Raw genomic sequence first — 57528 nt, 5'->3', positions numbered from 1 at the left:
GCAAAGGCTCGATCAAGGGTCTGGCCGCGCCGGAAACCGCCAACAACGCGGCCTGTACCGGATCCTTCGTGCCGCTCCTGACGCTTGGCATCCCCGGGTCAGGCACTACGGCGATTCTGCTGGGCGCCCTCATTGCGTTGAACGTTACACCCGGTCCACGCCTGATGATCGACGAACCTCAGATTTTCTGGGCGGTCATTATGTCGATGTTCATCGGAAACCTGGTTTTGCTGGTTCTGAACCTGCCGTTAATTCCCTATATTGCAAAGGTTCTGTCGATCCCACGCAACTATCTGATCCCCTTTATTCTGTTCTTCACCTTGATGGGGGCTTACATCGGCCAGAACAATGCAACGGAGCTGCTGCTGCTCGTCGCCTTTGGCATCTGCGCTACCGCGTTGCGGTTTGCGGACTACCCACTTGCGCCGTTGCTGATAGGGTTCATTCTGGGGGGGATGCTGGAAGACAACTTTGCCCGCTCGATGCAACTGTACGATGGAATTGGCTTCATTTGGGAGCGTCCCCTGACACTGGGCCTGTTGGTGATCGCCGGGTTGTTGGTCATCCTTCCCAGCTACCGCGCGCGCCGTGCTCGTCTTAGGGCTCAAGGGGTCGCCGACGGGGACTGAAGGCACACCCCAAGTTTGCACATGTTGGGGACGTCTTGAGCAAGCTTTTTGCGCATTCCAGCGCGATGGAGAACAAGGGGGTCGCACGGGCGTATCATATCGCATCGTGCGGATTGGGTTTGGCAGCAGTTCGCAGCACTCTGGCTGCTAGGATGCCGACCCTGTCTTTAGCTTTGGCCCTAAGTCGCGCAAACCCCTTGGCACAAAGCTCGTCTTGTGCACCTCCATGAGCTGAGCATGGCGTAGAGTAAAAGCATCCCATTTTTCTCATTTTGCCTAGAGACTCCCTTGAGACAAAGAAAGCCATCCGAACGCCCCGATGTTCAGATCCCTACGTAAGCTGCGAATTGTCGTCTGCTCATCTTGATGCCGCAGGAGATCGACGGTGTCGAAACGGAAGCACACGCACAACGACAATCAGGACTTTTGATACCTGCGGTAAACAGACATCTTTTAAAATTCAAAAAGCGGAATACATTGTACCTGCGACTACTCCCGAAACCCTAGAACTGACGATTCGGAGACGGAAATATGAAAACGCTGGCACTCGTGGCAGGATTTATCCTGTTCATCTCTGGATGGCCGATGGTGTCGACCGCAGAGGAATCCCGCCTGGTCGAAGTTCAGGAATGGAAGGCCGTCTTTGCGCGCATTGAGACCCGAGACCGTATTGCAGCAAGAAGTCAGCTTGGCGGCATCTTGAGAAATATCGAGGTCTCGGAAGGTGACACTGTTTCCGAAAATGAAATCATTGGTCTTGTCCATGATGAAAAGCTTCAGCTTCAGATGGTGGCAATCGAAGCAACGATGGTGTCCCTAGAGTCCCAATTGAAGAATGCCGAGACAGAACTGACCCGTGGCGAAACGCTGCTGGCCCGCGGGAGCACGACGACTCAGCGCGTCGATGGATTGCGAACAGAAGTTGAAGTGCTGCGTGGGCGGATAAGCACTGTTTCCGCAGAGCGGGACGTGGTGGTGCAGCGGATGCAAGAAGGCACGGTTTTGGCGCCGGTAAGTGGACGCGTGTTACAGGTTCCTGTTACCAGAGGTTCGGTGGTTTTACCCGGTGAGCCGGTCGCTGTCATCGGTGGTGGCGGCTTCTATCTGCGCCTGGCAGTCCCCGAGCGGCACGCTGCAAATCTGGTCCAGGGCGATCAGATACGTATCGAAGGGACTGACCCCGCCTACATGGGTACACTCGCCAAGGTTTATCCCCTGATCGAAAACGGCCGAGTGATCGCTGACGTTGAAGTCGATGATTTGGCGACTGATTTTGTTGACGCCCGCGTGCTCGTCCGCCTGCCGATTGGCACCCGCAGTGCACTCGTCGTACCGCAGGATGCTGTGCGATCTCGCATGGGTTTGGATTTTGTGACGGTCAAAGGACAAGACGGCTTGGGTTTTGAACGGGCGGTTGTGCTGGGTATGTCCCACGATATCGAAGGTAAGTCGGTAATCGAGATTCTCTCAGGTCTGCAACCCGGTGAAACTCTGGTGATGAACCATGACTGAGGGATCGCCAAAACACCCTTTGGGCATCGCCGGTGGCTTGACCAAGGCGTTCATCCAGTCTGCGCTCACGCCTCTGATGATCGTTGCGGCGCTTGCGGTTGGCCTGGTTGCGCTGGTCAGCCTGCCCCGCGAAGAAGAGCCACAAATCTCGGTTCCATTGGTCGACATCCACATTCAGGCACCGGGATTGCGTGCGGAGGATGCGGTCAAGCTTGTGACCGAACCCGTCGAAAGCATAATCAAAGGTCTGAACGGGGTCGAGCACGTCTATTCCCAGACGCAAGATGATTACGCGATGATCACCGCCCGTTTTCTCGTGGGCACTGCCTCGGACACTGCGATCTTGCGTGTTCACGAAAAGATCCGCGCAAACATGGATCGCATTCCCTTCGGAATTGATGAACCCCTGATCGTCGGGAGGGGGATTGACGATGTGGCGATCGTGTCCCTGACATTGACGCCCAAAGGTGACGGCCAGAACATCACCGCCAATGACCTGACCCGTGTTGCGCGTGAGTTGCAGGTGGAACTCACAAAAATTGGCGATGTAGGCTTCACATACATAGTCGGAGAAACATCCGAAACCATTCGCATTTCCCCTGATCCCGAACGGCTTGCGCTATACGGCGTGACGCTGCAGCAACTTGCCGGCAAAGTCGAAGGTGCGAACCGGGTGTTTTCGACCGGCATGGTGCGGGATGCTGGCCAGCAGATCATGCTTGTCGCAGGCAACACGCTGGAAACACCGTCTGAAATCGGCAACCTGCTGCTGACAAGCCGCGACAACCGGCCAGTGTATGTGCGTGACGTTGCCACGGTGGAGTTTGTTGGAAATGGCTCGGAAAAGATTGTCTCGAACGTAACCCTTGACGAGAACGGTGAATTTCGTCGGGTTCCTGCGGTCACCCTGGCACTCGCCAAACGCGCAGGTGCGAACGCGGTTACTGTGGCGGAGGACGTTTTGCACAGGTTGCATAGTCTGGAAGGTCATCTCATTCCCGATAGTATCGAGATCGAGATCACCCGTGACTATGGCGAAACCGCCGATGAAAAGGCCAATGAGCTGTTGTTTCACCTAGGTCTTGCCACGGTGTCCATCGTTGGGCTTGTGCTGATCGCAATTGGCTGGCGCGAGAGCATCGTGGTCGCTGTCGTCATCCCGGTTACTATTTTGCTGACCCTCTTTGCGGCCTGGATTTTGGGCTACACACTGAACCGCGTTTCATTATTCGCGCTGATCTTTTCCATCGGCATTCTGGTGGACGACGCCATCGTCGTGATTGAGAACATCGCGCGCCACTGGGCCATGCCCGGAAAAGGGGATCGCGTCACCAAAGCTGTTCACGCTGTGGCCGAAGTGGGCAACCCGACCATCGTGGCAACGCTGACCGTTGTGGCGGCTTTGCTGCCCATGTTGTTCGTCTCTGGCCTTATGGGACCATACATGAGCCCGATCCCCGTGAATGCCTCGGCGGCAATGATCTTTTCGTTCTTCGTGGCCGTCATCATCACCCCCTGGCTCATGGTCAAGGTCAGCGGGAAAGCACCAGCGCATCATGCCCACCAGGGCACCCATTCCGGCGGAGCACTTGGGCGGATTTATGCAACTGTGGCCAGGCCGGTTCTGGCTTCGAAAACCACAAGCGGTCTGTTCCTGCTCATCGCAGCTGCGCTTTCGTTTGGCTCGCTCACGATGCTCTACACCAAGGATGTGACGGTCAAACTGCTGCCGTTTGACAATAAATCGGAGCTGTCCGTTGTTCTGGATATGCCAGAAGGGACCGCGGTTGAGGACACCGACGCGGTCGCGCAACTGGTGGCGCGGACTGTATTGGAATTGCCCGAGGTTCTGTCGGTTCAAACGCATGCCGGCGACGCCGCGCCGTTCAACTTCAACGGCCTTGTCCGACACTACTACCTGCGCGAGTTGCCACATCTGGGCGACGTTCAGATCAATCTGGACGCAAAGCATCACCGCGACCGCACGAGCCACGAAATCGCCTTGGACATCCGAGAGCGGCTTGCGAAACTGGACTTGCCCACAGGCACCAGCCTGAAGACGGTTGAACCACCCCCAGGGCCGCCGGTAATTGCGACCCTTCTGGCTGAAGTTTATGGCCCGGATCCCGAAACCCGGCGTGAGACGGCCCGCAAGATACGCGCCGCGTTTGAAAGTGTTCCCTTTATTGTCGATGTCGATGACAGCTTTGGTGAGCAGCCGCGAAAGTTCCGTGTAGATGTATCGCCGGACCAGCTCGAGTTTTTCGGGGTGCAGGAGACGGATGTGTTTTCGACACTTGCCATCCTGAACCACGGCACCCTGGTTGGGTATTCCCATCGCGGCGAAGGACGATATCCGATCCCGATCCGCATAGAACGTGGTAAATCCGAAAAGGTGGTTGATGAGCTGTTTCTTTCGACACCTGTCCCCGCCAACGTCCTGCCGGGAGCCCGCGGTGTGGTCGAGCTTGGGGACGTGGTTGATATCGTGGAAGAGCGGGCCTCATTCCCGGTGTTCCGCCACAATGGTCGCGCGGCTGAAATGGTCATGGCTGAGCTTGCCGGAACCTATGAAAGCCCGCTTTACGGGATGCTGGCGGTGTCGGAGGCTCTGGATCACATGGAGTGGCCAGAGGGACAGAAACCGCAAATCAAGCTGATGGGTCAGCCCGCAGATGAATCTCACCCGACTTTGCTCTGGGATGGCGAGTGGGAGGTGACAGCCATCACGTTCCGCGACATGGGGGCGGCTTTTGCGGTTGCTCTCTTGGGGATTTACATTCTTGTTGTGGCCCAATTCGGGTCTTTCAGACTGCCTCTGGTCATCCTGACCCCGATCCCCTTGACGTTCCTAGGTATCATGCTTGGGCACTGGTGGTTGAATGCCCCGTTCTCGGCGCCTTCGATGATCGGGTTTATCGCGCTGGCGGGGATCATTGTCAGAAACTCGATCCTGCTGGTGGATTTCATTCGCAATGCTGATCGTGAGGGAAAATCGGAACTGGATATCCTGATCGAAGCGGGCGCAATCCGGTTTAAACCGATCCTTCTGACAGCAGTGGCCGCCATGATCGGCGCAGGTGTGATCCTGTTCGACCCGATTTTCCAGGGGTTGGCAATCTCGCTCTTGTTCGGTCTGCTAAGCTCAACACTGCTGACGGTTCTGGTGATCCCGGCCATCTACAGGGTGTTCAAAACTTAACCAACTGCACAGCGTCCCAGTTTGTTGCTATCGGGATTCTGGCCCGCTGGAGACGAATGCGAACCGGACACGTTCCATTTCCATGGGACCACCTTTGTCTGCCCTGGATCGGCAGGCTTCCTAAGACAATATGGTTCGATAATGACCCAATGCGCATCGGTCAAAACTCTTAGGGCCAGAATTGCTCTCTTTTGTTTGCAACCTTGGCTCAGAAGTCAGAGGATTTGGAAATCCCGCACGCCAACAGACTCTAGAGCATCAGACATTTGTTCTGCGACATAATTGGCTGCGCTGAAGTAGGCGTTGCATTCTTCTGTCAGGGACAGGTGGCATATGTCGCCGATGGCTCGGGTCAAGGCGTCGAAGGTTTTGTCGGCCATGCGTCTGAGGCGAGCTTTGAGCTTGGAAAATGTTCATTTCGATCGGGTTCAGGTCTGGCCTAAGGGCGGCAGGAACCACTGTAGTTGGGCGGCGATTTCCTAACATGCAGCCCTTGGTGCAGCCGCACAGAATTCACACCTCGTCCACGGAGCAGACGGATCGCCCAACTACAGCTGAAACAAACTACCCCAACCGGTCCTTGACCATTGGCCCTACTTTGCCGAAATCCATCTGCCCGGTGTATTGCGATTTCAAGGCACCCATGATCTTGCCCATGTCGCGGATCGAGCTGGCGCCGATCTCTGCAATCGCAGCGTCAATGGCAGCAGCGATCTCACCCTCGTCCAACTGTTTGGGCAGGAACTCTTCGATCACCGTGATCTCGCCCAGTTCACGCTCGGCCAGGTCCAGACGTCCGCCTTCTTCGTAGGTGCGGGCACTTTCCTGGCGTTGCTTGACCATCTTCGAGAGGATCTGCAGGACTTCGTCCTCACCGACCCCATCCTCATTGCCTTCGCCACGGGCCGCGATATCACGATCCTTGATCGCCGCACTGATAAGCCGCAGGGTCGACAGCCGGTCCGCTGCGCGGTCGCGCATGGCCTGTTTCAGGGCCGTGTTGATCTCTTCTCGAAGGGACATTCGCTTTGCCATTTGCCGTTAAAGTCGAAACCCGGACCATATATAAAGCAGCCTCACGAGGCAACCGGCCAGTCATTTTTCTAAGCCATTGATTTTTAAGGATATCCAATTTCCCCTCTCCCTTGACGCCACACCTCAGCCGACGTAGTTTCCCGACAATTTGTCAGCCGGAGAGTCGCCCCATGGTCCAGGATGCCCAATCCACCCCTACCGCATGTCTTGCTCTCGCCGATGGAACGCTGTTCTACGGGCGCGGTTTTGGCGCCACAGGAGACACGGTGGCCGAGCTTTGCTTCAACACCGCGATGACCGGCTATCAGGAAATAATGACCGACCCCTCTTATGCGGGCCAGATCGTGACCTTCACCTTCCCCCATGTCGGCAATACCGGCGTCAATCCCGAAGATGACGAGACCGCTGATCCGGTCGCTGCCGGCATGGTGGTGAAATGGGACCCGACCGAACCGTCGAACTGGCGCTCGGTGGATACGCTGAACAACTGGCTTGCGGCGCGCGGCCGCATCGCCATCGGAGGCGTCGACACCCGCCGCCTGACCCGCGCCATTCGTCAGCAGGGCGCGCCGCACGCTGCCCTCGCCCATGACCCCGATGGCAACTTTGACACCGAAGCACTGATCGCCAAGGCCCGCGCCTTTTCCGGCCTCGAAGGTCTGGACCTCGCCAAAGAGGTCACCTGCGCGCAATCCTACCGTTGGGACGAAATGCGCTGGGCCTGGCCCGAGGGCTACAGCCGTCAGGACGACCCAAAGCACAAAGTGGTCGCGGTCGACTTTGGCGCCAAGCGCAACATCCTGCGCTGCCTCGCCTCGGCGGGCTGCGACGTGACCGTGCTGCCGGCCACCGCCACCGCCGAAGAGGTGCTGGCCCACAGCCCCGACGGTGTTTTCCTGTCAAACGGTCCCGGCGATCCCGCCGCAACCGGCACCTATGCCGTGCCGATGATCCGGGACGTGCTGAAAGCCGACATTCCGGTCTTTGGCATTTGCCTTGGCCACCAGATGCTGGCGCTGGCATTGGGCGCCAAAACCATCAAGATGAACCACGGCCACCACGGCGCCAACCACCCGGTCAAGGATCACGACACCGGCAAGGTCGAAATCACCTCGATGAACCACGGCTTTGCAGTTGACAGCCAGACCCTGCCTGACGGTGTGGTCGAAAGCCATGTCTCGCTGTTTGACGGATCGAACTGTGGCATTCGCATCGCAGACAAGCCGGTCTTTTCGGTCCAGCACCACCCCGAAGCCAGCCCCGGCCCGCAGGACAGCTTTTACCTGTTCGAAAAGTTTGCCGACTACATGGCCGCGCGCGCCTGAAGCAGAATTAACGCCCGTTAACAGCACGTTAACCTTGTTTCCTGCATAGTCCCCAAGGACCTTGTGGGGACTGGGTATGAACGAAGTCGTATTGGATTTTGACCGGCCTCGCCCTGCACATCGACGCGGGCGACAGGTGTCGCTGGGCCGACACCTGATTGAAACCGGCGTCATCGCCCCTTGGCAGCTGTTTTATGCGTTCGACCGCCAGGAAACCTGCGGCGCGACGCTCACAGAGATCCTGCTCAGCAAAGGTTGGGTCACCCAGGACGGTATGCTCGCCGCCCTCTCGGCCCATTACACCGCCCAGATTGTCGATCCTCTGCGCGCCCCCCCGGATCCCGAACTGTCGGACCTGCTGCGCCCCGAAGATTGCCTCAGGCATGACATCCTGCCGTGGCAATCCGTGGCTGGCCTGCTTTTCGTGGCCACCGGCCGACCCGAGCGGTTCGAGTCATTGCGCCGTCTGTTCCCCGACCAACTGGGCAACGCCATCATGGTTCTCTGTGAAGAGGGCAGCATCTCAGCGTATCTGTCGCGAACGCATCGCTCACCTTTGACCCGGCGGGCCGAAGCGCGTGTACCGGAACACTTCTCCTGTCGCACGTGGGGCCTCGAAAGCCTCTGGCTTGGCCTTTGTGTCAGTCTGGCGGCATTTGTCTGCACACTTGCCCTGATCTGGCAGCCGCTCTGGCTCATCGCCGGATTGACCCTCTGGGCAGTATTTTCGCTGATCGCAGTCTCAGTGATGAAGCTCTTCGCCATTGGCTTTTTCCTGCGCCACCCGCCGGAAGAGAACCTGCCTACGCCAGAACCTGACCTCTTGCCACGCATCTCGGTCATGGTGCCGCTGTTTCGGGAGAAAGAGATTGCTCATGCCCTCATCGCGCGCCTGTCGCGTCTGACCTACCCCAAGGCTCTTCTGGATGTGCTCCTGGTGCTTGAGGAAGAGGATCAACTGACCCATGAAACCATCGCCCGAACCACCCTGCCCAACTGGATGCGGGTTGTCGAAGTACCGGCAGGCAGCGGCCTGACCACCAAGCCGCGCGCCTTGAACTATGCACTCGACCAGTGTCGGGGCGAGATTGTCGGCATCTGGGACGCCGAAGATGCCCCTGCCCCTAATCAGTTGGACGTGGTTGCTGCAAAATTTGCCAGCTCCCCACCGGACGTGGTCTGTGTTCAAGGTATTCTCGACTACTACAACCCCTGGACCAATTGGCTGTCGCGCTGTTTCACGCTCGAATACGCCTCATGGTTTCGCTGTATCTTGCCGGGATTGGTGCGCATGGGATTTCCTATTCCGCTCGGCGGCACCACTCTGTTTATGCGCCGCGATGCCATCGAAGAACTGGGGGGGTGGGATGCGCACAATGTCACCGAAGATGCCGATCTCGGAGTCCGGATCGCCAGGTTTGGCTATCGCACCGAGATGATCCCGTCTGTCACGCAGGAAGAGGCCAACTGCCGCCCGGTCGCCTGGATCAAGCAGCGCTCGCGTTGGCTCAAAGGCTACATGATGACCTACCTCGTGCACATGCGCACTCCGCGGCAACTCTACCGGGACATCGGCCCGCTGGGATTTCTGGGGTTCCAACTGGTGTTTCTCTGCACGCTGTCACAATTCGTTCTGGCGCCGCTGATCTGGGCCTTTCTCGGGGGGACACTTGGCTTTGGCTACCCCGGCGAACCGCTGATCTCTGAGGCCACACTGAGTTTTGTGGCAAAGGCCTTTATCGCGGTCAGCCTCCTGAACATCGGGATTTCCGCGCTCTCGATCCGTGGTCAGGGCCGCGCGGCTCTCATCCCTTATGTCTTTACCTTGCCAATCTATTTCACGCTGGGCTGTCTGGCGTCCTACAAAGCCCTGTTCGAGCTGGTATTCCGCCCGTTCTACTGGGACAAAACCGCTCACGGCAAAACCCACGAAGGCACCAGCGCGCAGACCTCAGACGTCTGTTTCCTGCTTGAGCCGGGTGACAAAAGCCTGTGAGATGTGGCTGCGCAGCGCAGCATAGGCACCGTCCTCATCCCGCGCCGCGATGGCGTCGACAATCGCCTGATGCTCGACCAACGTATCCTCACCACGTCCCTCGGCCGCAATCGACGTGGTCGCCATCAGCGCCATCGACCGGTGCACGAGGTCAAGCTGCTGCACTAGATAGCGGTTGTGCGAGGCCAGGTGAATCTGCTTGTGAAAACGCCGGTTCGCCCGCGCCAGAGCCGAAGGATTGTCGACCAGCTTTTCGTCGTCCTTGACCATATCCCCAAGCACCCGCACCTCTTCCAAGGTCGCGTGCCGTGCGGCCAACCGCGCCGCCAGCCCCTCCAGCTCGGTGCGCACCACATAAAGTTCGGCCATCTGGTTGTGATCCAGCGACGACACGATCAGGCTGCGCCCGTCTCGTGCCAGCAGCGACTGTGTTTCCAACCGCTGCAACGCCTCCCGGATCGGAGTGCGCGACACGCCAAACCGCTCGGCAAGGTCGCTTTCGACCAGCCTGTCGCCCGGCTTGAACACGCCCACATCAATGGCCTCAAGGATCAATGAATAGGCATCCCGGTGGGGTGATTTGCTCTGCGACATGCGATCTTCTCCCTTTGCGCTCCTTTGGCGCTGGCGCACAGACTATGCGCGCGCATGGCCCCGAGGCAACCCCGCCATTGCACACATGGCGTATCGGACCTATTTATTGGCCCATGCCGCGCCAAGCTTTTTCTCATGTCACCACCTGGGTGTTCGATCTCGACAACACCCTCTATCCCCCGCAGGTCCGCCTCTTCGATCAGATCGAGGTGAAGATGACGCAATACGTCATGGATGCGCTCGGGGTGGATCGCCCAAAGGCGGATCAACTGCGCAAGAAGTACTGGGCTGAGTACGGCACCACCCTCGCGGGCCTCATGCGTGTGCATGATGTCGATCCCGGCCCCTACCTGACGGACGTGCACGATATTTCATTCGACGCGCTGGACCCTGACCCGCAACTCGCGGCCCGGATCAGGGCCCTGCCCGGTCGCGTGATCGTTTTCACCAACGGCACCCGCCCCTATGCCGAACAGGTGATCGAGGCACGTGGGCTTTCGGGACTTTTTGATGCGGTCTATGGCGTGGAGCACGCCAACTTCCTGCCCAAACCGGAACGCGCGGCGTTCGAAGCGGTGTTTCAACGCGACGGCATCACCACCGAAACCGCTGCCATGTTCGAAGACGATCCCCGGAACCTCCAGGCGCCGCACGAGATGGGTATGAAAACCGTGCACGTGGCCCCGACCCCGCACGAGGCCGACCATATCCATCACCACACCGATGACCTGACCGGGTTCCTGAAAAAACTGACCTGACCCCGCAATTGCCTGCGGCAAGATAGCGCCTCCTGTCGGCGCTCAAAATTCATACATCCATGATGCGACTTTAAGTTCAACCATAGGAAACCGCATCATGACCATGAGCACCCTGACTCCGGGCGCAGACCTGAAATCCACCACCAAACCCAAAGCCCCCCGCTCCACGGAAAAGACGGTTCTGCTGGCCGTGCTCCTGTTTCTGGCGCTTTGGGTCGCAGCTGTTGTCACCTTTGGCCTGCCCGGCCTCTACCTGCCGGCGCTGGCACTGGTGCCGGTCATGTGGGGCCTGCTTGTGGTGATCTCACGGGGATGACATTTGGCCCTCTTGGCACCCCCCTCCTGTCGCATTAGGTATTGCGACAGGAGGCTCCCATGACCCGAGCAAACGACTTTGACATCCTGATCTCTGGCGGCGGCATCGCGGGCCTGACAGCCGCAGCCGCCTTTGGCAGCGCAGGCTTCACCGTGCAATGCGTCGATCCCATGCCGCCCGTCACCGAACGCGACGCCGAAGGGTCCGACCTGCGCACCACCGCCTTTTTGCAGCCCGCACGCGGGCTCTTGGACGAAGCGGGCCTCTGGGCGCGCCTCGATCAACACGCCGCACCTTTGCAGATCATGCGCATCGTCGATGCAGGCGGAGACATCCCAGAACCCCGCATCGTCAAGGACTTCAACGCCTCCGACATTTCCGACCAACCCTTTGGCTGGAACCTGCCCAACTGGCTCTTGCGCCGTGAAATGGTCGCGCGTCTTGGCGAAATGGACAACGTCGATCTGCGCCTTGGCACCGCCACCACATCGCTTTTCACCCGCACCAATGAGGCCCGCGTCACCCTCTCCGACGGCTCCATGACCCGCGCCCGCCTGGTCATCGCCGCGGATGGCCGTAACTCGCCCATGCGCGCGGCTGCGGGCATTGATGTGCACACCACGCGCTACGGCCAAAAGGCGCTCGCCTTTGCCGTCACCCACCCGATCCCGCACGAAAACGTCTCGACCGAGATCCACCGCTCGGGCGGCCCGTTCACGCTGGTCCCCCTGCCTGATTATCAGGGCAAGCCCTCATCAGCGCTGGTCTGGATGGAACGCGGCCCCCGCGCCAAAGACCTGTTCGAGATGGACGTGCCCGCCTTCGAGGCCGAAATGACAAACCGCAGTTGTTCGCTCTTTGGCCCCCTGACATTGGCCTCGCGCCGCACCATCTGGCCCATCATCTCGCAATCCGCCGAGCGCCTCTACGGCGAACGCCTCGCGCTGGTGGCCGAGGCCGCCCACGTCGTGCCGCCGATCGGTGCCCAAGGGCTCAACATGTCCCTCGGCGACATGCGCATCCTGCTGGACCTCGCCAAGGCCAGCCCCGCCACCCTGGGCGATCAGACAATGCTGGAAACCTATCACAAGAAACGCTTCACCGAGGTCAAGCTGCGCGTCAAAGGCATCGACATGCTGAACCGCGCCTCGATGGTGGAAACCCGCGCCCTGCGGGACGCCCGCGCCATGGGCCTCAATGCGCTTTACTCGCTGGCCCCGGTCCGCAAAACATTGATGCAAATGGGCCTCGGCGTGCGCTGAATGCAGGCGCTCACCCGCATCTTTCGGGGCCACTGGCAGATCATGGCGCTCTGCGCCGTCGTTTTCGCCCTCTGGCCCACCGACGTCATTTACCCCCTGCGCTTGCTGATCGTCTTCCTGCACGAACTCAGCCACGCGATTGCGGTGATCCTCACAGGGGGTGAGGTCGTCTCGCTCTCGGTCAACGCCATGGAAGGCGGTGAAGTCCTTGCCCGCGGCGGCAACCGCTTCCTAACGCTCAGCGCAGGCTATGTCGGCTCACTCCTGATCGGGGTCATCCTTTTGCTGACCGCCGTCAATACACGGGCGGACCGCATCGCCATGATGTGCCTTGGCGCGCTGATCCTTGGTGTGACGCTTCTCTATTCAAGCGAACCCTTCGCGGTGATCTTTGGCATTGCCACAGCTGCCCTGATGCTCGCTGCCGCCGCATGGCTGAACCACGACATCAACGACCTGATCCTGCGTGTGATCGGCCTCACCAGCATGATCTACGTGCCCTACGACATTTTCAGCGACACCATCGCCCGCGCGCATCTTTACTCCGACGCGCGCATGCTCGCCGAAGAGTTCGGCGGAACAACAATGATCTGGGGAGGGCTATGGCTGGCGATCAGCCTCGCGGTCATTGTCGCCAGCTTGCGCTATGGCCTCGGCGGCCATAGCAATATCCGCTTTCGGCGCGGTTAAGGCACCGGTCGGCAGCACCGACGTAGTACCGACGCGATACCGACATAAAACAGACGCGGTTTTTGGCGCTCAGAGCACCTTGTCGAGCACCGTTTTCAGACGTCCCAGGGTGCCCTCGACATCATACAGCTTGTCCAGTCCAAACAGACCCAGACGGAAGGTCATGAACCCCTCGGGCTCATCACAGGCCAACGGCACGCCGGCGGCGATCTGCATGCCCTCGGCGACAAACTTGCTGCCGTTCTGGATGGCAGGATCAGAGGTGTAGCTGACCACCACACCCGGCGCGCCAAACCCTTGTTCTGCAACGCTTTTGATGCCCTTCTCAGCCAGCATGGCGCGCACGCCGTCGCCCAAGGCCCACTGCGCATCCCGCAACTTATCAAAGCCGTATTCGCGGGTTTCCAGCATGGTATCCCGGAACGCCCGCAGCGCATCCGTCGGCATGGTGGCGTGATACGCATGACCGCCGTTCTCATAGGCCATCATGATCGAATGCCATTTCTTGAGGTCGAGCGCAAAGCTGTCCGACTCGGTTTCCCCGAGCTTTTCCAATGCCTTAGCCGACATCATCACCAACCCCGCGGACGGCGACGCCGACCAGCCCTTTTGCGGGGCCGAACACAAGACATCGACGCCAAGCGCCTGCATGTCGACCCAGACACACCCGCTGGCGATACAGTCCAGCACCATCAATGCGCCCACATCATGCGCGGCCTCTGCCATCGCCTTGATATAGTCGTCCGGCAGGATCACCCCGGCCGAGGTCTCAACATGCGGCGCAAAGACCACATCCGGTTTAACCTCTTGAATCTTGGCAACAACCTCCTCGATCGGAGCAGGCGCAAAGGGCGCTGTCACATCGTTTCCGGTCTGGCGTGCCTTCATCACGGTCGACTCGGCCGCAAAGGCCCCGGCTTCGAAAATCTGGCTCCAGCGGTACGAGAACCAGCCGTTGCGCACGACCAGAGTCTTGGCATCGCGGGCAAACTGGCGCGCGACAGCTTCCATGCCATAGGTCCCGCCTCCGGGCACAAGCGCCACCGCGTCGGCGTTGTAGACATCTTTCAGCATCTCGGAAATGTCGCGCATAACCTGCTGAAAGGATTGCGACATATGGTTCAGGGACCGGTCCGTAAAGACGACCGAAAACTCGTCAAGACCGTTAGGATCAACTGCGCTGGCCATTTGGCTCTCCATAGAAATTAGCTGAACATGGCTAGCGCGGAACCCCTGCAAAGGCAAAGTCTACTTTTGCATGCAATGGGTTCCGTCGTGTTGTCGGGCAAATCTGACGCAAATGCCCCGTAGGTCGGACAAATTTGTCCGACCTACCCGGTCTACAAGGGCCCCGGCCGTTTTTCTTCTGACAGCAAGACATTCGCCTCTACGTCCCCCACCCCCGGCAGGGTCATGATCCGTCGTCGCAGAACGCGCTCAAAATCCGGGATGTCCCGCGCCGTCACACGCAAGCGGTAGTCGTACATGCCCAGCACGTGCTCTACCGTCTGAACCTCGGGGATGGCGGTCACCGCTCGTTCAAAATCCTCCAATGACACCCGCCCCTTGGTCGCCAGTTTCACACCCAGGAACACCGTCACCCCAAACCCCAGTTTCTCGGCGTCCAGATCCAGCCGCCGTCCCTTGATAACGCCTGTGTCATGCAACCGCCTGATCCGCCGCCACGTAGCGGGCTGACTCAGTCCCAGCCTGCGCCCCAAGGCCCCTGCGGACTGAGTCGCATCCCGCGCCAGCGCCTTGACCAGCGCCCGGTCGATGTCGTCCAGTTCACTCATATCGGCAGGCTTTCCTCGGATTTGATCCGCGCCACATGCATCAGCGCTTCGATGTCTGCGATATGCGGCAGGGTCAGGATCTGACTGCGGTAAATCTCTTGGTAATGCGGCATGTCGCGGGCAATCACCGAAAGCCGCACATCGACCCGACCCAGAAAGGTCTGGATCTCGATCACCTCGGCCACCTCACGCGCCGCGCTGATGAAATCGTCAAAGGCATTGGACTGTGTCTTGTCCAGCGTGATCCGCAATGACACCTCAACCGCATAGCCCAGCGCCTGCCAGTCGATCACCGCGCGTTGTCCGCGCAGGATGCCTGCGTCCTGCAACTTGTCCAAGCGCCGGGACAGCCGCGAGGTGGTCAGACTCAAGCGATCCGCCAACTCGGGCAAAGGCAGGGTCGGTTCGGCCTGAAGGTTGCGCAGTATGCGCCGATCTAGATCATCAAGCATGATTTTTTCGGAATTATTGATCTGCGAGAATGATTACCTCACATGATGCACAGTTTCCATCCCTTTCTCGACTCGCCTTCCCTGACGCCATGCGTATATTCACCGCCAGACATTCAACAAGAGGAGCGCCCGATGCGCGTTTACTACGATCGCGATTGCGACATTAACCTGATCAAAGACATGAAAGTGGCCATCCTGGGCTACGGTTCCCAGGGTCACGCCCACGCGCTGAACCTGCGCGACTCGGGCGCCAAGAACGTTGTTGTTGCCCTGCGCGAAGGCTCTGCCTCGGCCAAGAAGGCACAAGGCGAAGGTCTCGAAGTCATGGGTATCGCCGAAGCCGCTGCCTGGTGCGACGTCATTATGTTCACCATGCCCGACGAACTGCAGGCCGAAACCTACAAGAAATACGTCCACGACAACATCAAGCCCGGTGCAGCCATCGCGTTTGCCCACGGCCTGAACGTGCACTTCGGCCTGATCGAGCCGAAAGAAGGCATCGACGTCATCATGATGGCCCCCAAAGGCCCCGGCCACACCGTGCGCGGCGAATACACCAAAGGCGGCGGCGTGCCCTGCCTGGTGGCCGTTGACACCGACGCAACCGGCAAAGCGCTGGAAATCGGCCTGTCCTACTGCTCGGCCATCGGTGGCGGACGCTCGGGCATCATCGAGACCAACTTCCGCGAAGAGTGCGAAACCGACCTCTTTGGCGAACAGGCCGTTCTCTGCGGTGGCCTGGTTGAACTGATCCGCTGCGGCTTTGAGACCCTGGTCGAAGCGGGCTACGCGCCCGAGATGGCCTATTTCGAATGCCTGCACGAAGTGAAGCTGATCGTGGACCTGATCTATGAAGGCGGCATCGCCAACATGGACTACTCGATCTCGAACACGGCAGAGTATGGCCAGTACGTCACCGGCCCGCGTATCCTCAAGTACGACGAAACCAAAGCCCGCATGAAAGAGGTTCTGACCGACATTCAGGAAGGCAAGTTCGTCCGCGACTTCATGCTGGAAAACGCCGTTGGTCAACCGACCATCAAAGCCTCGCGTCGTCACAACGACGAGCACATGATCGAAGAAACCGGCGCCAAGCTGCGCGGCATGATGCCATGGATCTCGGCCGGCAAAATGGTCGACAAAGAAAAGAACTGATCCCCTTCAGGGCGCAATCAGTTTGCACAGGGGCGCCCGGTTGGGTGCCCCTTTTCTTTTTACCGTCAAGGACTAAGGTCGCTTGGTCAAATAATGGAACTCGACGTGATGAGCGACTCACCCGGACTACGCAATTGGCTCAAACTAATCAGCCTCGGGATCATCTGGGGCGCGTCCTTCATGTCGGTGACCATTGCCCTGCGCGATTTTGGCCCGCTGACCGTGGTTGCCTCGCGCGTGGTGCTGGGCGCCGCCGCGCTTTACCTTGTGGTGCGCGCCTTGGGTATTGGCCTGCCCGATTGGCGCACGCCCGACGGCAAACGCATCTGGGGGTTTGCCCTGCTCATGGGCATCTTCTCAAACGCCCTGCCCTTCACGCTCCTGAGTTGGGGGCAAAAATACGTCGCATCGGGATTTGCCGGGGTCTGTATGGCCGTGGTGCCCCTGTTCGTGTTGCCCCTGGCGCATGTGTTGGTGCCGGGTGAACGTATGTCTTTGCGCAAAGTCGTCAGCTTTACCATCGGCTTTGTCGGGGTGCTCATCCTGATCGGGTTGGACGCGTTTCAATCCCTCGGGTCGGATTTCGAGGCCTGGGCGCGCATGGCCTGTCTGGGGGCGGCGCTGTGTTATGCCATTGGCTCGATCTGCACCCGGCTGTGCCCACCGACCAACATGTTGTCCCTGTCGGCGGCGGCGCTGATATGTGGCGCGGCGCTGATCCTGCCCATCGCACTCTGGCAAGAGGGCGTCCCCCAGGCGGCATCAACGACATCGCTGGTTGCCCTGATCTACCTGGCCATTCTGCCCACGGCCTTTGCGCAGGTCATGATCGTACAGGTGGTGCGCGACGCCGGCCCAAGCTTTATGTCCCTGGTGAATTATCAGGTGCCGATCTGGTCGGTGCTCTTCGGCGCAGTGCTGCTGCGCGAAGACCTGCCGCCGCAATTGCTGATCTCGCTGGTGTTGATCCTTGGCGGCCTGTTGCTTGGGCGCAAGCGACGCCGCACCCCTTATGGCGCCTGACGCACAGACCCGGTTCAGGGACGCACAATATGTTATGTTGTAACTCACACCCACCCATCACATCTGATGCCTATGACTGATACGAGCATTCATACCAGACAGGGCCTGCCTACTGAGATGCAGGTCCTGCTCCGGGATTATCCGCGCGAAGCCTGGCCGGATCACCCGGATTTCGCCGAGTCCATCCAGCATTGGATGGGGGCTCATCAAATGTTTCGCCGCCTGGGCGAGATTGTTCACACAGCGACAGAACAGGTGATCGACCGCACCATGGACCCCGAGGCCTATGCCAAACGGCTTGGGCAGTTCGGCAACCTTCTGGTGCAGAACCTGCACGGCCATCATGGCTGGGAGGACCGCTCCTTTTTCCCGGAACTTGCCGGGGCCGACGCGCGGTTCATGCAGGGACTGGACATGCTGGAGACAGATCATGAAGAGCTGGACGCGCTTCTTGACCGGCTCACGGGTGCGGCCAATCGCTACCTGAAACTGTCGCACCTGTCGCCAAAGGACGCGCAGCTGGAACTGCCCGGTCTGCTAAAGGAAACCGGCGCAATCGGCGGATTTCTTCAGCGGCACCTGACCGACGAAGAAGACCTTGTCGTGCCGATCCTGCTGCATCACAAGCTAAGGGGTTAACCCCGCAACTGCAGGCCGTCACAGGGCGGCCTGCACCGCGTTCACCACACTGTCCACGGTTTTCTCCAGCAACACCGCATCCTCACATTCGGCCATGACCCGCACCAATGGCTCGGTGCCGGACTTGCGGATGAGCAGGCGGCCCTTGCCTGACAAAACGTTTTCGGCGTCGGCAATGGCGGCCTTCACGTCCTGTGTCTCAAGTGGCGCTTGCCCGATGCCGTAACGGACGTTCTTCAACATCTGCGGCACGGTCTCGAACCGGTGCGCCAGCTCTGAAGCAGGCAGGTTGGTTTCCGCCATAGCCGCAAGGAACTGCAGCCCGGCCATCAGACCATCTCCGGTCGTGGCGTGGTCGGTCATCACGATATGCCCAGACTGTTCGCCACCAAGGTTGTAGCCCCCCTTGCGCATAGCCTCGACAACGTAGCGATCGCCGACCGCTGTCCGCTCCAGACGCAGACCTTTGCCCTCAAGGAACCGCTCCAGACCCAGGTTGGACATCACCGTCGCGACCAGCGCGCCGCCCTCCAGCCTGTCCTGCGCCGCCCAGCGCTCTGCCAACAGAGCCATGATCTGATCGCCGTCCGCAACCTTGCCGTTTTCATCGATGATCATCACCCGGTCGGCATCACCATCCAGCGAAATCCCAACATCGGCGCCATGCGCCACAACCGCCTCGGCTGCGGTCTTGGTATAGGTTGATCCACACGCCAGGTTGATGTTGCGACCATTTGGCGAGACACCTACGGGGATCACTTCGGCCCCCAGCTCCCACAACGCCTCGGGGGCAGCGCGGTAGCCTGCGCCATTGGCACAGTCGATCACGACCTTCATACCCTGCAGCGGCACCGCATTCGGCACCGAGCTTTTGACCCGCTCGATATACCGGAACAGACCATCGTCAATCCGCTTGGCACGTCCGATGTTCTCAGCGTGGCTCGGCTCGACGCCTTCTTCGATCAGACGTTCGATATCCAACTCGTCTTCATCCGAGAGTTTGAACCCGTCTGGGCCAAAGAACTTGATCCCGTTGTCTTCGGCGGGATTGTGGCTGGCTGAAATCATCACGCCAAGATCCGCGCGCATCGAGGTGGTCAGCAGCCCCACCGCCGGCGTCGGCACCGGGCCTAGCAGCAGAACATTCATACCGGTCGAGGTCAGACCCGCGGTCAGCGCATTCTCAAACATATACCCCGACAGCCGAGTATCCTTGCCAATCACAACCCGGTGGTTGTTCTGGCCATCATTGCGGAAATGTCGCCCGACAGCAGCGCCGATACGCAGGGCCATCTCAGCGGTCATGGGGTATTGATTTGCCTTACCGCGCACCCCGTCGGTGCCAAAAAACTTACGTCCCAAAATACTCTCCCAGTGTAATGGCGCGCCATAATTGCACCGCCTGCCGAGTTTCTTCCACGTCGTGCACCCGCACGACCTGAATGCCCTGTGCAATGCCTTCCAGCGCGACAGCAACCGAACCGCCAACGCGCTTCATCGGGTCTTCTGCTTTGCCAATCACCTTGATAAAGGCCTTGCGGCTCGCGCCAAGCAGGATCGGGCAACCCAACGTATGAAATAGACTTAGCCGCGCCAGAAGCGCGAGGTTATGTGCTATCGTTTTGCCGAAACCGATGCCGGGATCAACCAAAATCTGTTCTCTCGCCAGCCCAAGACCCTCAAGCCACTCTATGCGCTCTTCCAGATAGTCATACACATCCAGCAGCACGTCATCGTAGGTTGGGTTCTGTTGCATGGTCGCAGGATCGCCCTGTGCATGCATGACGCAAACCGGCACCTGGCGCGTCGCACAAAGTGGCCCAAGCGCGGGATCAAACGTAAACCCGGCTACGTCATTGACCAATGCGGCCCCGGCATTCAACGCGGCCTCGGCCACCAATGCTTTGCGGGTGTCGATGCTGATAGGAACCCCCAGCGACTTTGAGATCTGCGCAATCACCGGCGCGGTGCGCGCGATCTCCTCTGCCTCCGGGACCTCAGCGGCTCCGGGGCGCGTCGATTCCCCGCCGATATCAATCAAAGTGGCACCTGCCTCGGCCATCGTTTGGGCATGTCCAACAGCCTGATCCAAAGAGCTGTGCTGCCCTCCGTCCGAAAAACTGTCCGGGGTCACATTCAGAATGCCCATCACCTGCGGTTCGTTCATGGACAGAGGGCCGATATCCGCGCGGAGCGCTGTCATGCGCCCTAGAATGCCGCCCGGAACCTGCGCCACATCCACAACTGTGGGCGGCGCATCACGGGACAAAACCTCGACCTGGGTGAACCAGGTCCAGCCCCCCGCCAGTTGCAACGCGCCATCGGGGCGCGCCGCGTCGGTCTGCGGGATTGCACGATAGTAGGTCTTCATGAGTTCTGAATGGGCCTTTCCGCCCAGCTTGGCAAGCCTCTACAGGTGTGCACTGTCCGCCGGAACGTATCGTGCCGGGATTGCAGGGTTTTCCGGCAATCTCTCGCCGATCGAAAGCACGGACTGCGCCTCAATCATTTCGGCAAACCACAGCGCCAGGGCCAGCCCATCCGAGCCATCGGACTTGGGCCCATCAACAGAATCCAGAACAATCTTGGAAGGCGCCCACACGCAGGGCTGCCCATTCTTCATCGCCCAGTCCAGTTCAGTGCGGGATGCCACGACCTCACAAGTGTCCATTTGCGCGGCAACGGCCCAGGCATTTTGCTCAATCGCCAACAGATCAATCCGAAACTGCGCCGCCAGGCCTGTGGCCTTTGGCGCCGGGATTGATTGCGGCCCGACACAAAAAACAACCGGCTCAGGTTGCAGGCTCAACTGCTCGACCCAGCCCGGCAACAATTTCGACCGGGTTGCTTCCTGCGACAGATACACCACCAGCGGCAAAAGCGGCGCTTCGTCTTTTGGCGTGTTTCCTGTGGCGCCGCTGCGCACGATCTCCACCCCAAGAACGCCGGGGCCTCGATCCAGCTTTTCGATGCGCACAAAGACGCGCACGGCCTGGGGTTCCATAAGAATGCGATCCCCAATGCGCTCGGCCAAGGTCTCCAGCAGGTTCAGCCGCTCTGCTGCCAATTCCGTTTGAACCGCCTCGGTGACCTTGTCGTATGACAGGATTTTATCGACATCGTCTGCGACGTTAAGATCCAGCTGCGCCACTTCGACAACCACGTTGAACCGCAGGCGCTGTGTGGTGTCCCGTTCGACCTGAAAGGCGCCGATCTCCACGTCCACGGTCAGGTCGCGGACCGAGATCCGGTCCAGCGGATTCGCCCCTGCAGTTGCCTCGGAACGCTCGATCGGATGGGCAAACGCCAGATGGGTTTCGTCGGTCATCAAAGCCAGTCCTCATGGTTTCAGCAGGGAGTTACCCCACGCGCTCGCAGTTAACAGGCCACCTTGCGGCAGGCCAGCCCCGAAACGCGGCAGATGCTGGATGCGAACAGGCTCAGTTCGACGAAAGCCGGACCGGAGGCTGGCGATAAAAGTGGTGCACGCCGATCGTCGCCGTGCGTTTGAACTGACGCGACCAGGCAGGAGAAACCGCCTTGGTGTGGTAATGGGTTGCGCCATTGGTCAGCTCTCGCGGCGCACCGTCGATCATGAACTGCGCCACTTTGCCAACCCGGTCAAAGGCGGCGGGTTCGTGGATCTTCTCGGCCACGCCGTCGCAGGTATAGGTGAACTGGCATTGGTATTTCTTGCCGGTGCCTTGCTTGATCACACCGCACAGGCTGGACGGGTAATAGTTGTGGTCAACGCGGTTCATGATGACCTCGGCCACCGCAAACTGCCCTTTGACACTCTCGCCCCGCGCTTCGAAATACAAAGCTTCGGTCAGGCACTGCCATTCGGCATCGCCCTTGGCCACTTTGGGCTGGGCGTCAATCCATTTGCGCGAGAACTGGATCTCGGTGACTTTCCGGCGCTTTTCAGCACCCAGAAGCGCCTTGAGCTTGGTGCCCGAGAACAGAGTCTGCCCAAAACGCGCCTTTTGGGTGGCGCTGGTGTGCTGGCCGGTCGGGGCCTCGGCGACGGCACCGGATCCAACCAGTACAAGCGCCAGAATGACAGTAACAAATCGTGGCATGGGCCACCTCGCAGACAACTTCTGTCGGACCCTCCCCAGTCCGAGTTTCGGGGGTCTTACAGCAATCCGCCCAAAAGGTCCAGTTTCGCCCGGAATCGCGAAACCAGCTTTGCAAAAATGTCAAGATGTAGCGGCAGAATTCTAAGGATTCACCCTATTTTGTCCTGAATCGCCAGTTGCGCCGCCGCCAATCGTGCAACTGGAACGCGAAACGGCGAGCAGGACACATAGTCCAGCCCGATCCTGCGGCAGAACGCGATTGATTCGGGGCTGCCACCATGTTCACCGCACACCGACAGGGTCAGATCGGGCTGCGCACGCCGTCCGCGCTCGGCACCCAGTTTCAGCAACTCCCCAACCCCTTCTGCATCCAGGGTGTGAAACGGGTCTTCCGGATACACGCCCTGTTGCACATAGGCCGACATGAACCGGCCCGCATCATCGCGCGACAGACCATAGGTCATTTGGGTCAGGTCGTTGGTGCCAAAACTGAAGAAATGGCAATGCGGGGCAATTTCCTCGGCGCGCAATGCCGCGCGTGGGGTTTCAACCATAACCCCAAGCCGATAGGTGAAATCCACACCGGTTTCAGTGCGTACCGCCGCCGCAACCGCATCGACACGGGTTTTGACCAGCTCGACCTCGCGCTTGGCGCTGACCAGCGGGATCATGATCTCGGGCACCACCGGATCGCCATCGCGGCTGGCTTCAATCGTGGCTTCGAAAATCGCGCGCGCCTGCATGTCGTAAATCTCGGGGATCGTGATCCCCAACCGCACGCCACGCATGCCCAGCATGGGGTTGTACTCGCCCAGCGCCTCGACCCGGCGTGTCACATCAGACAAAGGCAGGCTCAGCGCCTCGGCCAGATCACGCAGGCCCGCGCGGTCTGTCGGCAGGAACTCGTGCAAGGGCGGGTCAAACAAGCGGATGCAGACCGGCTGCCCCTCCATGATGCGGAACAACTCGATAAAGTCGGCGCGCTGCATCGGCAAAAGCTGCTCAAGCGCCGAGCGACGATCATCCGAGGCATCCGCAAAGATCATTTCCCGCATCACCGTCAGGCGATCCGCGTCAAAGAACATGTGCTCGGTCCGACAAAGGCCAATACCCTTGGCGCGAAAGTTGCGCGCCGTCTTGGCGTCCGCCGGCGTGTCGGCATTGGCGCGCACGTCAATGTCGCGCGCATCATCCGCCCAATCCATCAGCGCCTGAAAGGCATCATCCAACGCCGCCTCCAGCATCGGTGGCTGACCCGCCAGAATCTGACCCTCAGATCCATCAATCGTGATCACGTCGCCCTCGCGAAACACCCGTCCATCCGGCGCGATCAGACCTTTCTTGCGCATCTGAAACCGCAAGGATGAGGCCCCGACCACACAAGGCAGGCCAAGCCCACGCCCAATCACAGCCGCGTGGCTGGTGATGCCCCCGCGTTCGGTCAGGACTGCGTTGGCGGCATGCATGCCGCGAATATCCTCGGGGTTGGTCTCGCGGCGCACCAGGACACAGTTTTCGCCCCGTGCTGCGCTTGCCTGCGCCTCGGCAGCGGAAAACACGATCTTACCGGTTGCCGCGCCGGGGCTGGCCGCAATACCTGTCGCAATCACATCGCGCTCTGCCTCGGGATCAATCTGCCGGTGCAGCAATTCGTTCAAGGCGCGCGGCTCAATCCGCATCAGCGCCTCTTCGCGCGGAATGATGCCATCTTTGGCCAGCTGCACCGCTATGCGCACGGCGGCGCGGGCCGACCGCTGGACCCGCACACCATCCAGAATATGCACCGCGCCGTTCTCGATGGTGAACTCGATCTGCATTTCCTCGCGCAGCCTTTCACGCATCAACGCCGCATGGACTTTCAACGCTTCAAAGGCGACGGGGGCTTCTTCTTCCAGCGACGGGCCGCGCGGATCCTTTTCGATGTAAAGCGAGGCCGCGCCGGTCTCCAACGCATCCCGCCCTTGGGATTGGCTAAGGTAACGCCCCGTGGTCTGCGGCATGCCTGTTGTCGTGTTGACCAGCTGCAGCACACCCGAGCCACATTCGCCGTGCCCGAGGCCCAAAACCATCTCTTGAACCACAAGGCCCAGCCCGGCATCCGCCGGGGCGCCTTTGGCCTGTCGCAGCAACCGCGCCGACGTGCCTTCCCAGGCGCGCGCCATGGACCTCAGAACGCCGCCCAACTGTTTCGCGGGGTCCTGGGGAAACGGCTCTTCCGCCTCGTCCTCATAGGCCGCAAGGGCCTGTTCGCAAATGTCCTCCGCCGCCATGTCCATGTCGTCAAACATGTCGGGATCCAGCCGCGCCACATGGATCGAATAGGACTGGATGAACCGGGCATAAAGCGCATTGGCAGCCTCACCGCCCAACGATTTGCTCAACTCGGCGTGGCGCGCGTCATTCATGCCAATGTTCAAAATGGCCCCAGGTCCGCCCCAATCCGGGTCCTCCGAAGAGGGGCGCACGCAGATCAGGCTGTCGGACTGAAGCTGTGCAATCAGCGCGGCCATGTCAGGCATGTCGCCCGCGGCGATCCGGTGCACTTCGTCAAAGGACAGAGCGACCGTCTTTGGAACCGGCAGGTCCAGGCGCACAAGGCGCTGCAGGCACTTGGCGCGCCCTCCATGAGAGGACGTCGCCACCGGGGCGCTGGCGGTGATAAATGTGATATCGGGGTTGTCTTGCTGCACTGCGGCACCTCTCCTTGGCTCCGCAGCATAAGGTTAAGCCGCGCCGGTTCAAGGAAAACCTTGACCAGCGCGTCAAGCCTGATGCGGCCTCAGCCCTCGACGCGGGTCAGATCAGCAACCCCAAGACAGATTGTGCGAATGCGTGACAACAGATTTAGGCGATTGCGGCGCACGATCTCATTGTCACTGTTCACCTGCACAGCCTCGAAAAAGGCATCAATCGGCGCCCGCAGCGCGGCCATACCGCCCATGGCGGCCGCGAAATCTTCCGATCCGATGGCCGAAGAGATCGCTCCCTCCTGCACATCCAACGCGGCAAACAGCGCCTTTTCGCTGTCGTCCTGTGCGTGTTTCACATCCGCGCCAAAGCTGTATTCCACCCCGTCCTTTTCCTCGGCCTGGGTCAGGATGTTGTTGGCGCGCTTGAAGCCTTGCAACAGGTTCTCGCCATCCTCGGTCCGCAAGAACGCCTCCAGCGCCCGCGCGCGTTTCACCAAGAGGTTCAGGTCATCGTTCCCCGGCATCGCGATACAGGCGTCAATCACGTCATGGCGCACACCTTCGTCGCGCAGATAGACCTTGAGACGGTCGTGGAAAAAGCCCAACAGATCGCGCGAGGTGTCCGGCAGCCTGTTACGTACTTCTTCAATGTACTTTGGCAAATCGCCGTCGATGGCATCCTGAACGGTCCGGACAACCGCCCCCAGAACACCATGATCCGCGATTTCAACGCTGAGGTCCTGCATCAAGGCGCGCGCCAGCAATTCGTCATCGCCCTGATGGGCTTCGTGGCGCAGCAATTGCCGGTCAAAGTGTGCGTCCAACCCCAACCGCAGATCATTCTCCAGCACCAGCCGGATCACGCCCAGCGCCGCCCGACGCAATGCAAACGGGTCTTTTGACCCGGTGGGTTTCTCGTCAATCGCCCAGAACCCGGTCAATGTGTCGAGCTTGTCCGCCAGTGCCACAGCCACCGAGACCGGCGCCGTGGGCACGTCATCGGACGGCCCCAATGGCGAATAATGCTCTTCGGCCGCGGCCGCGACCTCTTCGCCCCGGCCTGCAGCCGCCGCGTAGTAGCGCCCCATCAAACCCTGCAGCTCGGGGAATTCATAGACCATCTCGGAACTCAGGTCCGCCTTGGCAAAGCGCGCGGCCTCGCCAATCACCTCTGCCTCGGCAGCAACCACCCCGGCCAGCTCCTGCGCCAGCGCCGTGAACCGAGCGATCCGATCACCCTGCGTGCCCAGCTTGTTGTGGAAGGTCACGTTGTTCAGGCTCTCCAGCCAGGCGTCCGCCCCGGCCTCGGCCACGCGCAGATCGTTCTCCCAGAAGAACTTGGCATCCGACAGGCGCGCAAACAGAACCTTCTGGTTCCCCGCCAGAATGGTCGCGCCATTGTCCTTGGTCTCGCGATTGGCAACGGTGATGAACTTTTCGATCCGACCCGTCTTGGGGTTCTTCACCGAGAAAAACTTCTGATGTTCCTTCATCGAGGTCTGCAACACCTCAGGCGGCAGGCCGAGGAAATCCTCGGCAATATCGCCCATCAGCACGACTGGCCATTCCACCAGCCCAGCAACCTCGGTCAGCAGCCCCTTGTCCTCGACCACGTCCAGCCCTTGGGCAAAGGCCATGTTGGTGGCGTCATGCCAGATATGCTCGGCGCGCTCCTGCGGGTTCAGCACCACATGGTCGCGCTTCAGCTTGACCTCATAGTCTTCGAAACCCGTGACCGCAAAGCGGCCCGAGCCCATGAACCGGTGACCCTCGGTGACATCCCCCGATTTGATCCCGTCGATGTCCAGCGGCACAACGCTGTGCCCGGCTTCATCCGACAGAATGCACAAGATCGAATGCAGCGGTCGCACCCAACGCAAAGTCCCGGCACCCCAGCGCATCGACTTGGGCCAGGGGAAGTTGCGGATGGTGTCTTCCAGCACCTCGGCAATGATTTCAGCCGCGGGGCGGCCCGGTTTCTCGATGGTGACAAAATAGACCGCGCCCTTGGGGGTCTCGCGCTCTTGCAGATCCTCACGTGCCACACCGGCCCCGCGCAGGAACCCCTCAATCGCCTTGTCCGGCGCGCCCACCTTTGGCCCTTTGCGCTCTTCACGCACTGTCGGGCTTTCGGCCAGCAGCCCTTCCAGGGCCAATGTCAGGCGGCGCGGTGTCGAAAATCCATGTGCCCCGGCATAGGTCAGACCCGCCTCGACCAAACCGTCCGTCACACGTTTTTTCAGGTCGTCAGCCGCACGCGCCTGCATGCGCGCGGGGATTTCCTCGGAGAACAGTTCAATCAGCAGATCGGGCATTTCGGGTCCTTAGTGGCTCACAATCATCTGGATAATGATCGCGTTGGCAATATCGACGAAAAAGGCTGAAACCAAGGGCAAAACGACAAAGGCTATGGGCGAAGGCCCGTAGCGTTTGGTCACAGCGGTCATGTTGGCAATGGCGGTTGGCGTCGCGCCCAGGGCAAACCCCCCGAAACCTGCCGCCAGCACGGCGGCGCGATATCCCCGGCCAAGCAGAGGGAAAAGCACGTAGATCACAAACAGGATCGCAAACAGCGTCTGCGCCGCCAGAACCGCCGCAATCGGCAAACCCAGCCCTCGCAGCGAAGCAAAGTCCAGCGTCATCAGAGAGATCGCCAGGAACGCCCCCAGGGCGAACTCGGAAATCACGGACAACGACGGTGTGCCGGCCACAGGGCTCACGTTCGGAAACAGGATCGGAACCAGATTGCCGATCACGATGCCCACGATCAGGCACGGCACAAACAAAGGCAGCATCAAACCTGCTTCGGCAATGACCTCATGCAACATGTAGCCACCGATGATCGACAGGTTCAGCGCCAGCATCACCTTCATCAGGCTGACATGCGTGATGGGTCTGGTTGTGTCTTCCTTGTCGTAGCCGATACCCACAGCCTGCACCGCATCTGGCCGCGAAGGCGTCAGCCCGTTGCGCTCGACCAGGAACTTGGCGATTGGTCCGCCAATGAGGGCGGCGATGATCAGACCGATGGTCGCCACGGCGATCCCCAGTTCCGGCGCGCCTTCCAGCCCGGTCGCATTGCCCACTTTGGGTGCCCAGGCAATGGCCGTCCCGTGGCCGCCGATCAGCGCGGCAGAACCGAACAAAACGCCGGCCTGCATCGGGAAATCAAAGATCAGGGCACCCACAACGCCAATCACGTTCTGCGCCGCAATCGTCAACACCGTCAAAACCAAGAGGATCGCCAATGGCTTACCACCCGCGATCAAGTCACCCAAGCGGGCGTTGAGACCGATCGAAGAGAAAAACAGAACAAGAAAAAAGTCACGGCTGGTGGTCGAAAACACCAGATCCTTGCCGCTGATCACGGCAATCACCGCGAACAAGGCGGCAGCCAGCAATCCGCCCGTGACCGGTTCCGGTATGTTGAACTCTCGCAAAATCGCGAACCTGCGCGTCAGGCGAGCCCCCAAAAGGAACACTGCCAACCCAAGGGTCGCCGTGATCATTTCGGGTATGACGATCTGGGTGTCCACGTGTCACCCCTCCGGTTTTGGCGGACACCCCTCAGGTGCCGGCTGGCCGTCGTAAACCTTTTCCCCACAGTGGTTGATCTGGTGCCAGACGTAACCACGACCGTCTTCCATCACAGCCACAACGCGGTCGATGCCATAGGTGATGTTTTCCGTGCCCATGAACGCCAGGGCGCGTCCCTGCTCCAGCGCTGCACCCAGCGCCTTGGCATCAAAACACTGAAACCACCCCGGCGCCACCAAGGGCTCGGCCTTGTCATAGGCGACATAGGTCTCGCTCAGCATCGGATGGGACAAATTTGTGGTGAAACAGGCGCGGTAGCGGATGGGTGACGACTCCGAGTCGATGGCCTCGAAATCCTCGTACAGGATCGCTTCTGGCTGCCCTGTGGCCAGCAGTGTCATCCGCACGTCATCCGTGCCCGAGGCTGCCACCTCATCGTAAAACGCATAGACCTGCAGGTAATACATGGCGATGCCTGCCACCAAGGAAATCACAACGATAGCTCCTGCAATCAGCTTGCCGCTCACGCCGCGTATCCCCCGGCTTCGGTCTGCACAAAGGCATCGGCGCATTGCTTGGCCAGCGTCCGCACACGCCCGATATAGGCCTGCCGCTCGGTGACCGAAATCACGCCGCGCGCATCCAGCAGGTTGAACAGGTGGCTGGCCTTGATGCACTGATCATAGGCGGGGTGCGCCATGACAATGCGTTTGCCGGTCTTGGGGTCAACATGGTCCTGCGCCAGAATGGCACCGCATTCCGCTTCGGCCTCTTCGAACTGCTTCAGCAACACATCGGTGTTGGCCACGTCAAAGTTCCAGCGCGAATACTCTTGCTCGGTCTGCCGGAAGACATCGCCATAGGTCAGCGCAATCGGCGCCTCTGGATCGTTGAACGGCATATCCATCACGTGGTCGACGCCCAAGACATACATCGCCAACCGCTCCAGACCATAGGTCAACTCGCCCGAGACCGGGTGACAATCATGGCCGCCAACCTGCTGAAAATACGTAAACTGGCTGACCTCCATGCCATCGCACCAGACCTCCCAACCAAGACCCCAGGCACCCAGCGTCGGTGACTCCCAGTCGTCCTCGACAAAGCGGATGTCGTGCATCTCCATGTCGACGCCAATTGCCTCGAGGCTGCCCAGATACAGCGCCTGAAGATCAGGTGGGCTGGGTTTGATCAGAACCTGATACTGATAGTAATGTTGCAGCCGGTTGGGGTTCTCCCCATACCGCCCGTCCGTCGGGCGACGCGAAGGCTGCACATAGGCCGCGGCCCAGGACTTGGACCCTAGCGAGCGCAAGGTTGTCGCCGGGTGAAAGGTGCCCGCGCCGACCTCCATGTCATAAGGTTGCATCACCGCGCAGCCCTTCCCGGCCCAATAGGCCTGAAGCCGCAGGATGATCTCTTGGAAACTGCGCGGTTTGCTGTCGGTCTGTGCCATCTCGGTCCCTTCCGGAAATTGCCGGTTTTACCTATGCCGACACGCGGGTGGGGTCAATTGCGACACTGCCCAAAATAGACATGCAGTTCGGCAAAATAGACGTGCATGTGGCGTCGGATTTGATAAAGATGTCCTTCAAACACTGATTTCACGCACTACAAGGGCCTTCAACAGCATGATCCGCGTTTTCCTGTCTTTTTGTTTCGCCATTCTTGTTTCGGTTCATGTGGCACAAGCCCAATCCAACCAAGACATCGCCTGGGTCCAGATCGAGGCCCAACCCAGCCTGACCATTGCCCAAAGCCGCGCGCAGATCTACGCGCAGGACATTCAGGATGTGAACGGCTTTTCCCTGGGCGGCGGCTGGTACGCCGTGGCGCTCGGCCCCTACACGCCGGCCGATGCACAACAGGTTTTGTCCGTCTACCGCAGCGAAGGCCTGATCCCGCGCGACAGCTTCCTGGTCGAAACCGCCGCTTTCCGCAGCCAGTTCTGGCCGGTAGGCGCCAATGTGCTGAACCTGCCCTCGCAGACGCGACCGCAATTGGGCACTGACGGGGCGACCGAGACGGTCACCGTTGTCGAAGAACCTCAGCCCGACCCCATTGACGAGACCCCCCGCGAAGCCCGCGCAAGCGAGGCTGAGTTGTCCAAACAAGAACGCATGGAGCTGCAAAGCTGGCTGAAATGGGCAGGTTTCTACAATTCGACCATCGACGGCGCCTTTGGCCGCGGCACGCGTGGGTCCATGTCGGCCTGGCAACAGGACAATGGCTACGAAGCCACCGGGGTTCTGACCACCCGCCAGCGCGCCGAGTTGCGCAGCCAGTACTTTGCCGTCCTCGAAGGCATGGACCTGCAACTGGTCTCTGCCCCCGAAGCCGGTATTGAAATGCAGATCCCGATGGGCGTTGTCCGCAAGGCCGACACCGAGTTTCCCTTTGTGCACTACGACGCGACCGGCGATGTGCCCGCCAAGGTTCTGCTGATCAGCCAGGCCGGCGATCAGAACACCCTGTTTGGTCTTTACGACATCATGCAGACGCTCGAGATTGTGCCCCTGACCGGCGATCGGTCGCGCAAGGACAAGAGCTTTACCCTGCAGGGCGAAAACGCAAAGATCACGTCACATACCGAGGTCACGCTAAAGGATGGCGAGATCAAGGGTTTTACACTGGTCTGGCCCAAGGGCGATGAAGAACGCCGCACCCGGATTCTTGGTGAAATGCAGGCCTCTTTCTCTCGCACCGATGGCGTGCTGGACCCGGCCGCAGGCAGCAACGCCGCACAAAGCATCGATCTTTTGTCCGGCCTCGACATCCGCCGCCCCAAGATGTCGCGCTCGGGCTTTTTCGTGGACACCTCCGGCACGGTCGTGACCTCGTCCGAAGTGGTGCAGGAATGCACCCGCCTGACACTTGAAGGTGACTATCCGGCTACGGTCGTTGCCACGGATGCGGACCGTGGCATTGCACTGCTGCGCCCTGTGGAAACGCTTGCCCCGCTCAGCGTGGCGGCATTGCGCCAAGGCGAAGCAAGACTGCAATCCGAAATCGCCGTTGCGGGCTATTCCTACGAAGGTGTGCTTGGCGCACCAACCATGACCTTTGGCACGCTGTCCGACATCAAGGGCCTGCGCGGTGAGACGGACGTCAAACGCCTCGCCCTGATGGCGCAGCCCGGTGATACCGGCGGCCCGGTTCTCGACAGCCAGGGCGGTGTTCTGGGCATGCTCCTGCCTCGGGTGAATGCCAACGGTCAGCAATTGCCGGAAAACGTGAGCTTTGCAGTTGGGTCAGATGCGATCCGGACGCTTTTGGACGAGAACGGAATCCGTTCCGCCAACAACGCGTCTTCGGGCGCGCAGGCCCCCGAGGACCTGACCCGCATCGGCAGCGCCATGACCGTTCTGGTCAGCTGCTGGAATTGAGCCGCATGAGAAACACGTAGGTCGGACAAATTTGTCCGACCTACCCCTGGCATCGCCGCCACACCAAGCGATTTCAACCGTACGCGCCGTTAACGATCCGCGGCGACGGGTCAAACACCGACGCAATACCGACGTGATACAGATGTGGGTTTTGGCCGTTAACCACAGGCACATCAGGACGGTTCGCCGCCCGAACAGGGTGCGGGCGGCGGGCGTTCGATTAGGGCCCGGTTAACCGCTCAGCGCGGGCGTCATGCGAATGAGCGTCGGACGGTCCGCGTCGAACGCCGCCAGCAACGCCTCTTGCAGCGCCTCCAGCGAACCCGGCTCGCAGGCCAGCGCGCCATAGGCCTCGGCCAGTTTGCCGAAATCCGGATTGTGGGCCACAACCGCATTGGGCGCAATCTGAGAGGCGACCATGCAGTCTTCGATCTCTTTCAGCTTGGCATTGTCCCACAACAGGATCGGCATCGGCAGCCCCAGCTCAACAGCCGTGCCAAGCTCTTGAATGGTGTACTGGAACCCATAGTCGCCAGCGATACAGACCGTCGGCAATCCGGGCCGTGCCACCGCACCGCCAATGGCGGCAGGCAAGGCATAGCCAAGCGTGCCAAAGCCGGTGGGGTGGTGCCAGTGGCCGGCATGTGGCATGTCCCAGACCTCTTTGGCGACATAGGCGAATTGGGTCATATCCGAATAGATCATCGCATCCTCGGGCATCACCGCCCGCAGCGCATCGCAGATATCCGCGATGCCGGGGCGCTCGGCGTCCGTTTCGGCGCGAAACCGTGCCCTGACCGCGGCAATCTTGTCTGTCTCCCATTTCGGCGTGGCGGTTTCCGCGGGCAGGCTCTGCAGCAAAGCGTCCACGAACTGCACCCCATCAGACTGGAACGTGATATCCGCCCGATGCTCATCGGCGAGCACTTCCGGATCGATATCAACCCGCACCAACGTCGCCTCATGCCCCAACGTGTTGCGCCACAGATCGCATTCCGACAGCTCGGTTCCGATGGCAATGACCAGATCGGACTCGGCAATAATCTTGGCGCTTTCCGGACGCCCGATGTAACAGCCAAAGCTCAACGGATCCTCGGGTGACAACAATCCGCACCCCGCATAGGTGGTGAAGGCAGCCGCACCCGAGCGCCGCAAAAGATCGCGAACGTAGACTTCTGTGGACAACCCTGTGTCGCCAGCAGATCCCGAGGCCAGCCCGCCCCCAAAGATAAACAGCGGCTTGCGAGACTTTGCCAGGTCCTCATCCAGCCCCGACAGCCCAAAAGGCACCATCTGACCACCACTGACCGCATGATCTCCGGGACGCAGTGCGGGCGCGGGATCGGCTGCGCTGCCCAACAGTGCGATAGGCACCTGGATATGTTTGGGGCGCGCGCGTTGGGTCTGAAACTCGGTCAATGCGCGATCGACCAGCGTATAGGCCGCCTCCGCGCTGCGGGCCTCGACACTCCAGTCGCACACCGTGGCTGCTGCCGCTTCCTGGTCCAGCATCTGGTGCAACTGACCGCGACGCGCGGCGGCTTCATCCAGACACGAGGACAACACCAGAACCGAAACGCTGTCGCTATAGGCCTGCCCCATCGGGGTCATGATGTTGCACAGTCCCGGTCCCGTGATCACATAGGCAACCCCGGGTTTGCCGGTCGCGCGCGCATAGCCATCCGCCATAAAGCCTGCGCCCTGCTCGTGGCGTGCCAGAACGTGACGAATACCGGCCTCTTCAATGCCGCGATACATCTCGACGTTATGCACGCCGGGAATGCCAAAAATCGTATCTACGCCGCGCGATTTCAACATATGCGAAATCTGCGCGCCCAAAGGACGGGTGGTCATCTCATGCTCTCCAGAATTGCGTGGTCAGGATGGCGTACACCGCCAATAGTTCGAGGCGGCCAATCAGCATACCTGCGCTGAGAAGCCATTTGGCGGTGTCGTTCAACGCCGCAAAGTTGCCCGCAGGCCCAATGGTGTCGCCAAGGCCCGGGCCGATATTGGCCAAAGCCGCCGCAGCCCCGCTGAGCGCCGTGGTGAAATCCAACCCGGTCAACCCCAGGAGCACAGCCAGCACCCCCAAAGTCACGGTAAAAAACACAAAGAAAGACATGACCGAGTTCAACACGTCTTCGTCCACCCGGCGCCCCTGATAACGCGGCGTGAAAACACCTCGCGGTTGCTGCACCTTGGCCAGCTGTGCGCGGATGGACGCAAACAAAAGCTGGTAGCGGAACACCTTGATCGAACACGCGGTTGAGCCCGCGCAGCCGCCAATCAGGCCGGTGAAAAACAGGACGGCAACCGGAAAACTGCCCCACAGCATATAGTCCGCGCTGGCATAGCCGGTGCCGGTCAGGATCGAAACGCCGTTGAACATCGCCTTGCGAATACCGGCTTCGGTATGGACACCAGCAACAAAGAACTGCCAGGCCCAGATCACGCCAACCACGCCCACAGCCGTAAGGATAAAGGCGCGGATCTGGCTGTCCTGGAACAGCGGTCTTGCCGTGCCTGCGGTCAGTTGGACAAACCGCACAAACGGCAACGCCGCCAACAGCATAAAGATGACGGCGACGTATTCGGTTCCGGGTCCAAAAGCCCCAAAGGAATTGTCATAATTGGCAAAACCACCGGTCGCGATGGTCGTCATCGCATGCACCGTCGCGTCAAACCCGTTCATTCCGGTCAACACGTAGGCCAGTGCACACATCATGGTCATTGCCAGATAAATAACCGAAATCCGCGAGGAAATCTCGGTCGCGCGCGGCAGAATTTTCCCGAAGGTATCAAACCCTTCTGAGCGGAAAATCTGCATACCACCCACGCGCAGCTCAGGCAGGAACACCATCGCCACAACAATGATACCAATGCCCCCCAGCCATTGCAGCAACCCGCGCCACAACAACAATCCCTTGGGCATCTCTTCAAGCCCTGAGAACACTGTCGATCCCGTTGTGGTCAGGCCAGACATGGCCTCAAAGAACGCATCCACGAACCGTGCCTCGGTCTCACCCAGCAAAAACGGCAATGCCCCGAACAATGGCAGCGTCAACCACACCCCGGTGGTCAACAAGAACGTCTGCTGAATGGTCAAACCCTTGCCCTTGGCGGTTTGGCAGGACAGGGCGACAAAACCGCCAGTCAAAAACGTCAGGATGGCGCATTCCAGAAACACGGACCAATGCTCGTCCCCGGACACAATATCGACCAGCATGGGCAGCAGCATCACGAGCCCAAGCATGGCCACCAACAGGCCGATCACATATCCAACTGGACGCAGGTCAATCATGGGCGAAGGGTTGGCGGCTGAACCGTCTGGTGTCAAGTTCTGAACCCGGCTACCGCCGCTCTCTGATTGGGCGGAAACCGGGAATTTACCTAACGCTATTCGACGGACAGTCCGATGCGCGGCAGGATTGGTGCACAAGGCAACCACGCATCCAACGCACGGCAGAATACTATCTTTTTTGCCGGTTCCGCGTCAGCCGACGTGGAACAAGGTGTTGAACAGCTTGGGATCCAGGCTGGACGCCGCAAAGAACGACCCGTCGGTCAGAATCGACACCGCATCATGGCTGTGCAGGCTTTCCTGATGGCTTGCGATAATGCGAAAGTCTCCGATACGCGGATCAGCTTTGAGCTGTTCACAGAACAGTCGCGCGGCATCCTCGACAAAGATCGGATTGGCGGCGTTCAGCTCGGCAAAGGCCTGTTCGTCCTCGCGCTTGACCATGATCTGCGTTTCCGTCGGCACCGCCTTGCGGCACAGGTCGATCATGTCTTCGAACCACAGGCGTGGCCCGGGCTGCGCGACAACCGAGATGCGCGCAACGGACCGCTGCGAATGCGGCGTTGCCAGTTGCCCGCGCGTCTGACGCGCATGCTCACTCAACTCCAGTGAACAGGGGCAGGTGGAGGAATAGACATAGTCCAGATGCATGACCTTGTGCAGTTCCCCTGCGATCTGCACCTTTTCCATGGCGATATCGTAATACTGATACCCTTCCAACCCGGATCGCAGCGACGGAATGCGCATCGGGTACGAAAACCGCATCTGGATACGGGCGTCGACCGACTCCAGATCGGTCACGTAATCCGCCAGCGCCTGCTCCATCACATCAAAGCTGAACGTCTTTTCCGCATGTTTGTAGAACGACCGCATGATGCGGGACATGTTGATGCCCTTTTTCTCGGCATCCAGGCTGACGGTCCCGGTGACGCTGGTTTCCAGCGTGATATCGCCGTTGTCACGGGTGTGATAGCGGATCGGCAGGCGAAAGTTCGAAATGCCAACGTGCTGGATCTGCTGCTTTTCGCCCCGGATCAGGCTGGCAGGCCCGTTCTGCAAATCCGGCAATGAGGCGCGATAGGCCTCGGTGACCTTGAAATCTTCGGGGTACTCGCGCGACAGGTCGGGATAGTTGGCAAGGGGCTGATCCGGCAACAATCGAGCAATCGCCGGCTCAAGCTCGGCAATTTCCGTGGGCGTTGCCGTGGCAGCCCAGTTTCGCAAGACGCGCAAAGCGTCCTCCGCATCGCGGCGTGCCATGTCGTCCTTGGAATCAGGCGATTGGATATTCATGCGTTTCAGCCTTCTCACGTCCTGAGACTACTTAATCTAAGCCATACTCGGTTGAAATTCCAATTTCGAAGGGAAACACGACATAAACGACCCGTATTTCCGTACAATCGCCGCTTTGGTCGCTACGGAACAAGAGCCGCAATCCGAATCCGTGTCGGATCGCAGGTAAGGAGGCAATGGCGGCTGTGCGGGACGAAGCAAACCTTGATAAAGTTTTTTCCGCGAGTCTAGTTGCTACGAGAACTCAGCCAAGGCGACAGACTTTATGAACCCAAATATTGCAAAGTACCGCGAATGGGCTGCAATGCATGGCAATTACACTCGTTCAGGTGATGCCAAGAAGACAAATCACTCACACGATGAACTTCAAAAGGTTCTGGCTGATTTGATTGCTGAAAATGCGGATCGTCTTTTGTTTGCTCTTTTCAAAGATGACGACACGTCAGTTCAACTTTGGGCCGCTGCACATACACTGGAGCTTGACGAAAATCGAGCCATCAACAAGCTTCAAGACTTGTCCGATCTGAATGTCCCGCTCGTGAGCATGAGTGCTCGATACACGATCAAAGGATGGAAAGCAGGCGGGTTGCGGGTTCGTAAATAGAAGCTTCGCCACGATGCATTCTACGAGTGTTTGGGCTCAACACCGTCACTCGCCCCATTTGATTGACGACCCGCTGCACTGAGGTTTCGACAAACACACCACACCACACCGCGTCGCCGATGTAGAGGGCGACACGGCCCGCATCATCGCCGTGTTCTCGTTCTTTGATCGCGTCGGCGTCCTGTTTTCAGACGCCGAGCGCGAGGGGTTTTACGGGCAAAGCGCTGGTTCAGACCTGATCCAAAGCGGCCTTAAGGTCGGCAATCAGATCATCCGCATCTTCAAGCCCAACAGAGAACCGCACGAGGCCGGGGGTGATGCCCAGCTCGACTTTTTGATCCTCGGGCAGACGCTGGTGCGTCGTGGTGGCCGGGTGGGTGCAGATCGATTTCGCATCGCCCAGGTTGTTGGAAATCACCGCCACGTTCAGCGCATTGAGGAACCGGAACGCCGCATCCTTGCCGCCGTCGATGTCCAGCGACAGAACCGTGCCACCTTTGCCGCCCAGCTGCGTCTGCACCAGCGCGTTCTGCGCGTGGCCCTTCAACCCCGGATAGATCGTGCGCAGCAGCTTGGGATGCCCGTGCAGCGCCTCGGCCAGCTTTTGCGCCGTCTCGGCCTGAGCCCGCACCCGCAGGTCGATGGTTTCCAGACCCTTCAGCATGACCCAGGCATTGAATGGAGACATGCTGCCGCCGGTGTGCTTCATGTAGGGTTCAAGCGTCTTGCGGATATACTCTTTCGAGCCAAGGATCACACCGCCCAGCGTCCGCCCCTGCCCGTCAATGTGCTTGGTCGCCGAATAGATCACCACATCCGCACCTTGATCGATGGCGCGCGAAAACACCGGCGTGGAAAAGACGTTATCGACCACCACGGTCGCCCCGACGGAATGCGCGATCTCGGAAACCGCTGCGACGTCGATCACCTCGAGGGTCGGGTTGGACATGGACTCGAAAAACACCACCTTGGTGTCCGAACGCACCGCCGCGCGCCAGGCGTCCAGATCGGTGCCGTCCACCAGCGTGATTTCCACGCCGAAACGCGCAAGAATGTCTTCGAGGATGTAAAGACACGAGCCGAACAGCGCGCGGGCCGCAACCACATGGTCGCCCGCCTTTAGCAATGACATCAGCGCGCCATTGACAGCCGCCATGCCCGAGGCCGTGGCAAAGGCATCCTCGGCCCCTTCCAGCAGCGCAATCCGCTCTTCGAACATGGCCACGGTCGGGTTGCCATAGCGCGCATAGATGAATTCATCCGGGCCGGTTTCGATGAACCGCGCCTCGGCCTGTTCGGCGCTGTCGTAGACAAACCCTTGGGTGAGGAAGATCGCTTCGCTCACCTCGTTGTATTGCGAGCGGCGCGTGCCGCCATGGACCAGGTTCGTGCGCGTTTTCCAATCGCTCATATCATTCTCCTGAGGTCGCGTGGACCAACAAAAAACCCCCGATCGGCCAAGCGAACAGGGGTTTCCTTCGTCCTGACCTCTTTAGCGGAATTCTTTAACAAGGCGTTTTGAATTTCACATGCCAAGCATGTGGAAGGCAAAGCGCGCACAACATCACTTTTGTTGCACGTGTTTTCCCACCTCGCCGTTCCGGCGAATTGAAAAAACACCTTTTGTGGCCCGCAATCCGGTAACAAATCGCCACGCGCATTCCTTAGTCCCGAGACTGCATCAGGTCAACACCGTCACGCAGGTGTAACCATAGTTTCATCATAAATGCGCAAACATTCGGGATATCGCACACAAGATGTTGTGGGGTTTTCAGATGCCACTCATACGAATCAATGCCATTGGCCGTGGCCCCGCCCTGCATGCGGCCCAAGGTGGCCTGGACGCGGCGCTGCATGAGGCACTGAACCACCCCGGACCTGTGGTCATCATGGTCCACGGCTACAGGTTTCAGCCGGGTGACCCAATCCACTGCCCTCACGGCCATATCTTTTCCTGCGCCACCGAATTCGCCTGCAACAAGGCGGTCAGCTGGCCCCGCCAACTTGGTTTTGGTCCCCACTCTGCCGCCCCAGGGCTTGCCATCGCCTTTGGCTGGCACGCCCGCGGCACCTTGCAACAGGCCACAAACGCGGCGACCGACGCCGCCACTGCCCTCGCACGGCTGATCTCTTCGATCCGTGCGATCACTCCCAATCGCCCGATCAACCTGATCGCGCATTCTCTTGGCGCGCAGGTCGTGCTCGAGGCCCTGCGCCCGCTAGCGCGCTATGATGTGGCCCGCATCGTTCTGATGAACGGCGCGACCTATCGCAGCCATGCGCAATATTGCCTTGCCGGTCCGGCTGGCAGAACCTGCGAAGTCTTCAACGTCACCAGCCGTGAAAATGCGGTTTATGACCGGTTGTTTTCCCTGGCGTTGCCCTCTGCGATCCACGGCGACCTGCCCATCAGCCAAGGCATCCCGGCGCGCAACGTCCTGTCGGTGCGGATCGACCAGCCAAGGGTGCGCACCGCGCTGAACAACCTCGGCTTTCCAATCGCGCCGGGTCTGCACAGGGTCTGCCACTGGTCCACCTACCTGCGCCCCGGCCTGTTCGCGTTTTACCGGGCTTTGCTCTTTGCGCCGGACACCCTGCCGATGGAGTCCTTGCAGACCCTTTTGGACCCCGGCACCCACACAACACGAGAAGTTCAGCGCACGCGCCGGAGCTGGCTCTTGCCCTACGGCACAGGACAGGCATCATAAGCGCACTCAAAAGGACGCGCATATGATCGATCTCTATTTCTGGCCCACCCCAAACGGTTGGAAAATCTCCATCGCCCTGGAAGAGATGGACCTGCCCTATACCACCCACCTCATCAACATCGGCGCCGGGGATCAGTTTGACCCCGACTTCCTCAGGATCGCGCCCAACAACCGGATGCCCGCCATCGTCGATCCCGACGGCCCCGAGGGCGCGCCGATCTCGATCTTTGAAAGCGGCGCCATTCTGCAATACCTCGCCCGCAAGACCGGCCAGTTCTACGGCACGAACGAACGCGAGCGTGTCGCCGTGGAACAATGGCTGATGTGGCAGATGGGCGGGCTGGGCCCCATGGCCGGTCAGGCGCATCATTTCCTCAAATATGCCCCCGCCATGGATCCGCCCAACGACCTGCCCTATGCCAAAGACCGCTACCGGAACGAGGTCGCACGTATTTACGGCGTGCTCGACCGGCAGCTGGCCGACAACGAATTTGTGGCCGGGGACTTTTACTCCATCGCCGACATGTCGATCTGGGGCTGGGCGTCGCTCTGGGAAGGTCAGCAACAAACGCTGGACGACAAACCCAACCTCGCGCGCTGGCTCGACAGGATGGGTGACCGCCCCGCCGTACAACGGGGCCGCGCGTTATTCGCCGAGAAACGCGGTGATTTCCGCAAGGAAAAGGGGTCGCACGACGTGCTGTTCAAACGCTAGGAATGAGGGGCTTTAGCCTTCTTCCTCTTCCAGGGCATATTTCTGAAACAACCCGCTTTGCAGCATCAGATAGACAAACAGGACAGCCGGGAACCCAAAGGTTTCGATCTTGACCCAGGCCTCTTCCGACATGGTGCGCCAGACAAATTCATTGGCAGCTGCCAACAGCAGGAACAGCACAAACAGGCGGCGCGTCAGGATCATCCAGCCTTCTTCGGTCATCGGGATCAATTCCCCCATGACATAGGCAAGATAGGATTTGCCCTGCAACAGGCCGATACCCAAGAGACCGGAGAACACTCCGTAGACGATGCTGGTCTTCATCTTGAAGAACCGTTCGTCGTTGAACCACGCCGTCAGCCCGCCGAAAAAGATCACCATGAAGGCGGTAAAGACCTGCATGCGGCTAAGGTGCCCGGTCAGATGCCACAGGATCGCCATGGCCACCAACAGGATCGGAATGAACACCACGGCAGACACGATGAAACCGCTGTACTCGGTGCCGCCAAAGACAAACATGTCATCCTTGATCCGCAGGTAAATCACGAAAAACGCGATCGTCGGTCCCAGCTCGAGAACCGTCTTGATCATTCCGTTGATTTTTTTCTTCTCAGCCATGGCCTACCTGCTTGCATTTGGCCCTCTGTGCCGCAATCACCCGCCCAATTCAACCAGCACGGCTCCGGCAGCGATGAGTGTCATCAAAATGATACGCCTTGGCCCCACGGTTTCGCGCAGCACCAGCACCCCGATGAGTGCGGCAAACACCGGAGAGGTTTCACGCATCACAGCCGCCTCCCCGACCTTACCCAGCCGCGTTGCCAGCATCACGGACCCGAAACTGCCCCAGGCCACAAAAGCCCCCGCAAGGCCCCGCACAAACAGCGGCCTTAGGGGCGGGCGATAGGCCATGTTTTTCCAGCGCAGCGCCGCGATGATCGGAAAGTCCAGCGAGCTTAGGAAAAAGAACCACATCAGAAAGGTAAAGGGATCAGGCGTCGCGCGAATGCCATAGGCGTCATAGGTCGTGTAGACGGCCACAAGCGCGCCGGTTCCAACCGCAAGCCACAAGGCCGGGACCAGCGTGTCGCGCCCCGTTTCGATGTGAATGAGGTTATAAGCCGCCAAGCCAAAAATGCCGCTCACCAGGACGGCCACGCCCACCCACTGCAACGGCGCAAAGCTTTCGCCAAAGATGATCCAGGCCCCGAACACCGTGAACAGGGGGCCGGTGCCCCGCACAACCGGGTAGACCACCGTATAGGCGCCCCGCACATAGGCCAGCGCCTGCCCCAGTTTGTAGACAAAGTGGATGACCATCGCCCCCAGCAGGATCAGCCAGACGTGACCCTCAGGCCAGGGGACCAGAAACAGCGCCACCGGGGCAGAGATCACTACCAGCGCAAAGTCGATCGCGCCCCGAGACAGCCACGGATCATGCCGCCCCTTTTGCAGCGCGCCGAACACCGCATGCAGAAACGCCGCGATCAGGGCAAGGATCAGGGCAACCTGTTCGCCACTTGGCGTGCCTTCGAGCGTGGTGATCCAGCTGCTCACCCGTCACACCAAACGGTGCGCAGTGCCCGGTTATTCGACATGCAGCCCCGTCAGGGCGGCGGCAAATTCTTCGGGATCAAACGGCGCCAGATCGTCGATCTTTTCGCCGACACCAATGGCGTGGATCGGCAGGCCGAATTTGTCCGCCAATGCGACCAGAACCCCGCCCTTGGCTGTGCCATCCAGCTTGGTCATCACCAACCCCGAAACATCCGACAACTTCTGGAAGGTCTCAACCTGGTTCAGCGCATTTTGCCCCGTGGTCGCATCCAGCACCAACAGCGTGTTATGCGGCGCGTTCTCATCCTTTTTGCGGATCACCCGCACGATCTTGGCAAGTTCCTCCATCAGGTCCGCGCGATTCTGCAAACGCCCGGCCGTGTCGATCATCAAGAGGTCCGCGCCCTCTTCCTGAGCCTTTGTCATGGCGTCAAAGGCGAGGCTCGCCGGGTCCGAACCTTCGGGCGCTGTCAGCACGGGCACGCCCGCGCGCTCGCCCCAGACCTGCAACTGCTCAACAGCAGCGGCGCGGAACGTATCCCCGGCAGCAATCACCACCTTCTTGCCCGCTGCGCGAAACTGGCTGGCCAGCTTGCCAATCGTCGTCGTCTTGCCCGAGCCGTTCACCCCAACAACCAGCACCACCTGCGGCGTTGTAGGATAAAGCGGCAGAGGCTTGGCCACCGGCTCCATGATCCGGGCGATCTCATTTGCCAGAAGCTGTTTGATCTCTTCGGTCGACAGGCGTTTGCCAAAGCGTCCCTCGGCAATGTTCGCCGTCACGCGCATCGCGGTGTCGACCCCCATGTCCGAGGTAATCAGCAGCTCTTCCAACTGCTCCAGCATGTCGTCGTCCAACACACGCTTGACCACAGGCTTGCCAGCCGCGCGCCCTGTCAACCGTGCCAGCAATCCCGGTTTGGAGGCCGGTTGCGGTGCAGGTGCAGGCGCGGGTTCAGGTTTGGGTGCGGGGACCGGATCGGGTGTCGGCGCTGGCTCTGGGGCGGGTGCGGGCTCCGGCTCGGGTGCAAGCTCTGGCTCTGCCACAGGCTCCGGAGCGGGTTCTGGCGCGACCTCAGCGGCAGTTTCCTCGGCGGCAACTTCTTCGCCCCCTTCCTCGACAATGGCGTCCAGCCCCTCTTCGAGCTTCGAAGAAGATTTGAACAGCCTGTCCTTGAGTTTGGAAAAAAACGCCATGAGGGCCTCCGGAAATCATCTTCCCCCAAGTAATCCGCGTTCAGGGGAAATGGAAGAGCGGTGTTGACCAACCGGCTCCGGCCAGGATCGCAAATTGCCCGCCAACGTAAAGCATCCATAGCGCAACCGACGCCGGAACCTGCCAGCGCGAGCTTTCGGACATGCGGAACAACTGGATCGACAGGATCGTATCCGAGGCCAAAAAGGCAAAGGCCCCCACCATGGCAAGTTGCATGCCCGAAAGGCCAAGAGCCGTCATGCCCATCAGGGAAATCAGGATCACATAGACCCGCACGGGCCAGCGCATTGTGCCCGTGTGCGGGGTCAGCCACACTTCGGTCGAGGCGGCAAAGATCATCACCAGCAACAGACCCAAAGATATGTGAAGCCCCCCAGCCAGCCCCCAGAAGTGAATGACATAGAGAACATGAGCCAGGGCAAAGCTGATCAGCCCTGCCAGAAAGGACCGTTCCCCATCCCGTGACAGCGCAATGTCACCGATGGCAGACAGGATCAGGGCCCCGACGACCAGAGGGTGCGCAAAGGTCAGTAAACCCGCCAGGGCAAAGCTCAGCAATGGTACGGATTTCACGAGCGTCTTGGCCACCGAAGGGCCGCGATAACAGTAGATCAATGCGTAAATTACCGCAGCCGCCAACCCGACCAGCAACAGGGCAAATCGAAAAGACTGGCGCAGCGCAATTTCTTCAAGGACAGTCATCAGCTTACTCGCAATGGCCTGACGGCATTAAGCCACAAGCCGCGCGCCTTGTCGCCCCTGCCCCAACGGAAATTCTCGCGCTGTGTTAAATCTCGTCCGCAAAGTGCTTGATGGTCAGCCGGATCGGGTTTGGTGCAGCCTGACCCAGACCGCAGATCGAGGCATCCACCATGGTCTGGCTCAGCTCTTCCAAGAGATCCTTGTCCCAGGTGTCAGCCTGCATCAGCTTCACAGCTTTTTCACAGCCCACCCGACACGGCGTACATTGCCCGCAGCTTTCGTCTTCAAAGAAGCGCAGCATGTTCAGCGCCGCATCCCGAGCGCTGTCCTGATCGGACAGCACCACAACGGCGGCAGAGCCGATAAAGGTGCCATGCGGCTGCAACATGTCGAAATCCAGCGGAATGTCATTCATGCTGGCAGGCAACAGCCCCGACGACGGGCCGCCGGGCTGATAAGCTTTGAACGACTGCCCGTCCAGCATCCCGCCCGCCGCTTCAATCACATCCATGATGGTCGATCCCGCGGGCAGCAGATGTACGCCGGGGGTTTTCACACGCCCCGAAACCGAGAACGACCGCAGGCCCTTGCGCCCGTTCTTTTCAACCGAATTCAGAACCTCCGGCCCTTCCCGGCAGATACGTGCGATCCAATAGAGCGTCTCAACATTATGCACCAAGGTCGGCTGACCAAAGATACCCACCTGCGCCACAAAGGGGGGGCGGTGGCGCGGCTCGCCGCGTTTGCCTTCGATCGATTCGATCATCGCGCTTTCTTCGCCGCAGATATAAGCCCCGGCCCCACGGCGCAGGTCGATATAGCCCGGCGCGACAACGCCAGCTGCTTCCAGTGCCGCAATCTCACGACGCAGGATTTCCAGCACCGCAGGGTATTCGTCGCGCATGTAGATAAAGGCCTTGTCCGCCTCGACCGCCCAGGCGGCGATCAGCATACCTTCGAGGAAGATATGCGGCGTGCGCTCGAGATAGTAGCGGTCCTTAAACGTGCCCGGCTCGCCCTCATCCCCATTGACAGCAATGTAACGCGGGCCTGCGTTGGCGCGCACAAAGCCCCACTTGGTGCCCGAGGGGAACCCCGCACCACCAAGACCGCGCAAGCCGGCCTCTTTCACCTGCGCCTGAACGGCCTCCCAATCGCCGCCATCGCGCAGCGCTTGCAATTCGGCATAGCCACCCTTGGCCGCGTAAGCTGCGTAGTCTTCATACGCGGGCACATGGGCGTGAGTATCCCCCGCCGCAATCGCGGCGGTCACCTTTTCGGGCGTCGCGTGATCGATGTGGTTATGGCCCAGCTCCAGCACCGGCGCCGTGTCGCAACGTCCCATGCAGGGTGCACGCACAACGCGCACCTCGGCCGGGTCCAGCCCGTCTTCCAGCGCCTTTTGCAGCTGTTCGGCACCTGCCAACTCGCAGGACAGGGAATCACACACCCGGATGGTCAGTGCAGGCGGCGGGGTTTCACCCTCTTTCACAACGTCGAAATGCGCGTAGAAGCTGGCGACCTCATAGATCTCGGCCTGTCCTGTACGCATTTCCTCAGCCAGAGCGCGAATATGGGCGGCCGACAGATGCCCATAGGCATCCTGAATCAAGTGCAGAAACTCGATCAAAAGGTCACGATTGCGGGGACGCTCTCCCAACAGGGCAAGCACGTCGGCGTGGGCTGTATCGTCCAGCTGCCGCCCTTTGGGCGTCTTGCGCCCTTTGCCTTTGCCGGATTTCCAAATGCCTTTTTTGGACTCGTCCAGTGCCATGTCGGTTCCCCGTTTCCTGAAAGTTGGCGACAACCTAGCGTCGGTCACGGCAAAAGAGCGAGCCAAAAACGACACCCGCCCGCCCATATGCGTTGAGATTGCATGGTAAAGAGGGGACAAGGTTTTCAATTGCGCCACATGAGGTACTATCGGCGGGCACCTCTGTGTCGGAAAGTTCGCCCCATGATCTGGTTCACCATTGCGACCGTTACGCCCGTGCTCCTGCTTGCGCTTGCCGCAATGGCGGGGGGGCTTTGGTGCCTGCTCGCCGTGGTCTACATGACCTGTTTCGTCTACATCCTGGATCGCCTTGTGGCCGGGGCCGCGTCGCGCAAGCGCGCGGACGGAGAGTTTCCGGCAGGCGAAGAGCTGGCGCTGTTTCTGGGCGGCGTGCACTTTGTACTGCTGGGGCTGGCGGTTGCCGCAATCGGAGGTGCCACAGGCTTTTCCCTGGCCGAGCAGCTTGCCTGTTTGATTGCTTTTGGACTGTTCTTTGGCCAGGTCAGCAATGCCAACGCCCACGAGTTGATCCACAAACAGGCCCGATGGCCCCGGCGGCTGGGCAAGGCTGTCTATATCTCGCTGTTGTTTGGCCATCATGCCTCGGCCCACACGCGTGTGCATCATGTCTGGGCGGCCAGCGCCATGGACCCCAACAGCCCTGCCGCGCGGCAAAGCTTTTACCGGTTCTGGCCGCGGGCCTGGGCTGGGTCCTTTGTCAAAGGGTTGCGGGCGGAAAACGCGTTGCGCGCGCGCCGTGGCAAAACCCTGTCCTTTTGGTCGCATCCTTACCTGCACTATGTAGGGGGCGGCATTGTCACCGTGTCTCTTGCGGCGTTGATGTTTGGTGCAGGCGGCGTTGTCGCGCTGCTGCTTGTGACCAGCTACGCGCAGGTGCAGCTGCTGCTGTCCGACTATGTGCAGCACTATGGGCTGTCCAGAAAACGCGGGGCGGATGGGCGGCTAGAGCCCGTGGGGCCGGAACACAGCTGGAACGCCAGGCATTTCTATTCCAGCGCCCTGATGCTGAATGCCCCGCGCCATTCGGACCACCACATGCACCCCTTGCGCACCTATCCGGCGCTGGACCTCGATCCGGCGACCATGCCGGTGCTGCCGTACTCGCTGCCTGTGATGGCTGTTCTCGCCCTTTGGCCAAGAATGTGGCGCCGGGTGATGGACCCCCGGGTGGCGGCTTTGCGCGCAGGGGCAGAATAGGGCTGGATCAAGAGCCGTTCTTTGGGCAGCATGGGCTCATGAAACATCTGGTTGTGTTTTTGGGCCTGATGGCCCAGCCCGCCCTGGGCGAAGCGCCCATGAGCGCCGCAGAGTTCGACAGCTATACCCAAGGTAAGACGCTGTATTACGGCAGTTTGGGCGAACGCTATGGGGTCGAGGAATACCTGCCTGATCGCCGCGTACGCTGGTCGTTTCTGGATGGCAAATGCAAGGATGGCTGGTGGTACGAGGACGCCGGACAGATTTGCTTTGTCTACGAAGATAACCCCGACCCGCAGTGCTGGAGCTTTTTCAAACGCGGCTTTGGGTTAAGTGCGCGGTTTGAAAATTCCCCTGATGCAACAGAGCTTTACGAGGTTGAAGGCGACGGGGAAATGCTGTGCCTCGGGCCTGATGTGGGCGTCTAAAGCGTTTTGCCCGTTTCCCTGACACGGTAATAACGCAAAAGGCTTTAGGGGCGCTGCCCCTCTTGGCCGCTGGGCGGCCAATTCACCCCGGAGTATTTCTGGCAAGATGAAGCCTGATGTCAAAACAGGCTGCCTTGGGTTGGAGGCTCTTTGGGGGGTGTGGTTTTGCGCGGGGCGGGTTTGCCCCCCGGGGTGAAGCGACCATCCGCAAACTCGATCTCGATCTCGGTTGCAGCCCTGGCCTGTTTGGTGCCGGTGACCACGGCGCCGTCACCGCGCACCACCGCATAGCCGCGTTTCAGAGTTGCCTGATACCCCAACGTCTCGCGCATGCGGTCAAGGTTGGCGAGGCGCTCTTTCTGAGTGTCGAGACGGCGGTCGCCGGCCTCTGTCATGCGGCGGATCAGGTCGTTCAGCTTGTCCTGTCGGCGCTTGTTCTCTTGCCGCAAGGCCTCGGGGCGCAACCGGTCGGTGCGCCGGCCCAGCGCTTCGCGCCTGCCGTCGATCATGCGTTGCAGGGTGCTGGCGCGCATGGAGCCGCTGACCTCGCTCAGGCGGACCTGACGATGTTGCACCCCTGCCCGCAAGGCGCGTGGCAGGGTTTCCGAGACGGTGTCCAGCCGTTGACGCGGGCTTTGCAGCAAGGCCTCGGCGCGCGGAAGTGCACGCGACAGGTCGCGCAGGCGCTGGTCGCGGCGGGACAGGCCGTCTGCCAGTGCGCGGGTCAGGCGCGCGCCCTGCTCTTCGGTCCAGCCAAGGAGATCGAGGCGGACGGGCACGGCCATTTCGGCGGCGGCGGTGGGGGTCGGGGCACGTTGGTCGGACACAAAGTCGATCAGCGTGGTGTCGGTTTCATGCCCCACGGCGGAAATCAGCGGGATGTCGGACGCCGCGGCAGCGCGGGCGACGATTTCTTCGTTGAAGCCCCAGAGGTCTTCGATACTGCCGCCGCCCCGCGCCACGATCAGCAAATCGGGGCGTGGCATGGCGCCGCCGGGGGTCATGTCGTTGAAACCCTTGATGGCATTGGCAACCTGCGGCGCGCATTGTTCGCCCTGCACGGCCACCGGCCAGATCAGCACCTTGCGCGGGAACCGGTCGCGCAGGCGGTGCAGGATATCGCGGATCACCGCGCCCGAGGGCGAGGTCACAACCCCAATGATTTCAGGCAGATAGGGCAGCGGCCTTTTGCGTTCAGGGTCAAACAGCCCCTCTGAGGCAAGCTGTTTCTTGCGTTTTTCCAGCATCGCCATCAGCGCGCCTTCGCCCGCGACGGCGACGTCATCGACGTTGATCTGATACTTGGATTGCGAGCCAAAGGTGGTGAGCTTGCCGGTGACAATCACCTCCATGCCTTCCTCGGGCATGATCGACAGGCGGCTGACCTGTCCCTTCCAGCTGACCGCCGCAATGACCGAGCGATCATCCTTGATGTCGAAATACAAGTGCCCCGAGCGCGCCAGCATCACCCGGCCCACTTCGCCACGTACACGCACGCGGCCAAAGGCACCTTCGATGGTGCGTTTCAGGGCGCCGGAGATCTCGGAAACGCTGAATTCCGGGGCGTTTTCGCCTTCAATGGGGCTATCGATAAGGTCGGACATTTGGCCTCGCTTGTGGAACGGGTCGCGACAGCTTAGAACGCCCGTGACAGAAGGCCAAGCAGAAGGACAGAGCCGCCATGAATATCCTCATCCTCGGCAGCGGTGGGCGTGAGCACGCATTGGCCTGGGCGGTCATGCAGAACCCCAAGTGTGACAAGCTGATCGTGGCACCGGGCAATGCCGGGATCGAGATGATCGCGGATTGCGCCAGGATCGACATCGAGGACGGCGGCGTGGTCTGCAACTTTGTCGAAGAGAACGCGATTGATTTCGTGATCGTCGGCCCCGAAGCTCCTCTGGCGGCAGGGGTCGCGGACCGGCTGCGCGAAGCGGGCGTGTTGGTTTTCGGCCCCTCGGCAGAGGCAGCCAAACTGGAGGCCAGCAAGAGTTTCACCAAGGAAATCTGTGACTTAGCAGGTGCACCCACCGCCGGGTACGGCCATTTCACCGACGCAGAGGCCGCCAAATCCTACATCCGCGAACAGGGCGCGCCCATCGTGGTCAAGGCCGACGGGCTGGCTGCGGGCAAGGGTGTGATCGTGGCGATGGACGAGCAGACCGCGCTGGAGGCGATCGACGATATGTTCGGCGGGGCCTTTGGGGGCGCGGGCGCGGAAGTGGTCATCGAAGAGTTCATGGAAGGCGAGGAAGCGTCGTTCTTTATCCTCTGTGACGGCAAGACGGCGCTGCCGATTGGCACCGCGCAGGACCACAAACGGGTGGGCGAAGGCGACACCGGGTTGAACACCGGAGGCATGGGCGCCTATTCCCCGGCGCCGGTGCTGACGGATGAGATTGCCCAGAAGGCGATGGATGAGATCATCCAGCCGACGATGGAACAAATGGCGAAAAAAGGCACGCCTTATCAAGGGGTTCTCTATGCAGGGCTGATGATCAAGGACGGTCAGCCCCGGCTGGTCGAGTACAACGTGCGGTTTGGCGATCCAGAGTGCCAGGTGCTGATGATGCGGCTGGGCGCGCAGGCCATGGACCTGATGCATGCAGCAGCCGAAGAGCGGCTGCACGAGGCGCAGGTAAACTGGGCGGATGACCACGCGATCACCGTGGTGATGGCGGCAAACGGCTATCCCGGCTCTTATGAAAAAGGCAGCGTGATCAAAGGCTTGGACACTCTCCCCGAGGACAGCAAGAACATGGTGTTCCACGCGGGCACCACCGCGGCGGACGGCGCGATCACGGCGACTGGAGGGCGTGTTCTGAACGTCACCGCGCGCGGGGCGACGCTGCAGGAAGCGCGGGATCGGGCCTATGCGATGGTGGATCAGATCGACTGGCCCGAAGGTTTCCACCGCCGTGACATCGGCTGGCGCGCCCTTTGAGCGCAGGCCGCGAATTCCTTATTCGGCCCGCGCCAATGCGCGGGCAGCTGACCTATTGCGTGACCCCGGAAGCCATTGAATGCAAAGGGGAAAACGGCTGGGTCCTGGCTTTGCAGCAGCTACAGGCAGCGCAGTTCGTGCAGCACCGGATTGGGGATCAGCTGATGTGGCGGCTGGATCTGGATGACGGGGTTGCACCGCAGCGGATTGCCACGTCCTTTCCCCATTCGTCGCGCAGTGACAGCGAGGATTGCGCCGCTTTTATCGAATTATCCCAACATCTTAGCACGTCCCTATCACGGCTGAATCCGGACTTTCGCATCGGCTATGGCGAGCATGGCAAAGCCCGGTTGGTGCTGTTTGCCATCGGCGTTGTGGCAACCCTTGTGGGGGTTGGCCTGCTGATTGCGGCGCTGTTGACCGGGGTCAGCGGTGAGCGGCTGATGGGCGGAGGTATCGCCATGGGGGTACTGGTGATTTTTGGTCTGGTGCTGGCGCGGGGATACAGCCCCTGGCGCAAGCCGATCCCGGTGGATGTGGCGCGATTTCCGAAAATCCTGGCCTATCTTGGCGGGCGTGATCCGGGCTGAGCCAAACGTTAAAATCCGGTTAAATGACCAAGTTGTACACCTTTTCTGGGGGTGACTCTCCATTTTGTACAACATTTTTCGGGGTCCCTGACCAAGTTGTACAAAATGGGTGTTACGGTAACAGATGCCCAAAATTTAGGCATTTGCCGCAGATCAGCCGCGACTTGCAAGACTGAGCCTGGCGGCTAAGCTGACCTGACCGAATTGGGGAGGACAGAGGATGCGCGTGCGGGACATCATGAGGGGCTTGGGTGTTGCGATGGTCGCGGCGTTCGCGGCGCAGGCGGCCGAGTTCGAGGTGCTGGAGCGGTCGCCCTTTGCCGACGCACGTATCCGCGTTCTGGACCTGAACCCGATCTACACCAACGCGATTGGCGGCACCGGCGCAGGCGGGGAACATGAGACCGTGGCGAGCCTGCAGCAGCTGCAACAGGATTGGGGCTGGGTGTTCGAGGGCGGCCTGTCGAGCGACGGGGCGCACAGTTACGAAACCCTGCACATGCCCGCCGTCATCGGCAGCTTTCAGGCGGGGCGCGTGATCCAGGTTCGGGGTCAGATCGTCAAGGGCGATGCCGAGCGGCTGCGCGCGGTGATCCGGCAGCACAATCTGGTGAACTGCCTGTCACCGGGCTATTGCCCGTTCAGCCATGTGGTGAGCCTGGATTCTCCCGGTGGCAGTTTCACCGAGGCGCTGGAGCTGGCGGGCATCATCCGCGAGATGAACTATGTCACCGTGGTGGGCGACGGTGCGCGCTGCGAGAGCGCCTGTTCGCTGGCGTTCTTTGGCGGGTTCACGGATTACGAGGGGCGGTTTTTCCCGCGCCGTTTTGCCCATGTGAATGCGCGGCTGGGGGTGCACCAGCCGTCGATCACCCTGCCCGAGCGCGACTATAGCGCCAGCGAGGTGGGGCAAATTCTGGCGATCCTGTCGCAATCCACCAACGCCACCACGCAGTTTTTCCTGCGCTCGGGCGTGTCGATTGGCCTGATGGATGCGATGTACAGCACCGCGCCGGACACCATGCATTACCTGTCACCGGTCGAGATGGCGGGCGAGCATATTCTGGTGTTTGACCGGGCGCGGCGGCCCGGAGGGGGCCTGAAGGGGCGGCTTTTGGCAAGCCGGGCCTCGGCGTTGGCCTATTGCGGGCAGATGTTTCGCGCGGCCTATAAGGTGGACAGCGCGGACATCGTGCACAATCTTCAGGTTGACGGGCAGCGGTTCATCACCTTTGTGGCGGGGCGGAACTATGCCTGCATGGGGCAGCGCACAGGCGCCGGGACCTGGTCGGTGGATGTCTGCGACGACAGCCGCTGTGTGTTCGGAGATTATGGGCAGTATTACATCCTCGAGAAAGATCCGGGGCTGAAGTATTTCCGCCAGATGGAAGAGATCGCCGTGGGCATCGACAATGCGGAACTGGGTATTGCGATCAAGGATTTTGCCCATCGCGGGGCATTGCTGGCCTATGTTCGGGAATATGCGGCGGACAATGAGTACATGTTCAAGGACGTGGCGCTGAGTGCCGAACAGGTCGGCATTCCACCGGCCTATTGCGGGATGCTGGATGATGCCAACCCGGAACTGGTGCAGATCGTGCAGGGCAAACTGAACGATATGGGCATCAACGTCGGCAGGCCGGATGGCTCACCGGGGCCGAACACGCGCAAGGGGATTGCGGCGGGTCAGGAACGGCTGACGGGGAACCGCAACTCGGGCGGGCGGATCACGGTGGCCTTGCTGAGCGCGATGGGGGTTGGTCAGGAAGAGCAAGCGCGGTTTTTGTTTTGCGACCCGGCCTATGATCACTGACAGTTTAGTGCCCGCGTCAGGCTCTTTGGGCCCTTGAACGGGCCCGCATCGCGGCTGGTCAGGCCTGAGCCGTCGAGGGTGGTGACCATGACACGGGACCAGTCGCCGCTGGCGGTGACGATCTCGGGGCGGCCAGCACAGGTGCGGATGCCGCCGGAGATAAAATCTTCGCCAATGCGGTGGTTGGTCAGGCCGGATCTGTCCGCGACATGGGTCAGCGCGCCGTTGTCATAGCGCCAGACACGCAGGGTTCTGGCGAGGTGGGGGCGGTCGATATAGGCCAGTTCGATCTTGCCGTCACCGTCGAGATCATGCGCGCCAAGCGGGGCGAGCCAGCGGTTTGTGCGGCCAATAAAGGGGGTGGCGGTGATCTTGCCGGTGGCCCCGTAGATGGCCAGCGAGGCCCCAAGGCGGGCGTCGGATTCGACCACGATCACTTCTGCCGAGCCATCGCCGTCAAGGTCCGCCAGACGCGGTTCGAGGTCTTCGAAGACGCGGGTCTCCGGCAGGGTGATGGTCACGGTCTTTTTGCGCAGAAGGGCGCAGGCGGGGCATGTGTCGATGGTCAGCACAAGCGCGCCATATTCCACCGCATCCCCCAGGACGCCATGGGCATAGCGGGTGGTGGGCGCATTATAATGGGCCGAGAGGATGTCGGCGCTGGCCGCACCGCCAAGCGCCAGCAACACCGGCAACGCACGCGACAGCTGCCGCGCGCGGCGGATGGACCCGTGCCAGGGGCGCAACAGAAGACGCCGCGCCACCAAAAGCATCAGATCTGCTTTTCAGGCATCTGCACGATGAGACCGTCCAGCGCGTCGGTCACCTTGACCTGGCAGGTCAGGCGCGAGCGGGCGGGATCGGGCTCGTAGGCAAAGTCCAGCATGTCCTCTTCCATGTCATCCTTGGCGGGCAGCTTGTCGGCCCAGTCGGGATGCACATAGACGTGGCAGGTCGAGCAGGCGCAGGCGCCGCCACAGTCGGCCTCGATGCCGGGAATGTTGTTGTCACGGGCGCCTTCCATCACGGTCAACCCATTGGCGACGTCGACGGTGTGTTCGGTTCCGTTGTGTTCGACGTAGGTGATCTTTGCCATGTCTTCGCACTTTCCTTGAACGATTTTTCCCTAGGTAATGCTGCATGAACACTTTCGCCACCCCCTTTTGCGACCGGTCCGGTGTCACCTTGCGACAAAATGAAAATGTTCTATATTTGTTCCCATGTGGAATTCTGCCCTCACCCCTGCCCCCTATGATGCCTGGCCGCGCCCGCCCTCGGCCATCACCGCAACCCAGCTGGAGATCCCGCCCAACGGCGCGCGGGTCACCGTGGCGGGGCTGGTGATTCTGCGTCAGCGGCCTGGCACCGCCAAGGGGGTGATATTCCTGACACTTGAGGATGAGACCGGGGTGGTGAACGTGGTGGTCTGGCGCAAGATGTACGAACATTTCCGCCGCGCGGTGATCGCGGGCCGGCTGTTGCGCGTCACCGGACCAATCCAGCGCGAGAACAACGTGACCCACGTGATTGCCGAAAAGATCGAGGATATCTCGGAGATGCTGGATACACTGCTGGCCCCGGCGAACGCATAGGTCTTTTGGTAAAGCGCAAAACCGGGTAGAAGAGTGCAAAGTCCCGTCAGAGGCACCCGAGCATGTTGTTGTCCCACCCCCGGTTCTCTCAACTGGCCTGCGCCGTGGCGTTGATCGGCCTCGTGGCCTGTGATCCGGCGGATGTGGCGGCACCGGACCTGGCGGCGCTGACCGAACCGGACGTGGTGCGCAGCACTGCCGCCTCGGCCCCGCCGGGGGCGAAACCCGGCACCTGCTGGGGCCGCGAGGTCAGCCCGGCCGTGATCGAGACCGTGACCGAGCAGATCATCGTGCAACCCGCCGAGGTGATGGCCGATGGCACCGTGATCAGCCCCGCCGTCTATCGCAGCGAGACCCTGCAGCGCATCGTGGAAGAGCGCCGCGAAACCTGGTTCGAGACCCCCTGTGACGCGATCTGGACCGAAGAGTTCACGGCCTCGCTGCAGCGCGCCCTGAAGGCCCGCGGGCATTACTCGGGCGTCATAACCGGGGCGCTGGACAAACGCACCCGCGCCGCGATCCGCCGCTATCAGGCACCGCAGGGGCTGGACAGTTCGATCCTGTCGATGGAAGCCGCCCGCATGCTGGGCCTGATCGCGGTCGAGCGCGAAGAGTGAGGTCTTGGGCGGCTGGTGGTGTCAGATATGATGACCGGGTTTGGTGGGTGTGTCGGGGGTATGAGAAAAGGGGACTTGCGGCATGGCGCGACGCGTTACAGCGGTAAAAGACAGGATCTATCGCCAGATCGTGCGGGCCTATAAGGCGCGCACCCCGTTCTTTCGCCGTTTCCCGACACGCGCCAATATCGATGCGGTGGATTTTCGCACGCTGATCCACCGCGACATGCGCTGTGTTTACAGCCGCATTCCCAAGGCCGCCAATTCAACCGTCGTGGCCAGCCTGTTTGTCCCTGCAGAGCAGGCACTGGAGCGGGCCGTGGTAGAGCGGGTCAAGTTTGGCGACATACGCCCTTCGGATCTGAGCAAGGGTGAGGTTGCAGACATCTGCGAGGGGTATTTCAAGTTCACCGTGGTGCGGAACCCCTATACGCGGCTCTTGTCTGCGCACCGCGACAAGATTGCCCGCCCCAGCGCCACGAACGCGCGTTTCCGGGCGCTGCTTGGGGTGTCGGATGACCGGGAGGTGCCGCTGGATCAGTTTCTCGAGGCCCTTGCCGGGCGCAGGTTCCTGATGAGCGATGCCCATTGGATGCCGCAGCTGGATCTCATGGCCTTTCCGGTTGCGGCCTATGACATGATCGGCAGCGTTGAGACGCTGGACCGGGACCTTGCGGCGTTGCAGGGCCGGCTGGGCGTATCCGGTGCTCTGCGCGATTACGTGCCCCACAAGACCGGCAGTACAGACGCCCGCGGCGCGCTGACCCCGCAACAGGCTGCCGCGGTCCGGATGATCTATGCAAAGGACTTTGAGGGCCTGGGCTATGGGGAGGGTCTGGACGTCTTGGGACGTGCATAATTCCCACCAAGAGGTCGTCGGACAGCCGCCCGTATGCAAAGCTTTACTGCAAGCGGCCCCATGCGGTCCTTTGAACCGCTCCGTGCTTGCCGGAAGCTGATTAATATTAGTTACGCGGCCATGTCTGATCTTTCCAGAGCCGTATAGAAGTTTGCCTCGGCCTCTACTGGCGGTATGTTTCCGATGGGTTCCAGCAGGCGGCAGTTGTTGAACCAGTCCACCCATTCAAGCGTGGCGTATTCGACAGCATCAAAGCTACGCCATGGGCCACGGCGGTGAATGACTTCTGCTTTGAATAGGCCGTCGATCGTTTCGGCCAGGGCATAGTTGTAGCTGTCCTCCACGCTGCCAACTGACGGCTCTATTCGGGTCTCGGCCAAACGCTCCGCGTATCGGATAGACAGATATTGCGACCCGCGATTCGAATGATGCACTAAGCCATTCGCTTGCTCCCGTTGATGAACAGCTTGCTCCAGAGCATCCTGCACGAACCCAGCATGCGCCGACGTGCTGGCCCGCCAGCCAACGATCCGGCGAGCGAAGACATCGATAACGAATGCAACGTAGACAACCCCCTGCCAGGTCGCGACATAAGTAAAGTCACTCACCCACAGGACATTCGGCACAGGTGCCTTGAATTGACGGTTCACCTTGTCCAGCGGACACGGCTGGGACTTGTCCGGGATTGTCGTCCTCGGCTTCTTGCCTCGAATGACACCTTCAATCTCCATGTCCTTCATCAGCCGCGCCACCGTGCAGCGGGCGACATCGATGCCTTCCCGGGTATCTGGTTTCAGACCTTGCGAACGCCGTAGACCTTGTAGTTCTGTTCCCAGACCCGCTCGATCTCTGGCCGCACTGCCTTGTCGCGCTTTGCCCGATCCGACAACAAGTCAGGGTTCGCCCGTTTGGCCAGGTGATCGTAGAACGTGGATGGGTCAATCGGCAGGTGCTTGCAGATCGGCTCGACCCCGATGGCGCCACGGTGCTCTTCGACAAAGGCAATCATGTCCTGGACCGGCGGTCGTGCTCCGCTTGGGCAAAACATGCCGATACCTTGCGAAGGATCTCATTGACTTGCTTGAGCTCTTTAACCTCGCGCTCCAGCGCCTTCATCTTCTCGGCCATCTCGGTCGTGACGCCGCCACGTTGACCAGTAGCAACCTCAACCTTCTTGACCCACTCGTTGAGCGTTTGTGGCGCGCAGCCGATCTTCAATGAAATTGACAGGATCGCAGACCAGCGGCTCTCATGCTGCCCTAGATTGTCCAAAACCATGCGAACCGCACGCTCGCGCACTTCCGGGGAGTACTTTTTCGCCGCCTTGCTCATAATGCTCCATCCTACTCAAGAGTTGGAGCCTCCGGCAAACCCGGCGCGGTTCAACATGAACACCATGCCCAAAACGAACAAAGCCACCCTGAGGTGGCTTCTTGTTCGAGTGTAATGGTTGCGGGAGTAGGATTTGAACCTACGACCTTCAGGTTATGAGCCTGACGAGCTACCGGGCTGCTCCAT

The 57528-nt window shown here is 60.4% G+C and carries 51 protein-coding genes, 1 pseudogene and 1 other annotated feature (1 of these 53 only partly in view); of the genes and pseudogenes, 24 read left to right on the top strand and 28 right to left on the bottom strand.

What is annotated here, in order from left to right; translation table 11 throughout:
- From EK369_RS19810 to EK369_RS19800, 3 genes are all read left to right on the top strand, one after another.
- Positions 1-629 carry the 3' portion of a tripartite tricarboxylate transporter permease gene (locus EK369_RS19810; protein ID WP_127116008.1) on the top strand. Its footprint begins 886 nt before the window's first position, so the window shows 629 of its 1515 coding nt (coding positions 887-1515); its start codon lies beyond the left edge, outside the window; it ends in the stop codon at positions 627-629.
- Positions 630-1160: 531 nt separating this feature from the next.
- A complete protein-coding gene (locus EK369_RS19805) occupies positions 1161-2141 on the top strand; it encodes an efflux RND transporter periplasmic adaptor subunit (RefSeq protein WP_127116007.1) in 981 nt (326 codons plus the stop codon).
- Positions 2134-5343 (top strand): efflux RND transporter permease subunit, encoded by a 3210-nt coding sequence (locus EK369_RS19800; RefSeq protein ID WP_127116006.1) that lies wholly within the window; start codon positions 2134-2136, stop codon positions 5341-5343. Before EK369_RS19805 ends, EK369_RS19800 begins: the two co-directional genes overlap by 8 nt.
- A 215-nt stretch (positions 5344-5558) precedes the next feature.
- Here the strand turns inward: EK369_RS19800 and EK369_RS21865 are convergent, their stop codons facing one another.
- A complete protein-coding gene (locus EK369_RS21865) occupies positions 5559-5723 on the bottom strand; it encodes a hypothetical protein (RefSeq protein WP_164727057.1) in 165 nt (54 codons plus the stop codon).
- Positions 5724-5907: 184 nt separating this feature from the next.
- A complete protein-coding gene (locus tag EK369_RS19795; protein WP_127116005.1) occupies positions 5908-6366 on the bottom strand; it encodes a GatB/YqeY domain-containing protein in 459 nt (152 codons plus the stop codon).
- A 182-nt stretch (positions 6367-6548) separates the two neighbouring features.
- Here EK369_RS19795 and carA point away from each other — a divergent pair, with 182 nt between their 5' ends.
- Positions 6549-7703, top strand: a complete 1155-nt coding sequence (carA, locus tag EK369_RS19790; RefSeq protein WP_127116004.1) for a glutamine-hydrolyzing carbamoyl-phosphate synthase small subunit — start codon at positions 6549-6551, stop codon at positions 7701-7703.
- 76 nt (positions 7704-7779) lie between these two features.
- A complete protein-coding gene (locus tag EK369_RS19785; RefSeq protein ID WP_127116003.1) occupies positions 7780-9699 on the top strand; it encodes a glycosyltransferase in 1920 nt (639 codons plus the stop codon).
- Here the strand turns inward: EK369_RS19785 and EK369_RS19780 are convergent.
- Positions 9655-10293, bottom strand: coding sequence for a GntR family transcriptional regulator (locus tag EK369_RS19780; RefSeq protein ID WP_127116002.1), 639 nt, complete (start codon positions 10291-10293; stop codon positions 9655-9657). The two genes, EK369_RS19785 and EK369_RS19780, sit on opposite strands and share 45 nt — an antisense overlap.
- 113 nt (positions 10294-10406) lie before the next feature.
- On the opposite strand from EK369_RS19780, the gene EK369_RS19775 reads away from it, so the two are divergent.
- The 4 genes from EK369_RS19775 (at position 10407) to EK369_RS19760 (ending at position 13319) form a co-directional block, all read left to right on the top strand.
- A complete protein-coding gene (locus EK369_RS19775; protein WP_127116001.1) occupies positions 10407-11051 on the top strand; it encodes a pyrimidine 5'-nucleotidase in 645 nt (214 codons plus the stop codon).
- Between the two features lie 97 nt (positions 11052-11148).
- Complete coding sequence (locus tag EK369_RS19770; RefSeq protein ID WP_127116000.1) at positions 11149-11367, top strand: hypothetical protein; 219 nt, start codon at positions 11149-11151, stop codon at positions 11365-11367.
- A gap of 59 nt (positions 11368-11426) precedes the next feature.
- Positions 11427-12629, top strand: a complete 1203-nt coding sequence (locus tag EK369_RS19765; protein WP_127115999.1) for a UbiH/UbiF family hydroxylase — start codon at positions 11427-11429, stop codon at positions 12627-12629.
- Positions 12630-13319, top strand: a complete 690-nt coding sequence (locus EK369_RS19760) for a M50 family metallopeptidase (protein ID WP_127115998.1) — start codon at positions 12630-12632, stop codon at positions 13317-13319. It abuts the gene before it with no gap.
- 69 nt (positions 13320-13388) lie between these two features.
- Here the strand turns inward: EK369_RS19760 and EK369_RS19755 are convergent, their stop codons facing one another.
- The 3 genes from EK369_RS19755 to EK369_RS19745 form a co-directional block, all read right to left on the bottom strand.
- On the bottom strand, positions 13389-14507 hold the full coding sequence (locus EK369_RS19755; RefSeq protein ID WP_127115997.1) for an aminotransferase class V-fold PLP-dependent enzyme: 1119 nt from the start codon (positions 14505-14507) through the stop codon (positions 13389-13391).
- Between the two features lie 152 nt (positions 14508-14659).
- Positions 14660-15115: an Lrp/AsnC family transcriptional regulator gene (locus tag EK369_RS19750; protein WP_127115996.1), complete on the bottom strand. Its 456-nt coding sequence runs from the start codon at positions 15113-15115 to the stop codon at positions 14660-14662.
- Positions 15112-15567: an Lrp/AsnC family transcriptional regulator gene (locus tag EK369_RS19745; protein ID WP_127115995.1), complete on the bottom strand. Its 456-nt coding sequence runs from the start codon at positions 15565-15567 to the stop codon at positions 15112-15114. The genes EK369_RS19750 and EK369_RS19745 overlap by 4 nt, the downstream gene beginning before the upstream one ends.
- 132 nt (positions 15568-15699) lie before the next feature.
- Here EK369_RS19745 and ilvC point away from each other — a divergent pair, with 132 nt between their 5' ends.
- The 3 genes from ilvC (at position 15700) to EK369_RS19730 (ending at position 18384) form a co-directional block, all read left to right on the top strand.
- The gene (gene ilvC, locus EK369_RS19740; protein ID WP_127115994.1) at positions 15700-16722 is read left to right on the top strand and encodes a ketol-acid reductoisomerase; all 1023 of its coding nucleotides are present in this window, start codon (positions 15700-15702) and stop codon (positions 16720-16722) included.
- 108 nt (positions 16723-16830) lie between these two features.
- Positions 16831-17745 (top strand): DMT family transporter, encoded by a 915-nt coding sequence (locus EK369_RS19735; RefSeq protein WP_127116021.1) that lies wholly within the window; start codon positions 16831-16833, stop codon positions 17743-17745.
- A gap of 72 nt (positions 17746-17817) precedes the next feature.
- On the top strand, positions 17818-18384 hold the full coding sequence (locus EK369_RS19730; protein WP_235871496.1) for a hemerythrin domain-containing protein: 567 nt from the start codon (positions 17818-17820) through the stop codon (positions 18382-18384).
- Between the two features lie 18 nt (positions 18385-18402).
- Here the strand turns inward: EK369_RS19730 and glmM are convergent, their stop codons facing one another.
- From glmM to EK369_RS19685, 9 genes are all read right to left on the bottom strand, one after another.
- Positions 18403-19746, bottom strand: coding sequence for a phosphoglucosamine mutase (gene glmM / locus EK369_RS19725; RefSeq protein ID WP_127115993.1), 1344 nt, complete (start codon positions 19744-19746; stop codon positions 18403-18405).
- A complete protein-coding gene (gene folP, locus EK369_RS19720) occupies positions 19736-20755 on the bottom strand; it encodes a dihydropteroate synthase (protein WP_127115992.1) in 1020 nt (339 codons plus the stop codon). Before folP ends, glmM begins: the two co-directional genes overlap by 11 nt.
- A 39-nt stretch (positions 20756-20794) precedes the next feature.
- Positions 20795-21712 carry a dihydroneopterin aldolase gene (locus EK369_RS19715; RefSeq protein ID WP_127115991.1) on the bottom strand — a complete coding sequence of 306 codons (918 nt, stop codon included), beginning with the start codon at positions 21710-21712 and terminating at the stop codon, positions 20795-20797.
- Positions 21713-21824: 112 nt separating this feature from the next.
- Positions 21825-22466: a cell wall hydrolase gene (locus EK369_RS19710; protein WP_127115990.1), complete on the bottom strand. Its 642-nt coding sequence runs from the start codon at positions 22464-22466 to the stop codon at positions 21825-21827.
- 149 nt (positions 22467-22615) lie between these two features.
- Positions 22616-25156: a pyruvate, phosphate dikinase gene (gene ppdK / locus EK369_RS19705; protein WP_127115989.1), complete on the bottom strand. Its 2541-nt coding sequence runs from the start codon at positions 25154-25156 to the stop codon at positions 22616-22618.
- A gap of 89 nt (positions 25157-25245) precedes the next feature.
- A complete protein-coding gene (gene glyS / locus EK369_RS19700) occupies positions 25246-27471 on the bottom strand; it encodes a glycine--tRNA ligase subunit beta (RefSeq protein ID WP_127115988.1) in 2226 nt (741 codons plus the stop codon).
- Positions 27472-27480: 9 nt separating this feature from the next.
- Entirely contained in the window at positions 27481-28692 is a 1212-nt protein-coding gene (gene gltS, locus EK369_RS19695; RefSeq protein WP_127115987.1) for a sodium/glutamate symporter, read from the bottom strand.
- A gap of 3 nt (positions 28693-28695) precedes the next feature.
- A complete protein-coding gene (locus EK369_RS19690; protein ID WP_127115986.1) occupies positions 28696-29265 on the bottom strand; it encodes a DUF6446 family protein in 570 nt (189 codons plus the stop codon).
- A complete protein-coding gene (locus EK369_RS19685; RefSeq protein WP_127115985.1) occupies positions 29217-30146 on the bottom strand; it encodes a glycine--tRNA ligase subunit alpha in 930 nt (309 codons plus the stop codon). Before EK369_RS19685 ends, EK369_RS19690 begins: the two co-directional genes overlap by 49 nt.
- Before the next feature lie 175 nt (positions 30147-30321).
- Here EK369_RS19685 and EK369_RS19680 point away from each other — a divergent pair, with 175 nt between their 5' ends.
- Positions 30322-32076 (top strand): serine protease, encoded by a 1755-nt coding sequence (locus EK369_RS19680; protein WP_127115984.1) that lies wholly within the window; start codon positions 30322-30324, stop codon positions 32074-32076.
- Between the two features lie 231 nt (positions 32077-32307).
- Here EK369_RS19680 and EK369_RS19675 read toward each other — a convergent pair whose 3' ends face one another.
- From EK369_RS19675 to folE2, 3 genes are all read right to left on the bottom strand, one after another.
- Positions 32308-33930 (bottom strand): thiamine pyrophosphate-binding protein, encoded by a 1623-nt coding sequence (locus EK369_RS19675; RefSeq protein ID WP_127115983.1) that lies wholly within the window; start codon positions 33928-33930, stop codon positions 32308-32310.
- Between the two features lies 1 nt (position 33931).
- Entirely contained in the window at positions 33932-35380 is a 1449-nt protein-coding gene (locus EK369_RS19670; RefSeq protein WP_127115982.1) for a TrkH family potassium uptake protein, read from the bottom strand.
- A gap of 192 nt (positions 35381-35572) precedes the next feature.
- Positions 35573-36673, bottom strand: a complete 1101-nt coding sequence (gene folE2, locus EK369_RS19665; RefSeq protein ID WP_127115981.1) for a GTP cyclohydrolase FolE2 — start codon at positions 36671-36673, stop codon at positions 35573-35575.
- A 265-nt stretch (positions 36674-36938) separates the two neighbouring features.
- Between folE2 and EK369_RS19660 the strand changes: the two genes are divergently transcribed.
- Positions 36939-37277 (top strand): DUF2019 domain-containing protein, encoded by a 339-nt coding sequence (locus EK369_RS19660; RefSeq protein ID WP_127115980.1) that lies wholly within the window; start codon positions 36939-36941, stop codon positions 37275-37277.
- Between the two features lie 229 nt (positions 37278-37506).
- On the opposite strand, the gene metZ is transcribed toward EK369_RS19660, so the two are convergent.
- A complete protein-coding gene (gene metZ / locus EK369_RS19655) occupies positions 37507-38688 on the bottom strand; it encodes an O-succinylhomoserine sulfhydrylase (RefSeq protein WP_127115979.1) in 1182 nt (393 codons plus the stop codon).
- A 364-nt stretch (positions 38689-39052) separates the two neighbouring features.
- On the opposite strand from metZ, the gene EK369_RS19650 reads away from it, so the two are divergent.
- Both EK369_RS19650 and EK369_RS19645 read left to right on the top strand, forming a co-directional pair.
- Positions 39053-39985, top strand: a complete 933-nt coding sequence (locus tag EK369_RS19650; RefSeq protein ID WP_164727056.1) for an alpha/beta hydrolase — start codon at positions 39053-39055, stop codon at positions 39983-39985.
- A gap of 22 nt (positions 39986-40007) precedes the next feature.
- Positions 40008-40700: a glutathione S-transferase N-terminal domain-containing protein gene (locus tag EK369_RS19645; RefSeq protein WP_127115977.1), complete on the top strand. Its 693-nt coding sequence runs from the start codon at positions 40008-40010 to the stop codon at positions 40698-40700.
- Positions 40701-40712: 12 nt separating this feature from the next.
- Here EK369_RS19645 and EK369_RS19640 read toward each other — a convergent pair whose 3' ends face one another.
- From EK369_RS19640 to EK369_RS19620, 5 genes are all read right to left on the bottom strand, one after another.
- The gene (locus EK369_RS19640; protein ID WP_127115976.1) at positions 40713-41318 is read right to left on the bottom strand and encodes an inner membrane-spanning protein YciB; all 606 of its coding nucleotides are present in this window, start codon (positions 41316-41318) and stop codon (positions 40713-40715) included.
- A 36-nt stretch (positions 41319-41354) separates the two neighbouring features.
- On the bottom strand, positions 41355-42257 hold the full coding sequence (locus tag EK369_RS19635; RefSeq protein ID WP_127115975.1) for an EamA family transporter: 903 nt from the start codon (positions 42255-42257) through the stop codon (positions 41355-41357).
- 30 nt (positions 42258-42287) lie between these two features.
- Positions 42288-43454 carry a signal recognition particle-docking protein FtsY gene (ftsY, locus tag EK369_RS19630; protein ID WP_127115974.1) on the bottom strand — a complete coding sequence of 389 codons (1167 nt, stop codon included), beginning with the start codon at positions 43452-43454 and terminating at the stop codon, positions 42288-42290.
- Positions 43455-43494: 40 nt separating this feature from the next.
- On the bottom strand, positions 43495-44175 hold the full coding sequence (locus EK369_RS19625; protein WP_127115973.1) for a lysoplasmalogenase: 681 nt from the start codon (positions 44173-44175) through the stop codon (positions 43495-43497).
- 85 nt (positions 44176-44260) lie between these two features.
- A complete protein-coding gene (locus EK369_RS19620) occupies positions 44261-45949 on the bottom strand; it encodes an NAD(P)H-dependent oxidoreductase subunit E (protein WP_127115972.1) in 1689 nt (562 codons plus the stop codon).
- 183 nt (positions 45950-46132) lie between these two features.
- Here EK369_RS19620 and EK369_RS19615 point away from each other — a divergent pair, with 183 nt between their 5' ends.
- Positions 46133-47167, top strand: coding sequence for an alkane 1-monooxygenase (locus tag EK369_RS19615; RefSeq protein ID WP_127115971.1), 1035 nt, complete (start codon positions 46133-46135; stop codon positions 47165-47167).
- A 38-nt stretch (positions 47168-47205) separates the two neighbouring features.
- Positions 47206-47595: a hypothetical protein gene (locus EK369_RS19610; RefSeq protein ID WP_127115970.1), complete on the top strand. Its 390-nt coding sequence runs from the start codon at positions 47206-47208 to the stop codon at positions 47593-47595.
- Between the two features lie 119 nt (positions 47596-47714).
- Here EK369_RS19610 and xseA read toward each other — a convergent pair whose 3' ends face one another.
- Entirely contained in the window at positions 47715-49199 is a 1485-nt protein-coding gene (gene xseA, locus EK369_RS19605; protein ID WP_127115969.1) for an exodeoxyribonuclease VII large subunit, read from the bottom strand.
- A gap of 77 nt (positions 49200-49276) precedes the next feature.
- Here xseA and purD point away from each other — a divergent pair, with 77 nt between their 5' ends.
- The 3 genes from purD to EK369_RS19590 all read left to right on the top strand — a co-directional run bounded on the left by purD (position 49277) and on the right by EK369_RS19590 (position 52942).
- Positions 49277-50539, top strand: a complete 1263-nt coding sequence (gene purD / locus EK369_RS19600) for a phosphoribosylamine--glycine ligase (protein ID WP_127115968.1) — start codon at positions 49277-49279, stop codon at positions 50537-50539.
- Between the two features lie 35 nt (positions 50540-50574).
- Complete coding sequence (locus EK369_RS19595; protein ID WP_127115967.1) at positions 50575-51129, top strand: hypothetical protein; 555 nt, start codon at positions 50575-50577, stop codon at positions 51127-51129.
- A 220-nt stretch (positions 51130-51349) separates the two neighbouring features.
- Positions 51350-52942 (top strand): COG3904 family protein, encoded by a 1593-nt coding sequence (locus EK369_RS19590; protein WP_127115966.1) that lies wholly within the window; start codon positions 51350-51352, stop codon positions 52940-52942.
- Here EK369_RS19590 and EK369_RS19585 read toward each other — a convergent pair.
- Complete coding sequence (locus EK369_RS19585) at positions 52936-53715, bottom strand: FG-GAP repeat domain-containing protein (protein WP_235871495.1); 780 nt, start codon at positions 53713-53715, stop codon at positions 52936-52938. The two genes, EK369_RS19590 and EK369_RS19585, sit on opposite strands and share 7 nt — an antisense overlap.
- Positions 53715-54038 carry a 2Fe-2S iron-sulfur cluster-binding protein gene (locus EK369_RS19580; RefSeq protein WP_127115965.1) on the bottom strand — a complete coding sequence of 108 codons (324 nt, stop codon included), beginning with the start codon at positions 54036-54038 and terminating at the stop codon, positions 53715-53717. The genes EK369_RS19585 and EK369_RS19580 overlap by 1 nt, the downstream gene beginning before the upstream one ends.
- Positions 54039-54162: 124 nt before the next feature.
- On the opposite strand from EK369_RS19580, the gene EK369_RS19575 reads away from it, so the two are divergent.
- From EK369_RS19575 to EK369_RS19565, 3 genes are all read left to right on the top strand, one after another.
- Positions 54163-54534 (top strand): OB-fold nucleic acid binding domain-containing protein, encoded by a 372-nt coding sequence (locus EK369_RS19575; protein WP_127115964.1) that lies wholly within the window; start codon positions 54163-54165, stop codon positions 54532-54534.
- A 62-nt stretch (positions 54535-54596) separates the two neighbouring features.
- Complete coding sequence (locus EK369_RS19570) at positions 54597-55151, top strand: peptidoglycan-binding domain-containing protein (RefSeq protein ID WP_127115963.1); 555 nt, start codon at positions 54597-54599, stop codon at positions 55149-55151.
- 82 nt (positions 55152-55233) lie between these two features.
- Positions 55234-56010 (top strand): sulfotransferase family protein, encoded by a 777-nt coding sequence (locus EK369_RS19565; protein WP_127115962.1) that lies wholly within the window; start codon positions 55234-55236, stop codon positions 56008-56010.
- 110 nt (positions 56011-56120) lie between these two features.
- Here the strand turns inward: EK369_RS19565 and EK369_RS19560 are convergent.
- A pseudogene (locus EK369_RS19560) lies at positions 56121-57342 on the bottom strand (IS3 family transposase).
- Positions 56945-57061 (bottom strand) — a sequence feature (AL1L pseudoknot). (Overlaps the previous pseudogene by 117 nt.)
- Positions 57343-57528: the final 186 nt, after the last annotated feature.

Origin of the sequence: Shimia sediminis (assembly GCF_003990645.1) — a bacterium.
GTDB classification, from domain to species: Bacteria; Pseudomonadota; Alphaproteobacteria; order Rhodobacterales; family Rhodobacteraceae; genus Shimia; species Shimia sediminis.
This window is presented reverse-complemented; position numbering and strand designations above follow the sequence as displayed.

What these genes read in the sequence shown, in the direction of transcription:
- EK369_RS19805 (WP_127116007.1), top strand. Translation starts at nt 1,161, where the DNA reads ATGAAAACGCTGGCACTCGTGGCAGGATTTATCCTGTTCATCTCTGGA.
- EK369_RS19800 (WP_127116006.1), top strand. Translation starts at nt 2,134, where the DNA reads ATGACTGAGGGATCGCCAAAACACCCTTTGGGCATCGCCGGTGGCTTG.
- EK369_RS21865 (WP_164727057.1), bottom strand. Translation starts at nt 5,723, where the DNA reads ATGGCCGACAAAACCTTCGACGCCTTGACCCGAGCCATCGGCGACATA.
- EK369_RS19795 (WP_127116005.1), bottom strand. Translation starts at nt 6,366, where the DNA reads ATGTCCCTTCGAGAAGAGATCAACACGGCCCTGAAACAGGCCATGCGC.
- carA (WP_127116004.1), top strand. Translation starts at nt 6,549, where the DNA reads ATGGTCCAGGATGCCCAATCCACCCCTACCGCATGTCTTGCTCTCGCC.
- EK369_RS19785 (WP_127116003.1), top strand. Translation starts at nt 7,780, where the DNA reads ATGAACGAAGTCGTATTGGATTTTGACCGGCCTCGCCCTGCACATCGA.
- EK369_RS19780 (WP_127116002.1), bottom strand. Translation starts at nt 10,293, where the DNA reads ATGTCGCAGAGCAAATCACCCCACCGGGATGCCTATTCATTGATCCTT.
- EK369_RS19775 (WP_127116001.1), top strand. Translation starts at nt 10,407, where the DNA reads ATGCCGCGCCAAGCTTTTTCTCATGTCACCACCTGGGTGTTCGATCTC.
- EK369_RS19770 (WP_127116000.1), top strand. Translation starts at nt 11,149, where the DNA reads ATGACCATGAGCACCCTGACTCCGGGCGCAGACCTGAAATCCACCACC.
- EK369_RS19765 (WP_127115999.1), top strand. Translation starts at nt 11,427, where the DNA reads ATGACCCGAGCAAACGACTTTGACATCCTGATCTCTGGCGGCGGCATC.
- EK369_RS19760 (WP_127115998.1), top strand. Translation starts at nt 12,630, where the DNA reads ATGCAGGCGCTCACCCGCATCTTTCGGGGCCACTGGCAGATCATGGCG.
- EK369_RS19755 (WP_127115997.1), bottom strand. Translation starts at nt 14,507, where the DNA reads ATGGCCAGCGCAGTTGATCCTAACGGTCTTGACGAGTTTTCGGTCGTC.
- EK369_RS19750 (WP_127115996.1), bottom strand. Translation starts at nt 15,115, where the DNA reads ATGAGTGAACTGGACGACATCGACCGGGCGCTGGTCAAGGCGCTGGCG.
- EK369_RS19745 (WP_127115995.1), bottom strand. Translation starts at nt 15,567, where the DNA reads ATGCTTGATGATCTAGATCGGCGCATACTGCGCAACCTTCAGGCCGAA.
- ilvC (WP_127115994.1), top strand. Translation starts at nt 15,700, where the DNA reads ATGCGCGTTTACTACGATCGCGATTGCGACATTAACCTGATCAAAGAC.
- EK369_RS19735 (WP_127116021.1), top strand. Translation starts at nt 16,831, where the DNA reads ATGAGCGACTCACCCGGACTACGCAATTGGCTCAAACTAATCAGCCTC.
- EK369_RS19730 (WP_235871496.1), top strand. Translation starts at nt 17,818, where the DNA reads ATGACTGATACGAGCATTCATACCAGACAGGGCCTGCCTACTGAGATG.
- folP (WP_127115992.1), bottom strand. Translation starts at nt 20,755, where the DNA reads ATGAAGACCTACTATCGTGCAATCCCGCAGACCGACGCGGCGCGCCCC.
- EK369_RS19715 (WP_127115991.1), bottom strand. Translation starts at nt 21,712, where the DNA reads ATGACCGACGAAACCCATCTGGCGTTTGCCCATCCGATCGAGCGTTCC.
- EK369_RS19710 (WP_127115990.1), bottom strand. Translation starts at nt 22,466, where the DNA reads ATGCCACGATTTGTTACTGTCATTCTGGCGCTTGTACTGGTTGGATCC.
- glyS (WP_127115988.1), bottom strand. Translation starts at nt 27,471, where the DNA reads ATGCCCGATCTGCTGATTGAACTGTTCTCCGAGGAAATCCCCGCGCGC.
- EK369_RS19690 (WP_127115986.1), bottom strand. Translation starts at nt 29,265, where the DNA reads ATGCGCCGATGCCTTTGTGCAGACCGAAGCCGGGGGATACGCGGCGTG.
- EK369_RS19685 (WP_127115985.1), bottom strand. Translation starts at nt 30,146, where the DNA reads ATGGCACAGACCGACAGCAAACCGCGCAGTTTCCAAGAGATCATCCTG.
- EK369_RS19680 (WP_127115984.1), top strand. Translation starts at nt 30,322, where the DNA reads ATGATCCGCGTTTTCCTGTCTTTTTGTTTCGCCATTCTTGTTTCGGTT.
- EK369_RS19675 (WP_127115983.1), bottom strand. Translation starts at nt 33,930, where the DNA reads ATGACCACCCGTCCTTTGGGCGCGCAGATTTCGCATATGTTGAAATCG.
- EK369_RS19670 (WP_127115982.1), bottom strand. Translation starts at nt 35,380, where the DNA reads ATGATTGACCTGCGTCCAGTTGGATATGTGATCGGCCTGTTGGTGGCC.
- folE2 (WP_127115981.1), bottom strand. Translation starts at nt 36,673, where the DNA reads ATGAATATCCAATCGCCTGATTCCAAGGACGACATGGCACGCCGCGAT.
- EK369_RS19660 (WP_127115980.1), top strand. Translation starts at nt 36,939, where the DNA reads ATGAACCCAAATATTGCAAAGTACCGCGAATGGGCTGCAATGCATGGC.
- metZ (WP_127115979.1), bottom strand. Translation starts at nt 38,688, where the DNA reads ATGAGCGATTGGAAAACGCGCACGAACCTGGTCCATGGCGGCACGCGC.
- EK369_RS19650 (WP_164727056.1), top strand. Translation starts at nt 39,053, where the DNA reads ATGCCACTCATACGAATCAATGCCATTGGCCGTGGCCCCGCCCTGCAT.
- EK369_RS19645 (WP_127115977.1), top strand. Translation starts at nt 40,008, where the DNA reads ATGATCGATCTCTATTTCTGGCCCACCCCAAACGGTTGGAAAATCTCC.
- EK369_RS19640 (WP_127115976.1), bottom strand. Translation starts at nt 41,318, where the DNA reads ATGGCTGAGAAGAAAAAAATCAACGGAATGATCAAGACGGTTCTCGAG.
- ftsY (WP_127115974.1), bottom strand. Translation starts at nt 43,454, where the DNA reads ATGGCGTTTTTTTCCAAACTCAAGGACAGGCTGTTCAAATCTTCTTCG.
- EK369_RS19625 (WP_127115973.1), bottom strand. Translation starts at nt 44,175, where the DNA reads ATGACTGTCCTTGAAGAAATTGCGCTGCGCCAGTCTTTTCGATTTGCC.
- EK369_RS19620 (WP_127115972.1), bottom strand. Translation starts at nt 45,949, where the DNA reads ATGGCACTGGACGAGTCCAAAAAAGGCATTTGGAAATCCGGCAAAGGC.
- EK369_RS19615 (WP_127115971.1), top strand. Translation starts at nt 46,133, where the DNA reads ATGATCTGGTTCACCATTGCGACCGTTACGCCCGTGCTCCTGCTTGCG.
- EK369_RS19610 (WP_127115970.1), top strand. Translation starts at nt 47,206, where the DNA reads ATGAAACATCTGGTTGTGTTTTTGGGCCTGATGGCCCAGCCCGCCCTG.
- xseA (WP_127115969.1), bottom strand. Translation starts at nt 49,199, where the DNA reads ATGTCCGACCTTATCGATAGCCCCATTGAAGGCGAAAACGCCCCGGAA.
- purD (WP_127115968.1), top strand. Translation starts at nt 49,277, where the DNA reads ATGAATATCCTCATCCTCGGCAGCGGTGGGCGTGAGCACGCATTGGCC.
- EK369_RS19595 (WP_127115967.1), top strand. Translation starts at nt 50,575, where the DNA reads ATGCGCGGGCAGCTGACCTATTGCGTGACCCCGGAAGCCATTGAATGC.
- EK369_RS19590 (WP_127115966.1), top strand. Translation starts at nt 51,350, where the DNA reads ATGCGCGTGCGGGACATCATGAGGGGCTTGGGTGTTGCGATGGTCGCG.
- EK369_RS19585 (WP_235871495.1), bottom strand. Translation starts at nt 53,715, where the DNA reads ATGCTTTTGGTGGCGCGGCGTCTTCTGTTGCGCCCCTGGCACGGGTCC.
- EK369_RS19580 (WP_127115965.1), bottom strand. Translation starts at nt 54,038, where the DNA reads ATGGCAAAGATCACCTACGTCGAACACAACGGAACCGAACACACCGTC.
- EK369_RS19575 (WP_127115964.1), top strand. Translation starts at nt 54,163, where the DNA reads ATGTGGAATTCTGCCCTCACCCCTGCCCCCTATGATGCCTGGCCGCGC.
- EK369_RS19570 (WP_127115963.1), top strand. Translation starts at nt 54,597, where the DNA reads ATGTTGTTGTCCCACCCCCGGTTCTCTCAACTGGCCTGCGCCGTGGCG.
- EK369_RS19565 (WP_127115962.1), top strand. Translation starts at nt 55,234, where the DNA reads ATGGCGCGACGCGTTACAGCGGTAAAAGACAGGATCTATCGCCAGATC.